Annotated in this window: 54 protein-coding genes (2 of these 54 cut by a window edge); 34 read left to right on the top strand and 20 right to left on the bottom strand. The window is 66.3% G+C overall.

The features are described 5' to 3' along the window. Positions 1–82 carry the 3' portion of a LysR substrate-binding domain-containing protein gene (locus ACGTN6_RS08800; protein ID WP_183387346.1) on the top strand. It extends 836 nt beyond the left edge of the window, so only the last 82 of its 918 coding nucleotides appear in the window; its start codon lies off the left edge, out of view; its stop codon occupies positions 80–82. A gap of 225 nt (positions 83–307) precedes the next feature. Here the strand turns inward: ACGTN6_RS08800 and ACGTN6_RS08795 are convergent, their stop codons facing one another. Then, positions 308–1,402, bottom strand: coding sequence for a bifunctional nicotinamide-nucleotide adenylyltransferase/Nudix hydroxylase (locus ACGTN6_RS08795; RefSeq protein WP_394591019.1), 1,095 nt, complete (start codon positions 1,400–1,402; stop codon positions 308–310). A gap of 165 nt (positions 1,403–1,567) precedes the next feature. On the opposite strand from ACGTN6_RS08795, the gene ACGTN6_RS08790 reads away from it, so the two are divergent. Next, the gene (locus tag ACGTN6_RS08790; RefSeq protein WP_394591018.1) at positions 1,568–2,647 is read left to right on the top strand and encodes a YihY/virulence factor BrkB family protein; all 1,080 of its coding nucleotides are present in this window, start codon (positions 1,568–1,570) and stop codon (positions 2,645–2,647) included. Positions 2,648–2,671: 24 nt separating this feature from the next. On the opposite strand, the gene ACGTN6_RS08785 is transcribed toward ACGTN6_RS08790, so the two are convergent. Then, positions 2,672–3,715 (bottom strand): Glu/Leu/Phe/Val family dehydrogenase, encoded by a 1,044-nt coding sequence (locus tag ACGTN6_RS08785; RefSeq protein WP_394591016.1) that lies wholly within the window; start codon positions 3,713–3,715, stop codon positions 2,672–2,674. Positions 3,716–3,912: 197 nt separating this feature from the next. Here ACGTN6_RS08785 and ACGTN6_RS08780 point away from each other — a divergent pair, with 197 nt between their 5' ends. Then, on the top strand, positions 3,913–4,185 hold the full coding sequence (locus tag ACGTN6_RS08780; RefSeq protein ID WP_394591014.1) for an acylphosphatase: 273 nt from the start codon (positions 3,913–3,915) through the stop codon (positions 4,183–4,185). A 79-nt stretch (positions 4,186–4,264) separates the two neighbouring features. Here the strand turns inward: ACGTN6_RS08780 and ACGTN6_RS08775 are convergent, their stop codons facing one another. From ACGTN6_RS08775 to ACGTN6_RS08765, 3 genes are all read right to left on the bottom strand, one after another. Further along, positions 4,265–5,206 (bottom strand): nucleoside hydrolase, encoded by a 942-nt coding sequence (locus ACGTN6_RS08775; protein WP_394591013.1) that lies wholly within the window; start codon positions 5,204–5,206, stop codon positions 4,265–4,267. Between the two features lie 19 nt (positions 5,207–5,225). Next, positions 5,226–6,134: a ribokinase gene (locus ACGTN6_RS08770; protein WP_394591011.1), complete on the bottom strand. Its 909-nt coding sequence runs from the start codon at positions 6,132–6,134 to the stop codon at positions 5,226–5,228. Between the two features lie 153 nt (positions 6,135–6,287). Then, positions 6,288–7,220, bottom strand: a complete 933-nt coding sequence (locus ACGTN6_RS08765) for a D-2-hydroxyacid dehydrogenase (RefSeq protein ID WP_394591010.1) — start codon at positions 7,218–7,220, stop codon at positions 6,288–6,290. 193 nt (positions 7,221–7,413) lie between these two features. On the opposite strand from ACGTN6_RS08765, the gene ACGTN6_RS08760 reads away from it, so the two are divergent. The 13 genes from ACGTN6_RS08760 to ACGTN6_RS08700 all read left to right on the top strand — a co-directional run bounded on the left by ACGTN6_RS08760 (position 7,414) and on the right by ACGTN6_RS08700 (position 18,690). Beyond that, entirely contained in the window at positions 7,414–7,668 is a 255-nt protein-coding gene (locus ACGTN6_RS08760) for an FmdB family zinc ribbon protein (protein WP_183387338.1), read from the top strand. Positions 7,669–7,763: 95 nt separating this feature from the next. Continuing rightward, positions 7,764–9,554, top strand: a complete 1,791-nt coding sequence (aspS, locus tag ACGTN6_RS08755) for an aspartate--tRNA ligase (protein ID WP_394591009.1) — start codon at positions 7,764–7,766, stop codon at positions 9,552–9,554. Between the two features lie 243 nt (positions 9,555–9,797). Further along, a complete protein-coding gene (locus tag ACGTN6_RS08750; protein WP_394591007.1) occupies positions 9,798–10,553 on the top strand; it encodes a YebC/PmpR family DNA-binding transcriptional regulator in 756 nt (251 codons plus the stop codon). Positions 10,554–10,577: 24 nt separating this feature from the next. Beyond that, on the top strand, positions 10,578–11,120 hold the full coding sequence (ruvC, locus tag ACGTN6_RS08745; protein WP_394591006.1) for a crossover junction endodeoxyribonuclease RuvC: 543 nt from the start codon (positions 10,578–10,580) through the stop codon (positions 11,118–11,120). A gap of 123 nt (positions 11,121–11,243) precedes the next feature. Beyond that, positions 11,244–11,852 carry a Holliday junction branch migration protein RuvA gene (gene ruvA / locus ACGTN6_RS08740; protein ID WP_394591004.1) on the top strand — a complete coding sequence of 203 codons (609 nt, stop codon included), beginning with the start codon at positions 11,244–11,246 and terminating at the stop codon, positions 11,850–11,852. A 49-nt stretch (positions 11,853–11,901) separates the two neighbouring features. Next, complete coding sequence (gene ruvB / locus ACGTN6_RS08735) at positions 11,902–12,930, top strand: Holliday junction branch migration DNA helicase RuvB (RefSeq protein ID WP_394591003.1); 1,029 nt, start codon at positions 11,902–11,904, stop codon at positions 12,928–12,930. 25 nt (positions 12,931–12,955) lie between these two features. Next, positions 12,956–13,645, top strand: a complete 690-nt coding sequence (gene tolQ, locus ACGTN6_RS08730) for a protein TolQ (protein ID WP_394591002.1) — start codon at positions 12,956–12,958, stop codon at positions 13,643–13,645. A 13-nt stretch (positions 13,646–13,658) separates the two neighbouring features. After that, a complete protein-coding gene (tolR, locus tag ACGTN6_RS08725; protein WP_394591001.1) occupies positions 13,659–14,099 on the top strand; it encodes a protein TolR in 441 nt (146 codons plus the stop codon). Between the two features lie 9 nt (positions 14,100–14,108). After that, a complete protein-coding gene (tolA, locus tag ACGTN6_RS08720; RefSeq protein ID WP_394591000.1) occupies positions 14,109–15,227 on the top strand; it encodes a cell envelope integrity protein TolA in 1,119 nt (372 codons plus the stop codon). Next, positions 15,227–16,513: a Tol-Pal system beta propeller repeat protein TolB gene (gene tolB, locus ACGTN6_RS08715; protein ID WP_394590998.1), complete on the top strand. Its 1,287-nt coding sequence runs from the start codon at positions 15,227–15,229 to the stop codon at positions 16,511–16,513. The genes tolA and tolB overlap by 1 nt, the downstream gene beginning before the upstream one ends. Positions 16,514–16,542: 29 nt before the next feature. Continuing rightward, the gene (gene pal / locus ACGTN6_RS08710) at positions 16,543–17,076 is read left to right on the top strand and encodes a peptidoglycan-associated lipoprotein Pal (protein ID WP_394590997.1); all 534 of its coding nucleotides are present in this window, start codon (positions 16,543–16,545) and stop codon (positions 17,074–17,076) included. A 43-nt stretch (positions 17,077–17,119) separates the two neighbouring features. Then, positions 17,120–17,911: a tol-pal system protein YbgF gene (gene ybgF, locus ACGTN6_RS08705; protein WP_394590996.1), complete on the top strand. Its 792-nt coding sequence runs from the start codon at positions 17,120–17,122 to the stop codon at positions 17,909–17,911. 14 nt (positions 17,912–17,925) lie between these two features. Then, positions 17,926–18,690, top strand: coding sequence for a YciK family oxidoreductase (locus tag ACGTN6_RS08700; protein WP_394590995.1), 765 nt, complete (start codon positions 17,926–17,928; stop codon positions 18,688–18,690). Positions 18,691–18,874: 184 nt separating this feature from the next. Here ACGTN6_RS08700 and ACGTN6_RS08695 read toward each other — a convergent pair whose 3' ends face one another. Both ACGTN6_RS08695 and ubiG read right to left on the bottom strand, forming a co-directional pair. Next, the gene (locus ACGTN6_RS08695) at positions 18,875–19,543 is read right to left on the bottom strand and encodes an HAD-IA family hydrolase (RefSeq protein ID WP_394590993.1); all 669 of its coding nucleotides are present in this window, start codon (positions 19,541–19,543) and stop codon (positions 18,875–18,877) included. Then, the gene (gene ubiG / locus ACGTN6_RS08690) at positions 19,540–20,265 is read right to left on the bottom strand and encodes a bifunctional 2-polyprenyl-6-hydroxyphenol methylase/3-demethylubiquinol 3-O-methyltransferase UbiG (protein WP_394590992.1); all 726 of its coding nucleotides are present in this window, start codon (positions 20,263–20,265) and stop codon (positions 19,540–19,542) included. The genes ACGTN6_RS08695 and ubiG overlap by 4 nt, the downstream gene beginning before the upstream one ends. A 138-nt stretch (positions 20,266–20,403) precedes the next feature. Here ubiG and galU point away from each other — a divergent pair, with 138 nt between their 5' ends. Further along, positions 20,404–21,294, top strand: coding sequence for a UTP--glucose-1-phosphate uridylyltransferase GalU (gene galU / locus ACGTN6_RS08685; protein WP_394590991.1), 891 nt, complete (start codon positions 20,404–20,406; stop codon positions 21,292–21,294). Positions 21,295–21,297: 3 nt separating this feature from the next. After that, positions 21,298–22,587: a UDP binding domain-containing protein gene (locus ACGTN6_RS08680; protein ID WP_394590990.1), complete on the top strand. Its 1,290-nt coding sequence runs from the start codon at positions 21,298–21,300 to the stop codon at positions 22,585–22,587. Positions 22,588–22,825: 238 nt separating this feature from the next. Here ACGTN6_RS08680 and ACGTN6_RS08675 read toward each other — a convergent pair whose 3' ends face one another. Further along, on the bottom strand, positions 22,826–23,404 hold the full coding sequence (locus tag ACGTN6_RS08675; RefSeq protein ID WP_183387322.1) for a superoxide dismutase: 579 nt from the start codon (positions 23,402–23,404) through the stop codon (positions 22,826–22,828). A gap of 273 nt (positions 23,405–23,677) precedes the next feature. Here ACGTN6_RS08675 and ACGTN6_RS08670 point away from each other — a divergent pair, with 273 nt between their 5' ends. The 4 genes from ACGTN6_RS08670 to msrA all read left to right on the top strand — a co-directional run bounded on the left by ACGTN6_RS08670 (position 23,678) and on the right by msrA (position 31,128). Continuing rightward, entirely contained in the window at positions 23,678–24,493 is an 816-nt protein-coding gene (locus ACGTN6_RS08670; RefSeq protein ID WP_394590989.1) for a hypothetical protein, read from the top strand. A 30-nt stretch (positions 24,494–24,523) separates the two neighbouring features. Further along, positions 24,524–26,386, top strand: coding sequence for an autotransporter assembly complex protein TamA (tamA, locus tag ACGTN6_RS08665; RefSeq protein WP_394590988.1), 1,863 nt, complete (start codon positions 24,524–24,526; stop codon positions 26,384–26,386). Between the two features lie 73 nt (positions 26,387–26,459). Continuing rightward, positions 26,460–30,500 (top strand): autotransporter assembly complex protein TamB, encoded by a 4,041-nt coding sequence (gene tamB, locus ACGTN6_RS08660; protein ID WP_394590987.1) that lies wholly within the window; start codon positions 26,460–26,462, stop codon positions 30,498–30,500. A 13-nt stretch (positions 30,501–30,513) separates the two neighbouring features. Beyond that, positions 30,514–31,128 carry a peptide-methionine (S)-S-oxide reductase MsrA gene (msrA, locus tag ACGTN6_RS08655; RefSeq protein ID WP_394590985.1) on the top strand — a complete coding sequence of 205 codons (615 nt, stop codon included), beginning with the start codon at positions 30,514–30,516 and terminating at the stop codon, positions 31,126–31,128. Here msrA and ACGTN6_RS08650 read toward each other — a convergent pair. The 8 genes from ACGTN6_RS08650 to can form a co-directional block, all read right to left on the bottom strand. Then, positions 31,109–32,134, bottom strand: a complete 1,026-nt coding sequence (locus ACGTN6_RS08650) for a hydrolase (protein ID WP_394590984.1) — start codon at positions 32,132–32,134, stop codon at positions 31,109–31,111. The genes msrA and ACGTN6_RS08650 overlap by 20 nt on opposite strands. Then, complete coding sequence (locus tag ACGTN6_RS08645; RefSeq protein ID WP_394590983.1) at positions 32,131–33,051, bottom strand: LysR family transcriptional regulator; 921 nt, start codon at positions 33,049–33,051, stop codon at positions 32,131–32,133. Before ACGTN6_RS08645 ends, ACGTN6_RS08650 begins: the two co-directional genes overlap by 4 nt. A 157-nt stretch (positions 33,052–33,208) precedes the next feature. Further along, positions 33,209–34,246 carry an ABC transporter ATP-binding protein gene (locus ACGTN6_RS08640; protein ID WP_394591072.1) on the bottom strand — a complete coding sequence of 346 codons (1,038 nt, stop codon included), beginning with the start codon at positions 34,244–34,246 and terminating at the stop codon, positions 33,209–33,211. Positions 34,247–34,314: 68 nt separating this feature from the next. Beyond that, positions 34,315–35,334: an ABC transporter ATP-binding protein gene (locus tag ACGTN6_RS08635; RefSeq protein WP_394590981.1), complete on the bottom strand. Its 1,020-nt coding sequence runs from the start codon at positions 35,332–35,334 to the stop codon at positions 34,315–34,317. A gap of 15 nt (positions 35,335–35,349) precedes the next feature. Further along, positions 35,350–36,306, bottom strand: a complete 957-nt coding sequence (locus ACGTN6_RS08630; RefSeq protein ID WP_394590979.1) for an ABC transporter permease — start codon at positions 36,304–36,306, stop codon at positions 35,350–35,352. Further along, positions 36,303–37,349 carry an ABC transporter permease gene (locus ACGTN6_RS08625; RefSeq protein ID WP_394590978.1) on the bottom strand — a complete coding sequence of 349 codons (1,047 nt, stop codon included), beginning with the start codon at positions 37,347–37,349 and terminating at the stop codon, positions 36,303–36,305. The genes ACGTN6_RS08630 and ACGTN6_RS08625 overlap by 4 nt, the downstream gene beginning before the upstream one ends. Before the next feature lie 104 nt (positions 37,350–37,453). Then, on the bottom strand, positions 37,454–39,028 hold the full coding sequence (locus tag ACGTN6_RS08620) for an ABC transporter substrate-binding protein (RefSeq protein ID WP_394590977.1): 1,575 nt from the start codon (positions 39,026–39,028) through the stop codon (positions 37,454–37,456). Between the two features lie 168 nt (positions 39,029–39,196). After that, positions 39,197–39,850: a carbonate dehydratase gene (gene can / locus ACGTN6_RS08615; RefSeq protein ID WP_394590976.1), complete on the bottom strand. Its 654-nt coding sequence runs from the start codon at positions 39,848–39,850 to the stop codon at positions 39,197–39,199. A gap of 150 nt (positions 39,851–40,000) precedes the next feature. On the opposite strand from can, the gene gorA reads away from it, so the two are divergent. The 4 genes from gorA (at position 40,001) to ACGTN6_RS08595 (ending at position 44,076) form a co-directional block, all read left to right on the top strand. Next, entirely contained in the window at positions 40,001–41,362 is a 1,362-nt protein-coding gene (gorA, locus tag ACGTN6_RS08610) for a glutathione-disulfide reductase (protein WP_394590975.1), read from the top strand. A 260-nt stretch (positions 41,363–41,622) separates the two neighbouring features. Next, complete coding sequence (ectA, locus tag ACGTN6_RS08605; RefSeq protein WP_394590973.1) at positions 41,623–42,201, top strand: diaminobutyrate acetyltransferase; 579 nt, start codon at positions 41,623–41,625, stop codon at positions 42,199–42,201. Positions 42,202–42,284: 83 nt separating this feature from the next. Next, positions 42,285–43,550 carry a diaminobutyrate--2-oxoglutarate transaminase gene (ectB, locus tag ACGTN6_RS08600; protein ID WP_394590972.1) on the top strand — a complete coding sequence of 422 codons (1,266 nt, stop codon included), beginning with the start codon at positions 42,285–42,287 and terminating at the stop codon, positions 43,548–43,550. A gap of 109 nt (positions 43,551–43,659) precedes the next feature. Continuing rightward, positions 43,660–44,076, top strand: coding sequence for an ectoine synthase (locus ACGTN6_RS08595; protein WP_183387308.1), 417 nt, complete (start codon positions 43,660–43,662; stop codon positions 44,074–44,076). Positions 44,077–44,284: 208 nt separating this feature from the next. Here the strand turns inward: ACGTN6_RS08595 and ACGTN6_RS08590 are convergent, their stop codons facing one another. Continuing rightward, on the bottom strand, positions 44,285–44,827 hold the full coding sequence (locus tag ACGTN6_RS08590; protein ID WP_394590971.1) for a DUF3833 domain-containing protein: 543 nt from the start codon (positions 44,825–44,827) through the stop codon (positions 44,285–44,287). A 271-nt stretch (positions 44,828–45,098) separates the two neighbouring features. On the opposite strand from ACGTN6_RS08590, the gene ACGTN6_RS08585 reads away from it, so the two are divergent. The 6 genes from ACGTN6_RS08585 to yidD all read left to right on the top strand — a co-directional run bounded on the left by ACGTN6_RS08585 (position 45,099) and on the right by yidD (position 49,833). Further along, a complete protein-coding gene (locus tag ACGTN6_RS08585; RefSeq protein WP_394590970.1) occupies positions 45,099–45,938 on the top strand; it encodes an ATP-dependent zinc protease family protein in 840 nt (279 codons plus the stop codon). A 35-nt stretch (positions 45,939–45,973) separates the two neighbouring features. Then, on the top strand, positions 45,974–47,485 hold the full coding sequence (locus ACGTN6_RS08580) for an inactive transglutaminase family protein (RefSeq protein ID WP_394590969.1): 1,512 nt from the start codon (positions 45,974–45,976) through the stop codon (positions 47,483–47,485). A gap of 4 nt (positions 47,486–47,489) precedes the next feature. Beyond that, entirely contained in the window at positions 47,490–48,470 is a 981-nt protein-coding gene (locus ACGTN6_RS08575; protein ID WP_394590968.1) for an alpha-L-glutamate ligase-like protein, read from the top strand. Positions 48,471–48,561: 91 nt separating this feature from the next. Then, complete coding sequence (locus ACGTN6_RS08570) at positions 48,562–49,032, top strand: Fur family transcriptional regulator (protein WP_394590967.1); 471 nt, start codon at positions 48,562–48,564, stop codon at positions 49,030–49,032. Continuing rightward, positions 49,029–49,469 carry a phosphoribosyl-AMP cyclohydrolase gene (gene hisI, locus ACGTN6_RS08565; protein WP_394590966.1) on the top strand — a complete coding sequence of 147 codons (441 nt, stop codon included), beginning with the start codon at positions 49,029–49,031 and terminating at the stop codon, positions 49,467–49,469. Before ACGTN6_RS08570 ends, hisI begins: the two co-directional genes overlap by 4 nt. A 4-nt stretch (positions 49,470–49,473) precedes the next feature. Then, positions 49,474–49,833, top strand: coding sequence for a membrane protein insertion efficiency factor YidD (gene yidD, locus ACGTN6_RS08560; protein ID WP_394590965.1), 360 nt, complete (start codon positions 49,474–49,476; stop codon positions 49,831–49,833). Between the two features lie 122 nt (positions 49,834–49,955). Here yidD and ACGTN6_RS08555 read toward each other — a convergent pair whose 3' ends face one another. Continuing rightward, positions 49,956–50,378, bottom strand: a complete 423-nt coding sequence (locus ACGTN6_RS08555) for a SufE family protein (RefSeq protein ID WP_394590964.1) — start codon at positions 50,376–50,378, stop codon at positions 49,956–49,958. Between the two features lie 27 nt (positions 50,379–50,405). Next, complete coding sequence (locus tag ACGTN6_RS08550; RefSeq protein ID WP_394591070.1) at positions 50,406–51,554, bottom strand: tyrosine-type recombinase/integrase; 1,149 nt, start codon at positions 51,552–51,554, stop codon at positions 50,406–50,408. A gap of 421 nt (positions 51,555–51,975) precedes the next feature. Here ACGTN6_RS08550 and ACGTN6_RS08545 point away from each other — a divergent pair, with 421 nt between their 5' ends. After that, the gene (locus ACGTN6_RS08545; RefSeq protein WP_394590963.1) at positions 51,976–53,028 is read left to right on the top strand and encodes a DNA-binding protein; all 1,053 of its coding nucleotides are present in this window, start codon (positions 51,976–51,978) and stop codon (positions 53,026–53,028) included. 40 nt (positions 53,029–53,068) lie between these two features. Here the strand turns inward: ACGTN6_RS08545 and nfuA are convergent, their stop codons facing one another. Then, complete coding sequence (nfuA, locus tag ACGTN6_RS08540; protein WP_183387289.1) at positions 53,069–53,659, bottom strand: Fe-S biogenesis protein NfuA; 591 nt, start codon at positions 53,657–53,659, stop codon at positions 53,069–53,071. A 321-nt stretch (positions 53,660–53,980) separates the two neighbouring features. On the opposite strand from nfuA, the gene metH reads away from it, so the two are divergent. Further along, positions 53,981–56,232, top strand: partial view of a methionine synthase gene (gene metH, locus ACGTN6_RS08535; RefSeq protein ID WP_394590962.1) — the 5' portion only. The gene runs 1,450 nt beyond the window's last position; the window shows 2,252 of its 3,702 coding nt (coding positions 1–2,252); its start codon is at positions 53,981–53,983; the stop codon falls past the right edge of the window.

Genomic DNA, 56,232 nt, shown 5'->3' with positions numbered 1-56,232 from the left:
CTGTTCGCTGGTGCACAAGCCGGGCGTCGAGAAACTGTGGCGGCAGATGATGAAGCTGCCGCGGGATTTCCTCCAGGCCTGAGAGCAGGTTGTCGCGAGGGATTACCTTTGAGGCACTGCCATCGCTATCTCCTCCGCGAGTCGGAGTCGTCGGACAGGTTTTCGTGGGAGCGCAGCTTGCTGCGCGAGAAGTTGGGGTTCTGGATCTCTGCAGGCGCCCGTGACACCACTCCCGAGTACCAACCTCGCCGCCGCTGAGCGTCATTCGCCGAGGCGTCGAAGCGTAGCTAGACACCCGCCCCGATCCTCACGGCCCGCTGAAGTCGGCGGGCAGGCCCAGGAAGTTCTGGATGATGAAGAAGTGGTCCTCGAACAGTGCGTCGGGCTCGAGGTCGGCGAGCGGTACCCAACGGGCGTGATCGCCCCCCTTGACCGGCTTGAGGCGGGGTAGCTGCTGTTCCGGGCGAAGGGCAAAGTAGAACGCCTCGGCCAGGGTGCGTCCCCGCCAGCTGCGATGCGGCTCGTCGAACAGCCGCTGGCCGCGCAGCGAGCCCTTGAGAACGGGTTCCGGCACCTTGAGCCTGACTCGCTCACGCAGCTCGCGAAGGCAGGCGTCGAGCAGGCGTTCCTGGGGGCTGATGAAGCCGCCTGGCAAGGCATAGAGCCCCTTGCCGGGGGCTGCGGTGCGCTTGACCAGCAGCACGTGTCCCGACTGGACCACCACGGCGCAGGCGGTGACGAACACCGGGGGGTAGGGGGCCTGGGCCCAGGCCTGGCGGTACTGGTCGAGCAGGCCTTGTTCCTCCACCAGCTCTTCGAAGGCTTCGGTTTCCAGGAATCCCTTGAGGCTTTTCACGACGCCGGGTGGCAGGTCGTGGGAGGCCCCGGCACTGGCATAATCTGCCGCCGCGATGGCCGAGCGGAACAGCCGTTCGCGGATCTGGCTGGCCGAGATGCCCTCGACCATGGGCACGCTGACCGACTCCCACTGGGGAAACAGCGACAGGTAGTAGCTGGACTGCCCGCGGCTGGCGCCGATCAGGCCGATGCGGGGAAGCCGCGCCTGGCTCGGCGAGGCGATGTCGCGCACCTTGCGCTGCACATCGCGTACCCAGACATCGTTGTTGTAGAGCGCATCCAGCAGCGGCACGATTTCCAGGCGCGCGTTGTCGTCCGCGTCGAAGGCGTTTCTCAGCATCCGGCGACGCTCGTCGAAGCGCCACGGATTGCGCAGCGACCGTGCCTGCCAGGCGGATCCCACCAACACGATGACCTGTCGTGCCCGCTTGAGTGCCTCGTGAATGACCGCCAGATGGCCGAGATGGGGCGGTTGGAAGCGGCCGATGAAGACCAGGCAGTCGAAATCCGGTGATGAAGAATCGGCGTCCGGCAACGGACACATGGCGGGGCTCCGGGTAGGAAAAACGCCCATTATGGTGAGCGCCACCGGGGCGTGCAATCCCGGGCGTGCGGCGTTGGCCATCGCGCCGCACTGAGGCCTGCAGGGCTGCCATGTGTCCGGTATGCTGTGTGGCGACAAGGGAATGTGGACGCGAGGACATCTGCGATGTGGACACGAATCAAGGAGACACTGGGATTCTGGTGGGGCGTGCTGCGCGACGCCGTCAAGCTATGGGTCGAGTGCAATGCCTTCAGTTATGCGGGCTCGTTGGCCTTCTACACGCTGTTTTCCCTGGCACCGACGATCATCATCGCGGTCACCGTCATTGGTTTGGTGCTCGGAGAGGAAGCGGCCCAGGGGCAGATCGTCGCTCAGTTGCAGGGCACCATGGGCACTGCGGCCGCCGAGGCGATCCAGGATGCCGTGGCCCAGTCGCGCATCGAGTCGTCAGGCCTGCTGCCGACGCTGCTTGGCATCGGGGCGCTGATCGTCGGTGCCACCACGGTCTTCGGGCAGATGCAGTACTCGTTGAACAGCCTGTGGGGCGTCACCGCGCATCCGCGGGTCAATAGCATGCTGCTGTTGCTCAAGCAGCGTACCCTGTCGATGGCGGTGGTGCTGGCCATCGGCTTCATCCTGCTGGTGTCGTTGATGCTGGGGGTGGTGGTCAAGTCGCTGTTGCAGGCGGCGGACAACCTGCTGCCGTTCGTCGGCACGCTGACTTCCGGGGTGGAGTTCCTGGTGTCGCTGGCGCTGGTGAGCGCGCTGTTCGCGACCATCTTTCGCCTGCTGCCGGACGTGGTCCTGAGCTGGCGCGATGTGCTGGTGGGCGCCGTGGTCTCCGCGGTGCTGTTCACCGTGGGGCGCAATGCCATCGCGGCGTATCTTGCCTATACGGCCACCGCTTCCACCTACGGAGCGGCAGGTTCCGTGGTGCTGATCCTGCTGTGGGTCTACTACTCTTCGCTGATCCTGCTGTTCGGCGCGGCATTCAGCAAGAGTCTGCTGTTGGCCAGAGGGCGTGAGGTGATCCCGCGCAATACGGCGGTTCGCGTGCGCCATGAGCTGATCGAGGAGGACGAGACGCCTCGGCGTGGATGGCGTCGTTCGACGATGGGCCGCAAAGCCGCTGACGAGACGCCGGTGGGCGACACGGCGGCCGACGTCCGGGACACTGCCGGGCTCGAGACACCGTCGTCCGAAGATCCGGCCCCCGCCAGCGAGGAGCGCCGCGACGCGCCCTGATGCGCATCGCGGCAAGGGCTGGGGTCAGGGCGCGGGGCGGAAGCGTTCGCGTGCCAGGTCGTCGGCCACCAGGGCCGGACTGCGGTGTTCGCGCAGGGCCCGCTCGAAGATCGCATCCAGGGTCGTGCCGATGCCCTCGATGTGGCGCATGACATCCTCGCGCCGATAGTCGCCGCGCCGCTGCCAGGCGATCTCGATCACGCCGCCGGCGTTGGCGACGTAGTCGGGGGTGTAAAGAATGCCCCGCTCCTTCAGTCGTTCCGCCACCTCGGGGCTGGCCAGCTGGTTGTTGGCTGCCCCGCACACCACTGGCGCCTTGAGGCGCTGTACGACCTGCGGCGACAGGGCCGCGCCCATGGCGCAAGGCGCGAAGACGTCGACGTCTGCGTCGACGATGGCATCCGGGGCCACGACGTCAGCGCCGAGTTCGTCGGCCAGCCGCCCCACGGCATCGCGATCGACATCGGTCAGCACCAGGCTGGCACCGGCGTCGTGCAGCTGGCGGGCCAGGTGCGCGCCGACGTGGCCGACGCCCTGGATGGCCACTCTCAGGCCGGCGAGATCCGATCGATCCAGCCCGTGGCGCACGGCGCTCTTCAGGGCGCAGAACACCCCGTGGGCGGTGAAGGGCGAGGGATCGCCGGAGGCGCCGTCGTGGCCGAGGCCGCCCACGTGGGCGGTCGTCTCGGCGATGATCCGCATGTCGGCCTCGCTGGAGCCGGAGTCCTCGGCGGTGATGTAACGTCCGCCGAGCGACTCGACCAGTCGGCCCATGGCGCGCAGCATGTCGGGTGTCTTGTCGCGGCGCGGATCGGCGATGATCACCGCCTTGCCGCCCCCCAGCGGCAGGTCGGCCAGCGCCGACTTGTAGGTCATGCCGCGCGACAGCCGCAGCACATCGGTCAAGGCGTCGGCCTCGCTGGCATAGGGGTAGATGCGCAGGCCACCGAGCGCCGGGCCGCGGCGGGTGTCGTGGATGGCGATGATGGCGCGCAGCCCGCTCGCCTCGTCGCAGCCATGGACGACCTGCTGGTGATGATCGAATTCGGGGTGGTCGAAGACCGGCATGGGGTGTCTCCCTCGTGAGGATGATGGGGTTCGCCATGGGTGGGCGAGGGGCGGCGTCGCCGTGGCTTGTGGCCGAGCGGACGCCTGTGTGACACCTTGAAGACTAGAGCATCGCCCACCGCCCGGGAAGCCCTGGTCATGGGGCTCCGGGAAGGGGATGAGTCGGCTATTCGCGCCATGGAAAAGAAGGAGGACGCATGGGGGAGTACTGCATCAAGGCCCTGGTGGCGGGCAAGGTCCAGGGCGTCTGGTATCGCCGCGCCACTCAGGAGCGCGCACGGCAGGCCGGGGTCACCGGCCACGCACGCAATCTCGCCGACGGGCGCGTCGAGGTGCTGCTGTGCGGCCGCCGCGAGGCGGTGCATGAGGTGAGTGAATGGCTGTGGCAGGGGCCGCCCGCCGCTCGGGTCACCGACGTCGAGCTCGAGACCGTGGAGGTCCGGGTGCCGCAGGGATTCACGACGGGCTAGCCGTGCCTGGTGTCAGCGGAGCCCTGTGTCCTCGATGACGGGGCGCTCCTGGCTCCGCCCTTGGCATCGGCGCCTGTCATCACTCGAGGGTTCGGGTGATCCATTCCACCACGGCGTCGCCGTCGACGCCGAGACAGACGTCGGCCAGCGGCGTCTGTGACCAGCGAGGGGCGATGAACTCGCGCTGCTCCGGCGCGAAGAGCGTCTGGCCTTCCGCCGGGCCCTCGGTGGCCACGTTGAGATGGCCGCGGGCGGTGGTGAACAGCTCCGGACGTGCCAGCCAGGCCAGGGCCAGGCTGTCGTGCGGGCAGCAGCCGTCGATACCCAGCGCGCCCTGGTAGAATCGGCGGTAGAAGTCATAGCTGCCGGCCAGCACTTCGCCCAGCACGCCCTGGCCGGCGGCGATGCGCGCCATGTGGCTTGGGGCCAGGACGCAGCGATGGGTCACGTCCAGCCCGACCAGGGTCAGCGGCCAGCCGGCGGTCAACACCCGCTGGGCGGCGTGGGGATCGTTGAAGATATTGGCCTCGGCCACCGGCGTGACGTTGCCGCCTTCCTTCACCGAGCCGCCCATCACCACTACGCGCTTGACCCGCTCGACGAGGGTTGGGTCGAGCTGGAGGGCGGCGGCCAGGTTGCCGAGCGGACCTACCGCCACCAGGATCACCTCGCCCGGACGGGCGTTCACGGTGTCGACGATGAATTGGGCGGCGCTGCGCGAATCCGCTTGGCCGCTGACCGCCGGCAGGTCGATGTCGCCGAGGCCGTTGGCGCCGTGGATATGCGCCGGGGCCGGATGGCGTGGCTTGACCATCGGCGCCGCGGCACCCTGGGCTACCGGGATCCGCTCGCCGGCCAGTTCGGCCAGCAGCAGCGCATTGTGCGTCGCGGTGCCGACGTCGACGTTGCCGAAAGTGGTGGTCATGCCCAGCAGCTCGATGTCGGGATGGCGCAGGGCGATGGCGATGGCCTGGGCGTCGTCGACGCCGGGGTCGGTATCGAAGATGATCGGCTGTGGCATGAAGGGGCCTCGTCGAGTGTCAGTGGTCGTGTTTGGCTTGGCGGAGCCAGCGCTCCACCTCGGCGGCTCGGGGAATGCTCTCGGCGGCACCGTGACGTTGCACGCCCAGCGCCGCGGCTGCCGCCGCACGGGCCAGGCAGGAAATCGGTGACTCGCCGGCCTGGACGGCGGCCAGGTAATAGCCGATGAAGGTGTCGCCGGCGCCGGTGGTGTCCACGGCGGTCACCGGCAGGGGCGGCTGGAAGTGGCGTGTCTGGCCGTGCTGGTACCAGGCGCCGTCGCCGCCCAGGGTCAGTACCGTCTCGGTGTTCGGCAGCCGCTGGGCGAGGGCATCGAGCAGCGTCTCGGCCTCGCTGCCACTGGCCTGGCCCGTCAGCATCTCGGCTTCACCGCGATTGACGAACAGCAGCCGGCACGCCTCAAGGGGCAGGGCGGCGACATCGGCGGTCATCGGGGCCGGATTGAAGGCGACGTTCAGGCCCCGGTCGCGGGCGGCGTGCAGCACGTGGGGCAGGGCGTTGCATTCGTTCTGTGCCAGCAGCCAATCCCCGGCAACCGTGTCGCGAAACCGGGCATCGAGATCGTCCTGGGTGAAGCCGTGGTTGGCGCCCGGAAACAGCAGGATGGCGTTCTCGCCACGGTCGTCCACCTGGATGATGGCATGGCCGCCGGGTTCGTCGACCAGGGTGATCGCCGAGACGTCGACGCCGGCCTCTTGGAGGAGGTCGCGTGCCCAGGCATCCTGGTGGCCGAGTCGCCCCCAATGGCGCACTTGGCCGCCGGCGCGGGCCATGGCCAGCGACTGGTTGGCCCCCTTGCCGCCGAGGCCGACGCGGTAGTCGCGACTGGTCAGCGTCTCGCCGGGCGCCACCAGGTGGGGAACCCGATAGAAGTGGTCGAGATTGATCGAGCCGAAGTTGTGGAGCATGCCGTCGTCCGAATAGGAGCGTGAGTCTGTATGTATCGGCGTGAGTATCGAGGCCTACCGGGGACGGCGCAAGCCGGGGAGATGGTAGCTACATTTTTATACCGTTATCTACCATGCTCAACCCTATACCACATCCTGTGTAACTGGTGTTAATCAATCGTGCAGGGGGGAAGCCAGGTTCTCGGCCGTAAGCGCGACAATGCGCTGACGCGCCTCGGGGCTGATCCACGCGCTGTGCGGCGTAACGATCAGGTTCAGCGGTTCGGCGAGCGCGTCGATCAGCGGGTGTCCCTGACGGGGCGGCTCTTCTGGCAACACATCGACGGCGAGGCCGCCCAGGCGGCCGTCGCGCAATGCCTCGAGGGCCGCGCTCTCGTCGATCACGCCGCCCCGCGCGCAGTTGACCAACAGCGCTTCGGGTTTCAAGCGCGCGAGCAGGGCCTGGTCGACCAGATGGTGAGTGGCCTCGGTCAGCGGGCAATGCAGGCTGATGGCGTCGGCGGTGGGGGCGAGCTCGGCGAGCGTCGGACGAGCGTCATGCTCGGCCCCCGGGCGTGCGGCGAAGACCACGTCCATGCCGAACGCGCCGACGAGCTGGCCGACGCGAGTGCCGAGCTCTCCCTGGCCGACGATCACCAGCCGCTTGTCTTCGAGCTGAAGGGTGGTGTGGTCCATCAGGCAGAAGAAGGCGCTCTTGCCCCATCGGCCATCGGCGACGTCGCGCTGGTAACGGGGCAGGCGACCGGCCAGTGACAGCATCATCATCAGGGTATGCTGGGCGACGCTCGCCGTGCCGTAGGCGCTGACATTGCGCACCGCGATGCCTCGCTGCTCGGCCTCCTCCATGGCGATGTTGTTGGTGCCGGTGGCGAGTACGCAGATCAGCTTGAGGTCGGGCAGGGCGGCGAGGGATTGCGCGTCCAGCACCACCTTGTTGACGATGGCGACCTCGGCGCCTTCGAGTCGTGCGACGGCCTCGTCGCGCTCGGTGAAGTCGTGAACGTCGAGCCGGGTCACCCTGGCGCGGATCGGCGACAGGTCGATGTCGGGGCCGAGGCTGGCGGCGTCGAGGATCACGGCATGCATGGAAGGCTTCCTTGTCGGTGGTGATGCTCGGTCGGGGCTGGGCCTGAGGCCCGTCGGCAGGCTATAATACCGGGCTTTCGCGGCGGGCTTGGAATATCGGCCGCCCGACCCTATATCGCAGAACGCACCGCGACCGAGCGAGGTTGCGGCGTCGCATTGCCCATTGGGACGTCGTTACCGGGAGACCCAAACCATGCCCATCTACGAATACGAGTGCAAGGCCTGCGGCCATCGCCTGGAAAAACTGCAGAAGGTGAGCGCCGAGCCGTTGACCGACTGCCCTGCCTGCGAGCAGGCCGAGCTCGATCGGCTGATCTCCGCGGCGGGCTTCCGTCTGGCCGGTGGCGGCTGGTACGAGACCGACTTCAAGACCGGTAGCAAGAAGAACCTCGCCGGAGGCGGCGAGACGTCGTCCGGGTCGTCGAGCAAGGACGGGGCGGCGGCCTGACCGCGTCCGCTGCCCTGCAGTCCGTCGGCTTCGATCGATCGTGAGTCCGGCAGACTGTCAGCTACTTCATTTCACGCAACAAGACAGGATACGACATGCGCAGCCATTATTGCGGCCAGCTGAACGAGACCATGGTGGATCAGACGGTCACCCTGTGCGGTTGGGTACATCGCCGCCGTGACCATGGCGGGGTCATCTTCCTCGACATGCGCGATCGGGACGGCATCGCCCAGGTCGTGGTCGACCCCGACACCGCCGAGGCTTTCGCCAATGCCGACCGCGCCCGCAGCGAATACGTGCTGCGCATCAGCGGCCGCGTGCGTCTGCGCCCCGAGGGCACCCAGAATCCCAACATGCCGACTGGCCTGATCGAGGTGTTGGCCAAGGACGTGGAGGTTCTCAACACTGCCTCCACGCCGCCGTTCCAGCTCGATGAGCACGGCAAGGTCGGCGAGGAAGTGCGCCTCAAGTACCGCTACATCGATCTGCGTCGCCCGGAGATGATCGACAAGCTGCGCCTGCGCTCGCGGATTTCCCACAGCGTGCGCGCCTACCTCGAAGGGCAGGGCTTCCTGGACATCGAGACGCCGGTGCTGACCCGTGCCACGCCTGAAGGTGCCCGCGACTACCTGGTGCCGAGCCGCACCCATCCGGGCAGTTTCTTCGCGCTGCCGCAGTCGCCGCAGCTGTTCAAGCAGCTGCTGATGGTGTCCGGCTTCGATCGCTACTACCAGATCGCCAAGTGCTTCCGCGACGAGGACCTGCGCGCCGACCGCCAGCCCGAGTTCACCCAGATCGACCTGGAGGCCTCCTTCGTCGAAGAGGAGGACATCATGGCGATCACCGAGAGCATGGTGCGCAACCTGTTCAAGGAAGTGCTCGAGGTCGAACTGCCCGAGTTCCCGCGCATGCCTTACGCCGAGGCCATGCAGCGTTTCGGCTCTGACAAGCCCGACCTGCGCATCCCGCTGGAACTCACCGACGTCGACGACCTGATGAAGGACGTGGACTTCAAGGTGTTCTCTGGCCCGGCCAATGCCGATGACGGCCGCGTGGCCGCGCTCAAGGTCAAGGGCGGGGCATCGCTGAGCCGCAAGGAGATCGACGAGTACACCAAGTTCGTCGGTATCTACGGCGCCCGCGGCCTGGCCTGGATCAAGGTCAACGAGCGTGCCAAGGGCCTCGAGGGCCTGCAGTCGCCGATCGTCAAGTTCATGGAAGGTGTGGTCGAGCAACTGCTGGATCGCGTCGGTGCCGAGGATGGTGACATCATCTTCTTCGGCGCAGACAAGACGCGCATCGTCAACGAGGCACTGGGCGCGCTGCGCGTCAGGCTGGGCGAGGATCTCGAGCTCTACACCGCCGAGTGGGCACCGCTGTGGGTGGTCGACTTCCCGATGTTCGAGGATGACGGCAGTGCTCGCCTGCAGGCCCTGCACCATCCGTTCACTGCGCCGTCCTGCGACGTGGAGACCCTCAAGGCCAATCCCGCCGAGGCGCTGTCCCGCGCCTACGACATGGTGCTCAACGGCACCGAGCTGGGCGGCGGTTCGATCCGTATCCACGACCAGGCCATGCAGCAGACCGTACTCGAGGTGCTCGGCATCGACGAGGAAGAGGCTCGCGAGAAGTTCGGCTTCCTGCTCGACGCCCTGCAGTATGGCGCGCCGCCCCACGGTGGCCTGGCCTTCGGCCTTGATCGCCTGGTGATGCTGATGAGCGGTGCCCGCACCATCCGCGAGGTGATCGCCTTCCCGAAGACCCAGAGCGCGGCCTGCTTGATGACCGACGCCCCGGGCGAGGTCAGCGCCGAGCAGCTCAAGGAGCTCAACATCCGCCTGCGTCAGAAGGCCAAGACGGAGAAAGCGGAGGGCGGCGCCGAATAAGCGGCGCGTCTCCCGCGATCGCACCGGCGCCCCAGTGGCGCCGGTGTCGTTTCTGGGGGGCGATACTTCATATTCGCTTTACCGACGCCAAGGTGTCGCGAGGACGCGGTAAACCCATCCTTGGGCGCTTCTTTTGACTTTCATGTCAAAAGAACCTCGCTCCCCCTTGTCCTCGGCGCTCATCCCGCTGGGCACGGCGGCATGGGCGTATCCCGACTGACGAACTACACAGACGGAGGGAATATGGCCGGCCATAGCAAATGGTCCAATATCAAGCACCGCAAGGCGGCTCAGGACGCCAAGCGGGGCAAGATCTTCAACAAGCTGATTCGCGAGCTGACCGTGGCCGCGCGGCAGGGCGGCGGCGACCCGGAGGACAATCCTCGCCTGCGCGCCGCCATCGACAAGGCGCTGGGCAACAACATGCCCAAGGACACCGTTCAGCGCGCGGTGGACCGCGGCGCCGGTAACACCGACGGCGACGACATGGAAGAGGTCGTCTACGAGGGTTATGGCCCCGAAGGCGTGGCAGTGATGGTCGAGGCGATGACCGACAATCGCAACCGGACTGTCTCCGAAGTACGACATGCCTTCAGCAAGCACGGTGGCAACCTGGGCACCTCCGGTTCGGTGGCCTTCATGTTCCACAAGCAGGGCCGATTGACGCTGCCGGAAGAGATCGACGAGGAAGCGGCCATGGAGGCCACACTGGCGGCCGAGCCCGAGGACATCGAGGCCCTCGAGGATGGCCGGCTGGAAGTGGTGACCACGGCGGAGAGCTTCGGGGCGGTCAAGGATGCCCTGGTCGAGGCGGGCATAGAGCCCGAGGCCAGTGACGTCGGGCTGTTTCCTGACAATTACACTCGCATCGATGACGTCGACCTGGGCCGACGCATCGTCAAGCTGGTCGACATGCTCGAGGATCTGGACGATGTGCAGAATGTTTACACCAATGCCGGCTTCAATGATGCCATCCTTGACGAGCTGCACGATGCGTAGATCTCCCATGACGAAGGGGCTTGCATGCTGATCCTGGGCATCGACCCCGGGTCGCGGATCACCGGCTATGGGGTGCTGGACGTCACCACGCCCAAGCCGCAGTACGTGGCCAGCGGTTGCATCCGCACCCGCGGCGACGACCTGGCCCAGCGCCTGGCCCAGGTCTACGCCGGCATCAGCGAGCTGATCGGCCTGCACGGTCCGGGCGAGTTCGCCATCGAGCAGGTGTTCATGTCGAAGAACGCCGACTCGGCGCTCAAGCTCGGCCAGGCGCGTGGTACCGCCATCGTCTGTGCCGCCAATCACGGCCTGCCGGTCAGCGAGTACGGGCCGCGCCAGATCAAGCAGGCGGTGACCGGCGGCGGCGGCGCCGACAAGGCCCAAGTGCAGCATATGGTGACGGCCATCCTGGGTTTGTCCGGCACGCCTCAGGCCGATGCCGCCGATGCCTTGGCCATTGCCCTGACGCATGCTCACGCCCGACTCGGGCTGATACGCGAGGGCAGCTATGGCGGCAGCAGGCGGCGCACCAAAGGCGCATCGTGGCGGGATTTTCGCCCCGAGTGATGTCGCTTCCCGGCGACGCCGAAAGGTTGTCGAACGCCGTTTCACGGGCTGGCATGGCGTCGTGGGGACCAGTATAGTGAGCCCAACGCGCCGCGGATTCATCTTCAAGGACAGTGACATACCATGATCGGACGCTTGCGAGGCACCCTGGTGGACAAGCAGCCCCCCTGGCTGCTGGTGGACGTGGCCGGCGTCGGCTACGAGCTGGAGGCGTCCATGACCACCCTGGTGGCGTTGCCCGGGCTCGGCGAGGAGGTGTCGCTGCATACGCACCTCACCGTTCGCGACGATGCCCACCTGCTCTACGGCTTCGCGCGCGAGCAGGAACGGGCGCTGTTCCGTGCCCTGATCAAGGTCAACGGCGTCGGCCCGAAGCTGGCCCTGGCCATTCTCTCGGGGATGGATGAGGACGCCTTCATCCGTTGTGTGATGGATGACGACGTGAAGTCGCTGACGCGCCTGCCCGGCGTGGGCAAGAAGACCGCAGAGCGCCTGATCGTCGAGATGCGCGACCGTTTTCCCCACTGGGAAGGCGAGGGTGCCACCCTGCCCGGCGAAGGGACGGCATCGGCCCCCGCGACGCGCGAGGATCCGCTGGCCGAGGCCGAAGCGGCGCTGGTCAGCCTCGGTTACAAGCCCGCCGAGGCGACGCGGATGCTCGCCGGCCTCGAGGAGGAGGGCAGCACCGAGGCGATCATCAAGGCGGCGCTCGCCCGTCGCATGGCGAGTTGACCCATGCATGACTCGCAGCGTTTCATCCTGATGCCGGCGGAGGGGCCCCATGCTCGAGACTGATCGCCTGATCGGCGCCGACAGCCGCGACGGCGAAGGCTCCCTGGACCATGCCATCCGGCCCAAGCACCTGGCCGACTATATCGGCCAACCCCGCGTCCGCGAGCAGCTGGAGATCTTCATCCATGCCGCCCGCGGCCGTGAGGAGAGCCTCGATCACACCCTGGTGTTCGGTCCGCCGGGGCTGGGCAAGACGACGCTTGCCAACATCATCGCCACCGAAATGGGTGTGGGGCTGAAGTCCACGTCGGGTCCGGTACTCGAGCGCGCCGGAGACCTGGCCGCCATGCTCACCAACCTGCAGCCCGGTGACGTGCTGTTCATCGACGAGATCCATCGCCTCTCGCCGGTGGTCGAAGAGATCCTCTATCCCGCCATGGAGGATTTCCAGCTCGATATCGTGATCGGCGAGGGGCCGGCAGCGCGCTCGATCAAGCTCGACCTGCCGCCGTTCACCCTGGTCGGCGCGACTACCCGGGCGGGTCTTCTGACCTCGCCGCTGCGCGATCGCTTCGGCATCGTTCAGCGCCTGGAGTTCTACTCGATCGAGGAACTCAGCGAGATCGTGGCCCGCTCGGCGCGGCTGCTGGGCGTGGCCGCCGACGATGGCGGCGCCCGGGAAGTCGCCCGGCGCTCCCGGGGCACCCCGCGGATCGCCAATCGCCTGCTGCGCCGGGTGCGCGACTACGCCGAGGTGCGAGGCAGCGGCGACATCGACGCCGAGATCGCCGACCGGGCGCTCAACATGCTTCACGTCGATCATCATGGCCTGGACCACATGGACCGCCGGCTGCTGCTGGCGATGATCGAGAAGTTCGACGGTGGACCGGTGGGCGTCGACTCGCTGGCGGCGGCGATCGGCGAGGAGCGCGACACTATCGAAGACGTCATCGAGCCCTACCTGATCCAGCAGGGGCTGATGATGCGTACCGCCCGTGGGCGAGTGGTGACCCGCCAGGCCTGGCAGCACTTCGGCCTGGCGCCGGACGACCGCGCCCCGGCGCCTTCCCAAGACTGACTCCGACGAGACGACGAGGATTCCCGTGAACGACGCCATGTCCATCCCCCACCTGATCATGAACGCCAGCGGCGTGGTCCAGGCGGTGATGCTGCTGCTGCTGCTGGGCTCGCTGCTGTCCTGGGTGGTGATTTTCCAGCGCAGCTTCGTGATGCGCCGGGCCCGCAAGGCCCACCGCGACTTCGAGGACCGCTTCTGGTCCGGGGTCGACCTCAACGAACTGTATCGCGAAACGCCCGCCGAACAGGAGACTCAGGGCGCCGAGCATATCTTTCGTGCCGGCTTCCGCGAGTTCAATCGTCTGATGCCCAAGACTCGGAGCCCACAGGCGATCCTCGACGGCGTGCAGCGCAGCATGCGCGTGGCCTGGTCCCGCGAGGAAGACCGCCTCAACCTGCACCTGGTGTTCCTGGCGACCGTCGCGTCATCGAGCCCCTACATCGGACTGTTCGGCACGGTCTGGGGCATCATGGGCTCCTTCCAGTCGCTGTCCATGGCCCAGCAGGCGACCCTGGCCACGGTGGCGCCGTGGATCGCGGAAGCCCTGATCGCCACCGCCATGGGCCTGTTCGCCGCCATTCCCGCGGTGATCTTCTACAACCGGCTGTCGGCCGAATCGTCGCGCATGCTCGGCAAGTACGAGGACTTCGCCGAGGAGTTCCACTCCATCCTGCACCGCAACCTGCAAGGGCGCGGCGAACCCGCTGCCGGCTGAGGAGGGCGACGCCATGCACGGACCCTTCAATCGTATGGGCCGGCGCAAGCCGATGAACGAGATCAACGTCGTACCCTTCATCGACGTCATGCTGGTGCTGCTGGTGATCTTCATGATCACCGCGCCGATGCTGACCCAGGGCGTCAAGGTGGATCTCCCCCAGGTGACTTCCGAGCCCATCGAGGACTCGGAAAATCGCGACCCGATCATCGTCTCGGTGGATCGTGACGGCCAGGTCTTCGTCAGTCTGAGCGGCGACGAGACAGCGGTCGATCTCGACCAGCTCGGCGAGCGCGTACGTATCCTGCTCGAACGCGAGCCGGGCACCCGCGTGCTGGTGCGTGGCGATCGCAACGTCGCCTACGGCCAGATCGTGACCCTGATGAGCACCCTGCAGACATCGGGCGTGGCCAACGTCGGGCTGATCTCCGAACCACCCCCCGGGGAGGCCTGAGGAGCGCGCATGGCCAGATACCATCGTCGCGTCGGCTACGGGCTGCCGCTGATCCTCGCCATCGGCCTGCACCTGGGGTTATTGGTGATCAGCGTCATCCGCTTCCCGACCGCCGAGCGCGAACCGCCGAACCAGGCCATCGTCCAGGCCACGCTGGTACGCGCGGAGACCGCCACCGATCAGGCCCAACAGGCTCAGCAACAGCGGGCCAGGGCCGCGGCCGAAGCGGAACGCCAGCGCGAGGAGGCGCAAGCCGCCCAGGCGGAAGCCGAACAGCAGGCCGAGGCCGAGCGCCAGCGTCAGTCCGAGGAGGCCGCCAAGGCCGAGGAGCGTGAGCAGGCTCGTCAGGCTGCCGAGCAGGCCGCCGCCGAAGCCCAGAGACGCGAAGTGGAAGCGGCCCGCCAGCAAGCCGAACGCCAGGAGGCGGAGCGTCAGCGCCAGGAGGAAGCGGCTCGCCGCGAACGCGAGGCCGAAGAGCGACGCCAACAGGAGGCGGAAGCCGAACGCCAGCGCCAGGCCGAGGAAGAGGCGCGCAAGCAGCGCGAAGCCGAGGAGCAGAAGCGTCGCGAGCAAGAGGCAGAGGCCGAACGTCAGCGCCAGGCCGAGGAAGAGGCGCGCAAGCAGCGTGAAGCCGAAGAGCAGAAGCGTCGCGAGCAAGAGGCAGAGGCCGAACGCCAGCGCCAGGCCGAGGAAGAGGCGCGCAAGCAGCGTGAAGCCGAGGAGCAGCGCCGCAAGGAAGAAGCCGCTCGTCGTGCCGCCGAGGCCGCGCAGAACAGTCTCGACCAGGCGATCGCCGGCGAATCAGAGTCCGTGGCCAACGCCCGCCAGGCCGAACAGGCGGCCAACGGCTTCATCAATCTGGTGCGCCAGGCCGTAGAGCAGTCCTGGGTGATTCCGCCCAACGTGCCAGACGGCGCCGCCGCCGAGATCGCCGTCCGCCTGGGTCCCTCCGGGGAGCTATTCGCCGCCAGCGTGGGTCGTAGCAGTGGCAACAGCGCCTTCGACCGCTCGGCCCTGGAGGCCGTGGAAACCGCCGCACCCTTTGCCGAGCTGCGTGAGCTGCCCGCTGCGGTGCAACGCCAGTACCGTGAGTTCAACCTCAGATTCCGACCAGGGGACATTCGCTGATGAGAGCTTTGATCACCACCTGGCTCGCGGCCGTGCTGCTGTTATGCACGTCGCTTGCCCAGGCCGACCTGACCATCGACATCACGCGTGGCAACGAGCGTGCCACACCCATCGCCGTCGTGCCCTTCGCCGATGGCGGCCAGTCGCTACCGCAGGACGTGGCGCAGATCATTGCCGACGACCTGGAGCGTAGCGGCTATTTCGCGCCCCTGGAACGTGAGGCGATGTTCGCCAAACCGAGCAGCGGCGACGACGTCAGCTTCGGCGACTGGCAAGCCCTGGACACCCGCTATTTGGTGGTGGGACGCGTCAACCAGCAGGGCGGCCGCGTCGAAATCCAGTACGAGTTGATGAACGTCAGCGGCGAATCACGGATGCTCGGTGAGGTCATCACCGCCGGCCAGGACCAGCTGCGCGCCGCCGCTCATCGCATCAGCGACCAGATCTTCGAGGAGATCACCGGCATTCGCGGTGCCTTCTCCACTCGCATCGCCTACGTCACTTCCCAGGGCGTCGGCGAGTCCACCGCCTACCAGCTGTTCATTGCCGATGCGGACGGCCGTAATAGCCAGCAGGTGCTGAGTTCCGACCAGCCGATCATGTCACCGGCCTGGTCGCCAGACGGTGGCAAGCTCGCCTACGTCTCCTTCGAGTCCGGTCGCCCGGGCATCTATGTTCAGGAGGTGGCCAGCGGCCGCCGGGCTCGCCTTACCTCCTTCGAGGGGCTCAACAGCGCACCGGCCTGGTCGCCGGATGGTCGCCGCCTGGCCATGGCTCTGTCTCGCGACGGCCAGCCGGAGATCTACGTCATGGACGTCGGGTCGCAGCAGCTCCAGCGCGTCACCAACAGCCCGAGCATCGAGACCGAGCCGGCCTGGGCACCAGACGGTAACAGCCTGATCTACACCTCGGACCGCAGCGGCGGACCGCAGATCTATCGCCAGACGCTGGGCGGCTCGCCCGAGCGCGTCACCTTCACCGGCAACTACAACGCCCGCGGCCGTTTCGCGCCTGACGGCGAGGCCATCTTCCTGATCCATCGCGGGGCCAATGGCTACCGGGTCGCCAAGCAGGATCTGGAGAGCGGACGGCTGGTGGAGCTCGGTGATGCCGGCCAGGCCGAATCGCCCAGTGTCGCGCCCAATGGCACCATGGTAATCTTCGCCACCCAGCAGGGCGGTAATGGTGTGCTGGGGGCCGTCTCCGCGGACGGACGGGCGTCGTTCCGGCTGCCCGCCGCGCAGGGCGATGTGCGCGAGCCCGCCTGGTCCCCGTTTTTGAACTGAACGTATCCCGTAAGGAAAGGAGTCGAATGATGCAATTCAAGCCTTATGCCCGCACCCTGGCCGTCGCCATGTCTCTGGCCGTGATGGCCGGCTGTTCCAGCACCGGCGGCACCCAGGATGGCAGCATGGACGGCACTGCCGGCAGTGGCGGCGTGGGTACCGGCACCGCCGGCAGCGGCCAGGTCAGCGGCAGCGGACTCGGCGAGGGCGCCGGCCAGATGGCTGGCTCGCGTATCCCCGAGGTCCGCACCATCTACTTCGCCTACGACAGCGATGCCATCCGCCCCGAGTTCCAGTCGGTGCTCGAGTCCCATGCTAACTTCCTGCGCAGCAATCCCAGTGCCAGCGTGGTGCTCCAGGGCCATACCGACGAGCGCGGTACCCGCGAGTACAACCTGGCCCTCGGCGAGCGTCGCGCCGGGTCCGTGGAGCGGTTCCTGAACGTCCAGGGCGTCTCGCCTTCCCAGGTGGAGGTGGTCAGCTATGGTGAAGAGCGCCCGGCGGCCCGTGGCAGTAACGAAGACGCCTATGCCCAGAACCGCCGTGTGGTCTTCGCCTACTGAGCACGGGCTACGCACGGCAACACGATAGCGAAGGGAGAACGCGATGAGGCCTCGTCTCAAAGCCTGGTACACCGCGGGGGCACTTAGCCTGCTGGTGACCCCGGCGCTGGCCCAGCAGCCGGTGGTGGAGGATCTCTCCCCCGGCTCCGGCCGCAGCAGTTTCTATGACCAGGCCGCCACCCGCGAGGAGGCGGGGGGCAGCCTGGTGCTGTTCAACCAGGTGCAGCGCAATCAGGAAGAAATGCGCCAGCTGCGTGGGCAGGTCGAGGAACTGCGCTACCAGCTCGATCAGTTGAAGCGCCAGACTCGCCAGCAGTACATGGACCTCGAGGACCGTCTGGCGGCGGGGTCTGCGCCTGGCGGGCAAGGCGGCCAGGCGGCGCTTGACGAGGCGTCCTCCTCGAGTGACGAGGCATCGTCGTCGAGCCAGGGCGGGGGAGCATCCGGCGCTTCGGATGCGGGTGCCCGCGCCGACTACCAGGCAGCGTTCGCCAAGGTGCAAGCTCGTGAGTTCGAGGCGGCGACCCAGGCCTTCGAGGCCTTCGTCTCCGAACATCCGAACACCCGGCTGACCGCCAATGCCTATTACTGGCTCGGCGAGCTGCACTCGGCGGGCTCCGATCTGGAGGCGGCCGAGACGGCTTTCCGTCGCGTTCTGGATGACTTCCCCGACAGCAACAAGGTGCCCGACGCGCTCTACAAGCTGGGTCTACTCAAGGCCCGCCAGGGCGAACCGGAAGCCAGTCGCGAGCTGCTCGACCGGGTTCGCGAGGAGTATCCCGACAGCAGCGCCGCCAGCCTGGCCAGCGACTTCCTGCGCCAGTCCGGCAACTGACGCGGAGCTTTGCCATGACCATCTGCAAGATCGACTATCGGGCACCCGCCGACCTGTTGGCCGGTCGGGTGATCCTGGTCACCGGTGCCGGCGACGGCATCGGTCGCGCCGCCGCCCTGAGCTACGCTCGGCACGGCGCGACGGTGATTCTGCTGGGGCGCACCATCGCCAAGCTGGAGGCCGTCTACGACGCCATCGAGGCCGAGGGGCTGCCGCAGCCGGCGATTTTCCCGCTCAACTTCGAGGGGGCGACAGTCAAGGACTTCCATGACATGGCCGAGACGCTGGACAAGGAGTTCGGCCGGCTGGATGGCATCCTGCATAACGCCGGGCTGCTTGGGCGCATCACGCCCTTCGCGCAGTACAACCCCGAGCTCTGGGAACAGGTGATGCAGGTCAACATCAACGGCCCGATCTGGATGACCCAGGCGCTGCTGCCGCTGCTGGAGGCCTCTCCGGATGCCTCTGTGATCTTCACGTCTTCCTCGGTGGGACGCCGCGGGCGTGCCTACTGGGGCGCCTATTCGGTGTCGAAATTCGCCACCGAGGGATTCATGGAGGTGCTGGCCGATGAGGTGGAACACCTCGGTACGCTGCGCATCAACAGCCTGAACCCGGGCGGCACCCGCACCGCCATGCGCAAGTCCGCCTATCCGGCGGAGGACCCCGAGGCGCTGCGCACGCCGGAGGAGATCATGCCCACCTACCTGTGGCTGATGGGCCCCGATAGCCAGGGGCACAGCGGCGAGCGGTTCGACGCCCAGCCGCCCAAGGGTTGAGCGGTGAGCGGTGAGCGGTGAGCGGTGAGCGGTGAGCGGTGAGCGGTGAGCAGGATGTTGCGGGCTTCGAGCGATGAGCGATACTCACTGCCGCAGCCCGCAGCCCGCAGCCCGCAGCCCGCAGCCCGCAGCCCGCAGCCCGCAGCCCGCAGCCCGCAGCCCGCAGCCCGCAGCCCGCAGCCCGTCAGCCCACTCGCAGGGCCAGCGTCAACGCCTCGGCGGTCTCGAACCACAGATCCGCCGGCCAGCGACGGAAGTCGTCTTCCTCGTCGATATAGCCATATCCCACCGCTACCGCCGACATGCCGGCGGCCCTGGCGGCCTGCATGTCACGCAGGTGATCGCCGACGTACCAGCAGTCGGCAGTCACCACTCCCAGCCGCCTTGCCGCTTCGAACAGCGGTGCCGGGTCTGGCTTCTTGACCGGTAGGTCATCGGCGCACAGCAGCACACCCGGCGTCAGGCCCAACGCCTCCACTAGCGGGGCGGCATAGGCACGGGGCTTGTTGGTGACGATGCCCCAGGGACGTCTGGCCCCATGCCAGTCGTCGAGCAGACGGTCCAGCGGCGGGAAGACCCGGCTCTCCACGGCCACCGCCTCGCCGTACATAGACAGCAGGAAGCTGCGGGCGTCGTCATGATCGTGATGGTCGCGTTCCAGGCCCAGCGCCAGGGTCACCAGGGCACTGCCACCGTTGGAGACCTGGGCACGAATCGTCGGGTAGGGCAGGGGGGTGAGACCGTGATGGGCGCGCAGGGCGTTGGTGGCTCTGGCCAGGTCTGGGGCGGTATCCACCAGGGTGCCGTCGAGATCGAAGAGCAGCGCCTTGGGTGTCGGCAGTTCGCGACTCACGACGCCTCCCGCCGGCAGTGCATCAGGTAATTGACCGACACGTCGGTCGCGGATAGCCGATAGCGGCGCGTCAGCGGCTGGTAGGTCAGGCCGCTCTGCTCACGCACCTCGAGGCCGGCTTCGCGACACCAGGTGGCGAGCTCCGAGGGGCGGATGAACTTGGCGTAGTCGTGGGTGCCACGAGGCAGCATGCGCAGCAGGTACTCGGCGCCGAGCACGGCCAGGGCGTAGGCCTTGGGGTTACGATTGAGCGTCGAGAAGAATACCTGGCCGCCGGGTTTGACGAGCTGCGCGCAAGCGCGGATCACCGAGGCCGGATCGGGCACGTGCTCGAGCATCTCCAGGCAGGTGACGACATCGAACTCGCCGGGATGGGCCGCGGCCAGCTCCTCGACGCTGATCTGCCGGTAGTCCACGCTGACGCCGCTCTCCTCGGCATGAAGCCTGGCGACCGCCAGCGGTGCCTCGCCCAGATCGATGCCGGTGACGTCCGCGCCGCGATGGGCCATGGCTTCGGCGAGGATGCCTCCACCGCAGCCGACATCGAGCACGCGATGGCCAGCCAGGCCGGAGCGAGCATCGATGAAGTCGAGTCGCAGCGGATTGATCTCGTGCAGCGGCTTGAACTCGCCGTCGGGATCCCACCAGCGATGCGCCAGGGCCTCGAACTTGGCGATCTCCGCTGGATCGACGTTGCCCGCCGGGGACTCGCTTGCCGTCATCTGTGCTCTCCCTAGGTGTCGCCGCCCTGCCACGGTGGCAGCTTGGGTCTGGTTCGGTATCATGCCATTCTACTCGTTCCCGTGGCGCCGGCCCATGCCCGCTCACCGGGAATCAATACGACAGACAGGAACCGCATCATGATTCGCAAGGCCGTCCTTCCCGTCGCCGGTTTCGGCACTCGCTGCCTGCCTGCCTCCAAGGCGATTCCCAAGGAAATGATCACCATCGTCGATCGGCCGGTGATCCAGTATGTGGTGCAGGAAGCCGTTGCCGCCGGTATCCGCGATATCGTGCTGGTGACCCATGGCAGCAAGAGCGCGATCGAGAACCACTTCGACAAGCACTTCGAGCTCGAGGCCAGTCTCGAGGCCAAGGGCAAGCACGAGCTGCTCGAGGAGCTGCGTTCGATCGTCCCCGAGGACGTCAATATCATCAGCGTGCGCCAGTCCGAACCCCTGGGTCTCGGCCATGCGGTCCTCTGCGCCCGGCCGGTGATCGGCGACGACGAACCCTTTGCCGTACTGCTGCCCGACGTGCTGGTCGACGACACCGGCCTCGAACGCAATGACCTGGCCGGCATGATCGAGGCCTATGAGACCACCGGCCATAGCCAACTGATGGTGGAGGAAGTGCCTCACGAGCTGGTCTACAAGTACGGCATCGTCGCCCCCGAGGGCGAGCCCCCGGCCGCCGGCCAGGCCGGCCCGTTGGCCGGGGTGGTCGAGAAACCGGCGGTGGACGACGCACCCTCCGATCTGGCGGTGATCGGTCGCTATGCGCTGCCAGGGCGGATTTTCCCGCTGCTGGCCGAGACGCCGCCAGGCGCCGGCAACGAGATCCAGCTCACCGACGCCATCGAGACTCTGCGCCGTGAGGCTGGCGTCGATGCCTGGCGGATGCGTGGACGGACATATGACTGCGGCCACCAGCTCGGCTATCTGGAGGCGATTCTCGCCTATGGCCGCCGTCATGCCCGCTATGGGCAAGGGTTCCGCGAGCTGCTTGCTCGTTACGCCGGCGAGGAGTGACCGATGCGCGTACTGGTCCATGGCAGTGAGCTGGCCGCGGCCACGGCGGCGGCGGCTCTGGCCTGGGTAGGCCACCGCGTGGTGTGGTGGCCCCATGACAGCGCCGACTGGCCGACGCTTGCCGCGAGTGGTTGGCTGTCCAGCGAGCCGCAGCTGATGGCGCGCCTGGAGGAGGGCCGGGAGCATGGCCATCTGAGAATACTGGGCCCCGAGGAGCGTCCGGATGACGAACGCTTCGAGGTACTGTGGCTGGCCCTGTCGCCGGAGCAGCGGGAAGCCGGGCGGGCCACCGTGGCCGGGCTGTCGTCATTGCTGACAGCGGATGCCGTGCTGGTCAACAACTCGACCTTCCCGGTCGGCGAGACGGATCGCCTGGCCGCCTGCCTGGGAAACGGTCGATTCGCCGTGGCCCTTGCCGATCTGCTCGAGGAAGGGCGGGCCTGGGAAGCCTTCACTCGGCCTTCTCGTTGGCTGCTGGGCTGCGACGAGCGCCATGCTGAGCGACGCGTGCGCGAACTGCTGCGGGCCTTCAACCGCCGCCGCGAGGTCTTCCAGCGCATGCCGCGCCGTGCCGCCGAGCTGAGCAAGCTGGCCATCAATGGCATGCTGGCGACCCGCATCAGCTACATGAACGAGATTGCCGGCCTCGCCGATACGCTCGGCGTCGACGTGGAGCACGTTCGCGAGGGCATGGGCGCCGATACCCGCATCGGCTACGAATACCTCTATCCCGGCTGCGGTTTCGGGGGGCCCAGCTTCTCCCGCGACCTGATGCGGCTGGCCGATGTCCAGTCGGCCAGCGGCCGACATTCGGCGTTGCTCGATCAGGTGCTGGACATCAACGAGCACAAGAAGGAAACGCTGTTCCGCAAGCTATGGGCCCACTACCACGGGCGTCTCGAGGGCCTGACGGTGGCGATCTGGGGGGCAGCCTTCAAGCCGGGCACCGCGCGCATCGATCACGCCCCGGTACTGACCCTGCTGCGAGCCCTGTGGGCCCAGGGCGTTCGTGTTCGATTGCATGATCCCGCTGCGGTGGGGGCGCTGCGCGAGCGCCTCGGCGAGCATCCGCTGCTCGAGCTGTTCGATGACGACCCCGAGGAGGTTCTGAACGGTGCCGATGCGCTGATGCTTGTCACCGAGTGGAAGGCCTACTGGAATCCGGACTGGCCGACGCTGGTCGGGCGCCTGAAGGGCAAGCTGCTGCTGGACGGTCGCAATATCTATGATCCCGACCACGTCGCCGACATGGGGCTGCACTATCGGGGCATAGGGCGCCGCGCCGATCCTTGACGGAAAGTGGCTGCCGCCCTTCGTGGGAGCTCTGCTTGCAGAGCGATCCGCCGCGAAGCAGCAGCAGCCGTATTTACGATGGGATGATGCCCCGAGCTACCGCTTTCGCGATCTGAAGATCGCTCCCACGAAGGGCACCCCCAATCCATGCCGAGTGGTTTCACGCTGATCGGCGATCAATAAAACAAAACGGCCCCGCCTTCTGGCGGGGCCGTTTTGTTCGCGAGTCCGCTGGGGATCAGGCGAAGTTCTGGGCGACGAAGTCCCAGTTCAGCACCTTCCAGACGTTCTCGAGGTACTTCGGACGCGCGTTGCGGTAGTCGATGTAGTAGGCGTGCTCCCACACATCGATGGTCAGCAGCGGAGTCTGGCCGTGGGCGACCGGGGTGTCGGCGTTGCTGGTGTTGACGATGTCGACGCCGCCGTCATCGGTCTTGATCAGCCAGGTCCAGCCGGAGCCGAAGTTGCCTGCGGCCTGGGCGTTGAAGGTTTCCTTGAACTTGTCGAAGGAACCGAACTTGGCGTTGATGGCGTCAGCCAGGGCGCCGGTCGGCTCGCCACCGCCGTTCGGAGACAGGCAGTGCCAGTAGAAAGTGTGATTCCAGACCTGAGCCGCCTGGTTGAACAGGCCACCGGAGGAGGACTTGATGATCTCTTCAAGAGACTTGTTGGCGTCATCGGTACCGTCGGTCAGCTCGTTGAGCTTATTGACGTAGGTCTGGTGGTGCTTGCCGTAGTGATACTCCAGAGTCTCGGCGGAGATGTGCGGTTCCAGGGCGTTCTTCTCGTACGGCAGTGCAGGCAGTTCGAATGCCATTGTCGTTTCTCCTCATTGCTAGTCACGGGTCGGCGACCCATGGTGTGCCAGTGCGCGAGGGATATGCAAGGTCGTCGTCGGCTCGAATCGGCCGTGCCCCGTTCGCTCCCTCGATAAAAAACCGTACACTATCAGTATGCTGTGCCAGTCAGGTCACGGCATCATATCACCCGGCTCGGGGTCCGCCAATTCCGATCGCCGGACTCGGACTTAGGTCGCAGGCCGGCATCAACGCCGGCAAGACGCCGTCACGCACAGAGCAAGGAGACCTCCATGGCAGAGCGCCCGGAAGATAGCCGGCAGCCCCGACCGATCGTTCCGGACCCGGATGCCAGCCTGGCCGGCCATCACCGGTCGCATCCGCCGTCTCGTGCCAGGGTCTGGCCGCTGTGGCTGTTGATACTGCTGCTCACGTCGGCACTGATCGCCCTTGCCGGGGCAGGGTGGCTGGAGCGCCAGCGACTGGAGCAGCGCCTTGCCCGCCTCGATGGCGAGATCTCCAACGTGCATGCCCGCTTCGATGCCTCGGAGGGCCGTGGTGAACTGTTATCGCAGATACAGCGGCGTCTCGGTGAACTTTCGAGCCTGGAAGATGATCTCGATGCCCGCCTAGAGGAGCGCCTCGACGGCTGGCAGTCGCAGCACCTGGAGCCGCTGGCCGATGCCCAGTCCGACCTCGACGCCCGACTGACAACCCTGGCCGAAGACGGACAGGTTCGGGCCGATACCCTGGCGGCGGTGCGTGACTCGATGAATGCCCTCGAGAAGGCGGGGCGCGAGAGCCGAGCCGCACTCGGCGAGCGGCTGGCAGGACTTGAGAGCGCGCAGGATACCGACGCCGAGCGAATCGCCAACCTGACGCAGCGTATCGAACAGCGCCACGAGGCGCTTAGCAATCGACTCGACGAGGCGCGGGAGGACCTGGATAGTCTCGACGATAACGTTGAAGCCCTGGGGGCATCGCGCGATGATGTCGGTGAGCGGGCGGCCTCGTTGGAGGAGCGCCTCACGGACGTACAGTCCGAACTACGGGAATTGCGCCAGGCGCAGCTGGCCACGAGCGCCCGGCTCGAAGCGCTGCGGCAGTGACGGGACGTCAGCCAGGGAAGTGTCGATATCATGGATAAGTGTTTCATCAAGCGCCTCGCTGCCGTCTCTCTGTCGATCGGTCTCGCCAGTCCGGGGATGACCCTGGCCATGGACGCGCGCTTCGAGGGTGTCGAGGGCGATCCCGCCGAGAATCTCGAGGTTTACCTCGATGGCCTGGAGGCCGACCAGTACTCGACGCAGCGGCTCGAAGCGGAAATACGGCGTCTTGCCCGCGAGGCCCTGAAGGTTTATGGCTACTATGCGCCCACGCTGGAGGTGACCTTCGACGACCCCGAGGCTCCCAGTGAGGTGACGCTTCGCGTCGAGCTCGGCGAACCGGTACGTATCGAGCGCCTCCGTTTTCGGCTGGCCGGTGGGGCCGCCGAGGATCCGCCGTTTCGCTCGGCCATCGCCGGCTATCCGCAGCAGGAAGGCGATGTGCTGCATCATGCACCTTTTGACGCCTTGCGCAGCAAGCTTGCCGGCCTGGCCCTGGAACGCGGCTACTTTGACTGGCGCTTCATCGAACGGCGTATGGAAATCCGGCCCTGGGCGCATAGCGCCCGCCTGTCGCTGGCACTCGACAGCGGTCCGCGCCACCGCTTCGGGCCAGTGAGCTTCCGCGGCCAGCACATCGAGACCGAGCGGCTCGAGGCCCTTGCGCCGTTCAGCGAGGGGAAGCCCTACCTGGCCAGTGACATTGCCACCTTCAATCAGCGTCTCGGCCAAACCGAATGGTTCGCGTCGGTCAGCGTACGTCCGCGGCTGGATGCTGGGGTCCGCGAACTCGCTCTGCCGCCGGCGCGCCTGGGGTTCCTCAACGCCCTGGACGTCGAGGGTTTGGCACCGGCCGCACAGCCCGCGCCGCGGCTCAGCGCAGAGGCCCTGGCCTCGGCAGACGACATCCGGGCACCGGCGGTGCCCAAGGTGCCCATCGAGGTGACACTCACGCCGGCCGATCGCCACCAGTTCGAGGTCGGCGTTGGCTTCGCCACCGATGTCGGCCCCCGGGCCCGATTCTCCTGGGATCAGCCTTGGGTCAATCGCTACGGGCACAGCTGGAACCACGATCTCTACATTTCCGGCCCCGAGCAGCAGTTCAGCGGCGTCTACGAGATGCCGCTCGAGGATCCGCTGAGAGATAGCTATGAATTGCAGTACGGCCTGCGCAACAAGGACAGCGACGATACCCGTACCATGGAGGCCAGCGTGGAATTTGGCCGACGCTGGAAGTTCGACAATGGATGGGAACAGTATCTCTACCTGCGCAGTACCTACGAGGACTTCACCCAGGCCGACGAGGACAACGAGGTGCTGCTGCTGTATCCCGGGGTGCGCTGGACGCGGACCCGCGCGCGCAACCCGACGTTCCCCACCTGGGGAGATCGCCAGCAGATCACCCTGCAGTATTCCAGCGAGGCCTGGGGCTCGTCGGCCGAGTTCCTGCGCATGAATGCCGACTCGCAATGGATTCGCAGTCTCGGCGACAACTATCGCTTCGTCGGCCGCGTCGGGGCGGGCAGCGTCGTCACCGACGATTTCGCCGATATCCCTCCGTCGCTGCGCTTCTTCACCGGCGGCGACAACAGCGTGCGCGGCTATTCCTACGAGTCGCTGGCCCCGGAAGACGACGAGGGTCAGTTGACCGGCGGCGAGCAGCGTCTGGTGGCAAGCGTCGAGGCCCAGCGCCGTCTCACCGGCAAATGGTGGCTGGCCAGCTTCGTCGACGTCGGCGACGCCTTCAACGACTGGTGGCCACAGGAACTGAACACCGGCGCCGGCCTGGGGGTGCGCTGGATCTCGCCAGTGGGTCCGATCCGCCTCGATGTCGCCCACCCCTTCGATCATGAGGATGCCTACCGCATCCACTTCGCCATCGGTCCGGAGTTCTGAGTATCGACACCGTGAGCCTACACCGTTCTAGCCGGGCCGTGGCCCGCCCGTGGATCCTGCGAGGGGCATCATCGTGAGAGTGCGTCGCCTGAGTTGGGCAGTCGTCCGCCTGCTGGTCCTGCTGCCCTTATGGTTGCTGGGCCTTGTTCTGCTGCTGCTGGGTCTGGTCCTGTCGCCCTGGGGCACGGGCCTGCTGATCGATCAGGGACAGCGACTCGGCCTGATCGACGCGGAGTCCGTCGAGGGCGCGCCGCTGGATGCCATGAACATCGAAGGGCTGCGCCTCGAGGCCGGGCCTGCGAGCATAGCGATCGCGCATCTCGAACTGGCCTGGGCCGAGGACTGCCTGCTCGATGGGCGGCTGTGCCTGGATCGCCTGGTCGTCGAAGGCGCGCGGATTCGTCTCGCGGAGGGCGAGCAGACACCTGACGACGAAGCCCCCGAGGACAGCACCGGGGCGGCGCCGGGGCCGATCCGCCTGCCGTTCCCGGTGGAGCTGCGCGAGTTGGTGCTGAACGATGTCGAGGTGCGCCTCGCCGACGGCACCCGCCTGGCCTGGGAGCATTTCTCCAGCGGCGCGGAAGCCGCGGACGATACCCTGAACCTGACCCCGACACGCCTCGCCGGGTTGCGTCTGACCCTGCCGATCTCACCGGGCAACCAGCTGGCCCTCAGCGAGTCCGAACGCCCCGAGCCGGTACTCACGGCGGCATCGATCGACGCCGCCGTGGCCGTGCGTTCGCCGCTTCCTGCCAGCGTTGCTCCGTCCGCGGCGGGGGTGCGGGACAAGCCGCTGGACGAGCGTGAGCCGCTGACATTGCCGGACATCACCCTGCCGCTGGCGGTGAACGTCCCTAGCCTGACCCTGGAAGACATCGCTTTGGAAGGGCCCCAGGCCTACGTGATCGACCGGCTCGACCTCAGCGTCACCGCCCGCGACCAGAAGGTGATCGTCCATCCGTTGGCGGTGGCGTCCCGAGAGGCCGATGCCACCCTCGAGGCCGAGGTCACGCTGAGCGGTGACTACCCCCTCGAAGCCCACCTGGGAGCGGACTTCTATCTGCCAGAGCGTCTGCCGGCCCTGGCCGGCCAGCGACTCGAGCTGGCCTTGGCCGGTGACCTGCGTGACCTCAGCGTCTCACTCACCGCCAGCGGCCCCGTGGCAGCCAGTCTTCAGGCGCATCTCGATGCCCTGGACCCGACACTGCCGTTTTCCGCCCGCCTGGAGAGCGATGCGCTGCAATGGCCGCTGCCCGGCGCCACGCCGACCGCCAACAGCGAGACCGACGGCGCCGGAGATGGAGCCGGAGATGGAGCCGAAGAGGGCGTGGCCGAAGCGGCTGAACCATGGAAGGTCGAGGACCTGGCGCTCAACGTCGAAGGGTCGCTGACCGACTATCGGGTCAGCCTGGGGCTGACCGCCCAGGGGCCGTCGCTGCCACGCAGCGGGCTCGAGCTGAGCGGCCAGGGCAACCTGAAACGCTTCGACTGGGCGCCGCTGCGCCTGACCCCACCCAAGGGCACGCTGACCAGCCAAGGGCGTGTCGACTGGTCCGAGGCCCTGTCGGTCTCGGCGCAGTTGAACGTCGATGGCTTCGACCCGGAGCCCTTCGTCGAGGGGCTGGCCGGTCGACTCGACGGCAACCTCGAACTGGCCTTCACCCAGAGCGCCGACGGCTGGCGACTCGGGGTACCGGCACTGGCGGTGGACGGCGAACTCGCCGACCAACCGTTCTCGCTGGAAGGGCAGCTGTCCGGTGACCATGACATGAACTGGGAGGTCGATACCCTGAGCCTGCGCCAGGGCGAGAATCGCCTGCAGGCATCCGGCACGGTAGCCCCCAGCGATCTGAGCCTGGATGCCCGCCTCGACATGCCGCGGCTGGACACCCTCTACCCCGGGCTCGCCGGGGCACTCTCCGGCGATATCGAGGCCGACGGAAGCTTCGAGCAGCCGCAGCTTTCGCTGACCCTCGACGGCGACCGACTGGCCTTTGCCGACAACCGGCTCGCCCGGCTGCGCCTCTCGGGGAATGTCGCCGGGCTCGAGGATCCGGCTCTGGACCTGAGCCTTGAAGCCGGAGAAGTCGCGGCCGCTGGCCAGACCTTCGACACGATCGACCTGGCGCTCGATGGACGTCTCTCCGAGCACCGCCTGACGCTGGCCGTGAGCGGCGATTCCGGCGGGCCACTGGCCTCGCTTGATCTCGCCCTCGAGGGCGCCCTCGACAAGGCCCGTCAGCACTACACTGGCCGACTGACCCCGCTCGAAGCCGACACCGCCTATGGCCGGCTGGCCCTCGACCAGGCGCTGGCCTTCGACGCCGACCTGGGCGCGAGTGCAGTGGAGGTGCAGCCCTTCTGCCTGCGTCGCGAACAGGGCGGTGGCCTGTGTCTGACCGAGGCCCTGTCCGCCTCAGCGGACAGCGGACGAGCCGCGTTAGCCATCCGCGAGTTGCCCATGGACCTGATCAACGATGCCATGCCGCCGGGATGGCGCATCGATGGCGACAGCGAGGGCAACCTGGAGGCCGAATGGTCGCGCGGCGGCAGCGCCTGGCAGGCCACGGCCAACCTCGATAGCCAGGTCGAGGTCGCCGGCGAGGATGCCTATGGGCAGCCCTGGTCGGTTCCCGGTACGGGGCTTGCCCTCGACCTGGAGGCCAGCCAGGCCCGTGCCGATGTCGGCCTGGCACTGACCCTCGGCGATAGCGGCGCGCTTCGCCTGGACCTGGGAATCATCGATCCCATGGGGGCCGGGCAGCTGGATGGCCGGCTGACGGTCGATGAGGTGCGGCTGAGCCCCTATCGTCCGCTGGTCGCCGACCTGGAGACCCTCGAAGGCACGCTCGGCGGTAACGTCGCGATCGGCGGTTCCCGCGACCAGCCTCAGTTGGACGGCCGCATCGAACTCGACGGCCTGCGCGCGGAGGGGCTTGGCCTGCCGCTGTCGGTGGCCGACGGTGCCCTGACGGTGGCCTTGAGCGGTGACCGCGCCGACATCGACGGTTACCTGGCCAGCGAACAGGGAAGACTGGGCATCACCGGCGATGCTCGCTGGCCATCGGCAGACGACTGGCGAGCCTCCCTCGATCTGGAAGGGCGTGACGCGCCGCTCGAGGCCGCACTGCCGGGATTTGGCCGGCTGCGCCTGGCGCCGGACCTGTCGATCCGGGCAACGCCGGACCGGCTGCGTGTCCGCGGCGAGGTCGGGGTGCCCTGGGCCCGGCTAGAGGTGGGCCAGGTGCCGGCCTCGGCGGTGTCGCCAAGCCCGGATGAAGTGATCATCACCCGTGAAGAGGCCGAGGCAGCAGACCGCCGCGCCGCCAACGGCGAGGCGGGCGAATCCACCGCCGAAGCAATGCAGAAGGCCGGCATGGCGTTGGACGTGCGCGTGACCCTGGCGCTTGGCCCGGACATGCGCCTCGCGGCCTATGGCCTGAAGACCAAGCTGGCCGGAGGCCTCGAGGTTCGCCAGTCCAACGGCCCCGTCCAGCTGTTCGGCAACGTCAACCTGGAGGACGGGCGCTTCCGTGCCTTCGGCCAGGACCTGATCATTCGCGAGGGTATCCTCTACTTCAGCGGCCCACCCGGCCAGCCGCTGCTCGATTTCGAGGCCGTGCGCAACCCGGACAACACCGAGGATGGCGTCGTCGCCGGCCTGCGCGTCACCGGCCCGGCGGCCAGCCCCAGCCTGGAGATATTCTCCGAGCCGGCCATGGATGAATCCCGGGCGCTGTCCTACGTGCTGCGCGGTCGCGCCCCGGATGATGGCGGTGGTGCCGACGGTGCACTGACCTCTGCGCTGCTCGGGGTCACCCTGGAGCAAGCAGGCGGTGCCGTGGGCGCCATCGGTGAGGCCTTCGGCGTCCAGGACCTTCGCCTCGATACCGCCGGTAGCGGCGAGGACAGTCAGGTGGTGGTGACCGGGAACCTGACGGACCGGCTGAGCGTCGGTTATGGTGTCGGCGTGTTCTCGCCGATCGCCGAGCTGAGCCTGCGCTACAAGCTATGGCGCAACCTCTACCTGGAGGCCATATCCGGTGCCTCCCAGGCGGTGGACTTGATCTACACCTTCAGCCTGCCGGGCGATCCCCCGGTGCTGAGCCGATAACAGGAGCACTGTCATGCCTGCCTCTTTCCAGACCGCCCCAGAGGGTCGCGATACACCGATATCGATCGATGGACGGCATACGGTCAGCGGTAACGCCATGACGCCTCCCTGGCCGGAGGGGCTGGCAGAGATCGTGCTGGGCCTTGGCTGCTTCTGGGGCGCCGAGCGCCTGTTCTGGCAGCTGCCCGGAGTGCATGTCACGGCCGTGGGCTATGCCGGCGGCGAGACGCCGAATCCGACCTATCGCGAGACCTGTACCGGTCGCACCGGCCATGCTGAAGTGGTGAGAGTGGTCTACGACCCCAAGGTGATCGACCTGGAAACCCTGCTGCGCCACTTCTGGGAGGCCCATGACCCCACCCAGGGCGACCGGCAGGGCAACGACATCGGCCCCCAGTATCGCTCGATCATCCTCACCACCGACGAGGCCCAGCGTGACCTCGCCGAGCGCAGCCGAGCCGCCTACGGCGAGGCACTGGCTCGCGTCGGGCGCGGTCCGATCACCACCGAGATCGTTCCGCTCGAGACCTTCTACTACGCCGAGGACTACCACCAGCAGTACCTCGACAAGAATCCCGGCGGCTACTGCGGCCTCAAGGGCACCGGCGTCAGCTGTCCGATCGGCTGATCGCTCCCCGGGCCTGGCGCTGCGAGGTCGACCAGGACGTCAACTGGTCGGCCACTCGACGCGCCAGCCAGCTGCCGAGGCGCCCATCGCGCCACTCGACGAAGCCCACGTGGCCGCCGTGGCGGGAGGTTTCCAGGCGGATGCCAGGGCCCAGCACGATATCGCCATAGAGCCCTGCCGGCATGAAGGGGTCGTCATCGGCATGCAAGATCAGGGTCGGCAAGAAAATGCCGCCGAGCAGGGGACCGGCCGCGGCGCGTCGATAGTAATCGGCGGCACCGACGAAGCCATGCAGCGGCGCGGTCACCGCCTCGTCGTACTCGCGAAGGGTGGTGAAACCGGCGAGGCGTGCCGGTGTCAGCGTCAGGGGCAGCTCTCCGCTGGCCAGGCGGGATGCCACCTTGGCTTTCAGGGCGTTGAGCAGATGACGCTGGTAGAGGCGGGCGAAGCCGCGCTCCAGAGTGTCGGCACTGGCGGCCAGATTCACGGGCGGTGCGATGGCGATCGCTCCCCCCAGCCCCAGGTCATTCGCTCTATCCTCTGCCACCAGCTTGAGCAGCATGTTGGCACCCAGCGACACCCCACAGGCAAACAGCGCAGCCCGAGGATAGCGGTGCCGTAATCGCGTCAACAGCCAGTGAGCGTCGGCGGTATCGCCGCTGTGATAGGCGCGCGGGCGTCGGTTTGGGCGGCGCCCGCAGCCGCGAAAGTGCATCAGCACGGCACGATGGCCATGTTCGGCGGCGCCGGCCAGCAGCTGCCGGGCATAGGGAGAATCCATCGAGCCCTCCAGGCCATGGAACAGCACGAACAGCGGCGCCGCCGCGTCCTCTGGGCTCGGCACCAACCAGGCCAGTTCGACCACGTCGCCGTCCGGCAGCGGCAACTCTTCCCAGGCCAGCATCGGTTGCGGGCACGGCAGCAGTCGCGGCAGCAGGGTCTGGACGTGGCGGTTGGCCAGACCCGGCGGTGGCCGAAACCGTGCCGCATGACGTCCGGGCGTCATGTGCCGTCCACAGGCGCGGTGGTGAGCCGCAACCATAGGGCGTCCACCGCCGAGTGAGGATTGCCCCGGTGCCGGTAGAGGCGGACCTGCAGCGGCACTTCCCAACGTATCCCCCCGGCAGGCACCAGGCTGCCGGCGCTGAGCGCCGCCTGGACGGTGCGTTTTGGCAGCCAGCCCAGGCCGTAGCCGAGCCCCACCAGCTCACGGATATTGCCGCTCTGGATGCTCTCGTTGAGCACGCTGAAAGTGGGCATCTCGCCGAGGCTCTCGAGATGCGCGCGAATGCTCTGATCGATCAGTCCTCGCGGGTGATAGGCGATCAGCGGCAGGGGGCGCCTCCCGGCGTCCTCGAGCGAAAAGCGCGGACGTCCGTCGGCGTCAGGCTGCGAGACCGGCACCAGACGTTCCTCGCCGAGCGTCACCTCATCGAGCCCTTCGGTGTCGAAGCTCAGCGAACAGGGCCCGGCAGGCCAGTAGCAGAGTGCCAGGTCGCACTCATTGCGCCTCAGCGCCTGGAAGTAGTCATCGACCAGCCAGCCGGTGGCGCGCAGGTAGGGCACCACCGGCGGCGCCGATGCGAAGCCGGCCAGCCATTCCGGCAGGAAATTGGCCAGCAGGCTCTGGGGGGCGGCCAGGCGAATGCGGCCCGCGTCGGTCTGGGCCAGCTGCCCCAGCCGCTCTCGGGTGGTGGCGACACGTCGGGTCACGTCCTGGCACAGGGCCAGGAACTCCTCACCGGCCGGTGTCAGCGATAGTGGCAGGGTCTGGCGATTGATCAAGGTCGTGCCCATCTCCTCTTCGAGCAGCTTGATGCGCCGCGAGAAGGTCGGCTGGGTCACATTCTGGGCCTCCGCCGCCCGGGAGAAATGGCGCGTCCGCGCCAGGGCGATGAAGTCTTCCAGCCAGCGTAGTTCCATAGTGTTCCTTGTGCCGGATCGCCGGGGCCGAGGAGTCTACTCAGGTTAGTCGCCGTCGACCAGACGGTCAGGTCAGCGCACCACTGCCGCTGCGCGGCGGATCGCCGATGCGTCGGACCGGATCTGAAGATCACTCCCACGAACCCGACGAAAGCGCCTAGATCCGGCCTTCTTCCACTCCATGACAGGCCACCTGCCCGCCTTCATCGGTGGCGATCAGCGCCGGCACCTCGTCGCGACAGCGCGCATTGGCGTGAGGGCAGCGGCCATGAAAGACGCAGCCCGAAGGAAGCTTGACCGGCGTGGGCACCTCGCCTTCCAGGCGAATATGCTGAGGACGGTCGTCCTCGAGCCGGGGGATCGCCGACATCAGCGCCTGGGTGTAGGGGTGGCGGGGCGTATCGAACAGCGTCGCCGTGGGCGCAACCTCGCAGACCCTGCCCAGGTACATCACCGCCACACGAGTGCCGAAATGCTCGACCACCGCCAGGTCGTGGGTGATGAACAGGTAGGTCAGGTTACGCTGCTGCTGGGCTTCCATCAGCAGGTTGAGTACCTGCGCCTGGATCGAAACGTCCAGCGCCGAGATCGGCTCGTCGGCGACGATGAACTCCGGGTCCACCGCCAGGGCGCGGGCAATGGCGATACGCTGCCGCTGGCCGCCGGAGAACTCGTGGCCGTAGCGCCCACCCCAGTCCGGGGCGATCCCCACCGAGGACATCACATCGGCGACCTTGTCCTTGACCTTCGCCGGCGACCAGTCGGGATGGTGCAGCCGGATCGGCTCTTCCAGGGTCTGCTGGATGGTCATCCGCGGGTTCAGCGACGCATAGGGATTCTGGAAGATCATCTGCATGCGCCGGCGGAAGGGCAACAGCTCCTTGGTGGAGCGGTCATCGATGCGTTCACCGTCGTAGTGGATCTCGCCGGCGCTGGGGTGGATCAGCCCCATCACGGTACGCGCCACCGTGGACTTGCCGCAGCCGGACTCGCCGACCACGCACAGCGCCTCGCCGCGCTGGATATCCAGGTCGACGCCGTTGATGGCGTGCACGTGCTTCTGCTCGCGTACCAGCTTGCCGCCCTTGAACTTGAGCTGCTCCAGGAAGTCGCCGGAGAGCGAGAAGCGCTTCTCCAGGCCGCGCATCGACAGCAGCGGGGCGGTCGCTTCCGGCGCCGCGGCACCTGCGCCCATCGAGGCGTCAGATGCGGCAGTGGAGGAGCCCGAGGATGAGCCGGGGGTGGAAAGAGAGGCGGTGGTCATCAGTCTTGCTCCTCGGCCGGAATGCGTTCGCGTTCGATCATCTCGGCGACCATGTGGCAGGCCGCCTGGCAGTTGCCGGAGGTGACGAAGCCGGGCACCTCGTCGACACAGGCCTGGCGGCGCGAGCCGTCGGGCCGGGTCACGAAGCCGCAGCGCGGATGGAAGGCGCAGCCGCTCGGCAGGTGTGAGAGCGACGGCATGCTGCCCGGTATCTGGTTGAGACGCTCGCCGGGCGTGGCCATCTGAGGCAGGGCGTTGATCAGCCCCTGGGTGTAGGGATGCTGGGGATCGTTGATGATCTCCCGGGTCGGTCCCTGCTCGATGACCCTTCCCGCGTACATCACCAGCATGCGCTGGGTGACCTGGCTGACCACGCCCAGGTCGTGGGTGATCAGCACCAGGCCGACGTTGTGTTCCTCGCACAGCTCCAGCAGCAGCGCCATGATCTCGGCCTGGATGGTCACGTCGAGCGCGGTGGTGGGTTCGTCGGCGATGATGATGTCAGGGTCGAGCAGCAGTGCGATGGCGATGATCACCCGCTGTCGCATGCCGCCGGACAGCTCGTGGGGATACTGGTCCAGGCGCGCCTCGGGTGAGGGGATCTGCACCTGCTCGAGCTTGCGCAACGAGATCGCCCGAGCATTGCGGGTCGAGATCCGCCGGTGGGCCTTGAGGCATTCCACCATCTGCTCGCCGATGGTCAGCACCGGATTGAGCGTCATCATCGGGTCCTGGAAGATCATCGAGATGCGATGACCGCGGATACGGCGCAGGGCACGGTCGCTCAGTCCGATCAGTTCCTGGCCGTCGAAACGGATGCTGCCGCCGGCGATGTAGCCTGGCTTGGCGATCAGGTTGAGCAGGCTGAAGGCGGCTACCGACTTGCCGGCGCCGGACTCGCCGACGATGCCCAGGCGCTCGCCGCGGTCCAGGCTGAAGCACACGTCGCGCAGGGCCTGGACGTCTCCCCGGCGCAGCGCGAAGCGCACGTCGAGATGATTGACTTCGAGAAGTGACATGGGAACTCCTTGGCCTCAGCCCTTGTACAGGCGTGGGTTGAGGACGTCGCGCAGCCAGTCGCCGAGCAGGTTGATCACCAGCACCAGCACCACCAGCACCAGGCCCGGAATCAGCGTGATCCACCAGGAGCCGGACTGGATGTAGTCGAAGCCGGACTTGATCAACGAGCCAAGCGACGGCTGGGTCTCGGGCATGCCGAGACCGAGGAACGACAGCGCCGCCTCTGAAATGATGGCGTTGGCCACCTGCACGGTGGAGATGACGAAGATCGGCGACAGGGTGTTGGGCAGGATGTGACGGAACATGATGCGCCGGCTGCGTAGACCCATCACCCGGGCCGCGTCGACGTATTCCTTGCCCTTCTCGGCCAGCACCGAGGCACGCACGGTACGCGCATACTGCGGCCACTCGGCCAGGCCAATGATCAGCACCAGCAGCGGCACGGCGTAGGCGCTGAAGGTGGCGCCGCCGAAGATCGCCTTGAACAGTGCGCCGACCACGATCGCCACCATCAGGGTGGAGAACGACAGCTGGATATCGGCCAGGCGCATCAGGAAGGCGTCGACGCGACCGCCCAGATAACCGGCCAGCAGACCGAAGCACACCCCTAGGGCGGCCTGCATGGCCACCGCGCCGAAGCCGATGATCAGCGAGACCCGCAGGCCGTAGAGGATGGTCGACAGCAGGTCGCGGCCCTGGGCGTCGGTGCCCATCACGTAGGCCGGGTCGCTGCCGTCGACCCAGAAGGGCGGCAGCTCCGAGGCCAGGATATCGATCTGCGCCAGGTCGTAAGGGTTCATTGGCGCAAGCCAGGGTGCCAGCACGGCGCACGCCACCATGACGATGAACACCGCAAGGCTGAGCTGGGCGATCAGGTCGCGCTTGAAGCTGTAGAGCAGGTAGGAGTCGCGGAAGCGCTCCCAGCGGCTCGCCGTGGACGAGCTCGCAACAGAGGAGGTCTCGGTGGTCATGCGGGCTTTCCTGTCAGCTTGACGGTGGGGTTGACCAGGCCGTAGATCAGATCGACCAGGGTGTTGGTGATCACGAAGATCAGCCCCACGATCATCAGGTAGGTGACGATCAGCGGAATGTCGGAGCGTTCGATGGCGTCGAGGAACATCAGTCCCATGCCGGGCCACTGGAACACCGTCTCGGTGAGGATGGTGTAGGCCACCAGGGTGCCGATCTGCACCCCGCCGACGGTGATCACCGGCAGCATGGTGTTCTTCAGCGCATGCAGGAAGTAGATCCGGCGCGGCGAGATGCCCTTGGCGCGGGCGAACTTGACGTACTCGGACTGCAGCACCTCGAGCATCTCGGCGCGGATCAAGCGGATGAACAGCGGCAGCATGATCGAGGCCAGCGAGATCGCTGGCAGTACCAGGTAGGTCAGTCCCTCCAGCGAGGCGAAGTTGGTCTCCCAGGTGCCGAATACCGGGACCGGGTCGCCGCGACCGTACGCCGGCATGCCGCCCTCGGTGCTGAGCAGGTCATTGAGCCAGGCCCCCCAGCCGGTGTCGGCGGGGAAGGGTGACCATGAAACGCCAATGGCGAACAGCTGGATCAGCACGATGGCGGTGAGGAACACCGGAATCGATATGCCGATGATCGACACGCCCATGAAGAACCGCGACAGCCAGGCACGCGGCTTGATGGCGCTGTAGACCCCGATCGGGATCGACAGGGCGATGATCAGAAAGGTCGAGGCAGCCACCAGCTCCAGGGTGGCCGGCAGGTGGCGCAGGATGACGTCGGTGGTCGGCTCGTTGAAGACGTAGGAATAGCCGAAGTCGAACTGCGCCGCATTGGCGGCGAAGCGCAAGTACTGCACCGCGAAGGGGTCGTTGAGACCGAGCTCCTCGCGCAGTGCGGCGCGCTCGCTCTCCGGCACTGACTGGCCGACCATCTGCTGGATGGGGTCGCCCAGGTTGTCCTGGATGGCGAAGGCGATCACGCTGATGACGAACATCACCAGCAGCGCATGGAAGAGGCGCTTGATCAGAAAGGCGATCATGAGTGGCGTCCCGTAGGTAATACGGGGTGGCGCGCTCGTCCCGAGCGCACCACCGGGTCAGGATGGGGAAAGGCCTCGCCGACGATCCGCCGGCGAGGGATGACTCACTCTTCCTCGACGACCAGGTCCCCGAGGTAGGGGAAGTTCATCACGTTGACGACCGGTTCGATGTCGACGTTGGTGGCGGACGCCCAGGCCAGGTCCTGCCAGTGCAGCGGGATGAAGGCGGCCTCGTCATAGAGGGTCTGCTCGACCTGCTGCAGCATCTCGGCGCGGGCCTCGAGGTCGACTTCCAGGTTGGCCTCGGCCACCAAGGCGTCGAGCTCCGGATTGCAGTAGTTGCCGGCATTGTACTGTCCGGCGCCGGTGTCGGCGTCCGGACAGGCGGTGAGGTATTCGTGCAGGTTGGCCGAGTCCTCGGTGTCGGCATGCCAGCCGATCATCATCATGTCGGCCACGCGATCGTCGTACTCGCCCCAGTACTGGGCCTTGGGCAGGGTCTTGAGGTCCACCGTGACGTTGATGCGCGCCAGCATGGCGGCCACCGCCTGGGCGATCTTGGCGTCGTTCACGTAGCGGTTGTTGGGCGCCATCATGGTGATCTCGAAGCCATCCTCGTAGCCGGCCTCGGCCATCAATTCCTTGGCGCGCTCGACGTCGTAGCGCGGCTCAAGACCATCTACGTGGCCCGCATAACCCTCCGGTGACATCTGAGCGGCCGGAGTGGCGAAACCCTTCATCAGCCGGTCGGCGATGCCTTCCTGGTTGATGGCGTAGGCAAAGGCCTGACGCACCCGCGGGTCCTGGAAGGCCTCGACGCGCTCCTGGTTCATGTGGAACAGGATGATCCGGGTGCCGGACATGGTAACCAGCTGGGTGCCGTCGTCGTTGCGGATGCGCTCCAGGTCGTTGGGCGGCACCGGAGCGATGAAGTCGACATCGCCGGAGAGCAGGGCGGCCACGCGGGTGGCGTTCTCGCTGATCGGCGTCATCACGATCTCGTCGACGTTACCCGGGGAGTCCTCGTCCCAGTATTCGTCGTTGCGCTCGAAGACGACACGCACGCCCTGCTGGCGTTCGGTGACCTCGAAGGGACCGGTGCCGGACAGGTGGCGTGAAGCGTAGGAGTTGCCGTTCTTGACGATCTCGTCCTTGGGGTCGCCGTCGGCATCCTCGCCGCTGTAGAACTGGCTGTCCATCGGGAAGATGTAGGTGGCCAGGTTGAGCAGCAGCGGATAGGGCTTCTCGGTGGTGAACTCCACGGTGTGCTCGTCGACCGCAGTGACCGAGGCGATGGGCGCGAAGATCGCCTTGAAGTCGGGACTCCGCTTCAGGCGCTCCACGGTCCACACTACGTCCTCGGCGGTGAAGGCGTTGCCGCTGTGGAATTCGACGCCCTGGCGCAGCGTCATGCGCAGGGTGGTGTCGTCGACCTGCTCCCAGTCGGTGGCTAGACGCGGAGCGAACTCGAGGTCCTTGTTCCAGCGCACCAGCGGATCGAAGGTCATGTGGGAGAGCTGCAGGATGCCGCCGGAGAGCTGCTCGTGGATATCGAGCGAGACCGGGTCGGCGTCGTAGGCCATGCTGAGGGAGGTTTCGGCCTGGGCCGCCGGGACGATGGCAGCCGCGGTCATGGCGGCGCCGACGGCGCTGGCCAGTAGGGTCTTCTTGATTGTCATGTGTCGTTCCATGCCGGATGGATTGTTATGTGTTTCGCCTCACGGTAGGCGAACGACCGTTTGTTCCGGTCCGACCCTCAACATAGAGAGTTCCGCGGCAGGAAGACAATCGAAATAATGACAGACCTTATACGCCCGGCGAATGAGGACTCGCCGGGCGGCGAGAGATCAGTCCTCGCTGGAGGGCGTCACGCGGTCGATCCGATACAGGGTGGAGACCTGGTCGAGGCCGGTCACGCTGCAGTCCAGATCGGTGACTCGACCGTCGCTCAGGCCGTAGACCCAACCGTGAACGGCGAGCGGCTGGCCGCGCTGCCAGGCGCGCTGGATGATCTTGGTGCGGCACAGGTTGTTGACCTGGGCCTGGACGTTGAGCTCGCACATGCGATCGACCTGCTCTTCCAGCGGCAGGTGCTCGAGGTCGGGGCGGTGCAGGCTGTAGAGCTCGCGAACCGAGTGCAGCCAGTAGTCGACGATGCCGCACTCGCCACCGGTCACCGCGGCCTTCACGCCGCCGCAGCCGTAGTGGCCGACGATCATGATGTGCTTGACCTTGAGCACGTCCACGGCGAACTGCACCACCGACAGGGCGTTCATGTCGTTGTGATGGAGCAGGTTCGCCACGTTGCGGTGCACGAACACCTCGCCCGGCGGCAGATCGATGATCTGGTTGGCCGGCACCCGAGAGTCGGAGCAGCCGATCCACAGGTAGTCGGGGTTCTGCTGCTGGGACAGCCGGGCGAAGAACTCGGGGTCCTGCTGGCTGACGCCTTCCGCCCATTCGCGGTTGCGCTCGAGCAGCTGCTTCATTTCGTTTTTCATGGGGAGGAGTCTCTTATGATCAGGATCACTGACGAGTCACATTTTTTATTACCTGCATAGCCATGGTCAATGGCCCGGGCCTCCCGGGGGCTGCCCACGGCTGGTATGATCCACGCGACTTGAAGACGATCCGACCATCGGGAGATCACTGTGTCCAAGTACGATTACGACCTCTTCGTCATCGGAGCTGGTTCCGGCGGAGTGCGTGCCGCCCGCACTGCCGCGGCGACAGGGGCGCGCGTTGCCGTGGCCGAGGACCGCTACCTCGGCGGCACCTGCGTGAACGTCGGCTGCGTGCCCAAGAAGCTGTACTCCTATGCCGCCCACTTCCACGACAGCTTCGAGGATGCCGGCGGCTTCGGCTGGAGCCTGCCCGCGGCGCCGGAATTCGACTGGGCAACCCTGCGTGACAACAAGATCGGCGAGATCAAGCGCCTGAACGGCATCTACGGCCGGCTGCTGGATAACGCCGGGGTGCGTTTGATCAATGGCCGTGCCAAGGTGCTCGACGCCCATCACGTCAGCGTTGCCGACGAGACAGTCAGCGCCGAGAAGATCCTGGTCGCCGTGGGTGGCTGGCCCTGGGTGCCCGACTTCCCGGGCAAGGAACTGACCCTGGACTCCAACCGGGTCTTCGACCTCGACAGCTTCCCCGAGCGTTTCCTGGTGCTGGGTGGCGGCTACATCGCGGTGGAGTTCGCCAGCATCTTCAACGGCCTGGGCAGCGACACCCACCTGATCTACCGCGGTGAAATGTTCCTGCGCGGCTTCGATCGCGAAGTGCGCGAGTTCACCCGCGACGAGATGGCCAAGAAGGGCGTCAACCTGCACTTCGACACCAACGTCGAGGCCATCGAAAAGGTCGAAGGGGGCCTCAAGGTGACCCTGACCAGCGGTGAGAGCCTCGAGGTCGACGCGGTGCTGGCCGCCACCGGGCGCCGTCCGCACCTGGAAGGGCTGGGTCTGGACCAGTTCGACATCGCCACCCATGACGACGGTACGCTCGCCGTCAACGAGCGCTTCGAGACGTCAGTGCCCTCGATCCTGGCGCTGGGCGATGTGACCGGTGGCCCCGAGCTGACCCCGGTGGCGCTGGAGGAGGCCATGAAGTTGGTCGAGCACCACTTCGGCGATACCACCCCCGAGCCGCTGGACTACGAGCGCATTGCCACGGCGGTGTTCTGTCACCCCAACATCGGCACCGTGGGGCTCTCCGAGGAGGCAGCCCGCGAGCGCTTCGAGGCCATTCGTGTCTACAGCGCCGACTTCCGGCCCATGAAGCACACCCTGTCCGGCAGCGACGAACGCTGCCTGATGAAGCTGATCGTCGATGACGAGAGCGACGTGGTGGTCGGGGCCCATATGGTCGGCGAGGAGGCCGGCGAGGTCATCCAGGGCATCGCCATCGCCGTGCGCGCCGGGCTGACCAAGGCCCAGTTCGACCAGACGGTGGGCATCCATCCGACCGGTGCCGAAGAATTCGTGACCATGCGTACGCCAAGCCGTCGTTAGACGGCCGGCAGCGACATCTCGTCGTCACGTTTTCGCCACACGAACGGGCCACCCTGAATGGGGTGGCCCGTTTGCGTTGGCGACGACAGCCCCCTCAGCTCAGAGACCGACTACGCTGAGAAAAAAGCCCGCACCACCGACGCTTTTGCCTATACTATAATTTCGCATTATGGTTTTAGCGCAGCAGGATAATCTGCTTTTTGAAAAGCAGGTAAGCGGCTGTTATGATGCTTCCCAAATTCGCTACAGCGAACATGACAATGAACGCAACCACAGAGCCCTTCATTCCCTCCGCCGACCTCGCCCGGCCCAGCGTGGCCGATGCCGTTGTCGGCCATCAGGCCACCCCGCTGTTCATCCGCAAGCCCAACCCCGACGATGGATGGGGCATCTACGAGCTGGTCAAGTCCTGCCCGCCGCTGGACGTCAATTCCGCCTACGCCTACCTCCTGCTGGCGACCCAGTTCCGTGACAGCTGCGCCGTGGCCACCAACGAGGAGGGCGAGATCGTCGGTTTCGTCTCCGGCTACGTGAAGAGCAATGCGCCCGACACCTACTTCCTGTGGCAGGTCGCCGTGGGCGAGAAGGCCCGTGGAACCGGCCTGGCGCGTCGTCTGGTGGAAGCCGTGATGACGCGTCCGGAGCTGGCCGACGTGCACCACCTCGAGACCACCATCACCCCGGACAACCAAGCGTCCTGGGGGCTGTTCCGCCGTCTCGCCGACCGCTGGCAGGCGCCGCTGAACAGTCGCGAATATTTCTCCACCGACCAGCTCGGCGGCGAGCACGACCCTGAAAACCTCGTGCGCATCGGCCCCTTCCAGACCGCCGACATCTGAGTGCCACATCGAATATCTCGCCGGCCCCTCGCGGGCCGGTTCAGTACCCTTACGTTCCCGCTTTCATCCGACAGGAGGTCGCAATGCAGACCCAGACCCTCGAACGCATGGAGTCCGACGTCCGGACCTATTCTCGCTCCTTCCCGGTCGTCTTCACCAAGGCGCAGAATGCTCGCCTGACCGACGAGACCGGCCGCGAGTACATCGACTTCCTGGCTGGGGCCGGCACCCTGAACTACGGCCACAACAACCCGCACATCAAGCAGGCGCTGGTCGATTACCTGGCCACGGACGGCATCGTTCACGGCCTGGACTTCTGGACCGCCGCCAAGCGCGACTACCTGGAGACCCTGGAAGAGGTGATCTTCAAACCGCGCGGCCTGGACTACAAGGTGCACTTCCCGGGGCCGACCGGCACCAACGCCGTCGAGGCCGCCATTCGCCTGGCTCGCGTCGCCAAGGGTCGTCACAATATCGTCAGCTTCACCAATGGTTTCCACGGCGTGACCATGGGGGCGCTGGCCACCACCGGTAACCGCAAGTTCCGCGAAGCCACCGGTGGCGTACCGACCGTGGGAGCGTCTTTCCTGCCGTTCGACGGTTACATGGGCGAGGCCACCGACACCCTGGATTACTTCGAGAAGCTGCTCGGCGACAAGTCCGGCGGCCTGGACGTGCCGGCCGCGGTGATCGTGGAGACGGTGCAGGGGGAGGGCGGCATCAACGTTGCCGGCCTGGAGTGGCTCAAGCGCCTGGAAGGCATCTGCCGCGCCAACGACATCCTGCTGATCATCGACGACATCCAGGCCGGCTGCGGCCGTACCGGCAAGTTCTTCAGCTTCGAGCACGCCGGCGTGACACCGGACATCGTGACCAACTCGAAGTCGCTGTCTGGTTTCGGCCTGCCGTTCGCCCACGTGCTGATGCGCCCGGAACTCGACAAGTGGAAGCCAGGGCAGTACAACGGGACGTTCCGGGGCTTCAACCTGGCCTTTGCCACTGCCGCGGCGGCTCTGCGCAAGTACTGGAGCGATGACACCTTCGAGCGTGACGTTCAGCGCAAGGCCCGCATCGTCGAGGAGCGGTTCCAGAAGATCGCTACCTGGCTCGGTGAAGAGAAGGGTATCGAGGCTTCCGAGCGAGGCCGCGGCCTGATGCGTGGCATCGACGTGGGTAGCGGCGATATCGCCGACAAGATCACTGCCAAGGCCTTCGAGAACGGCCTGATCATCGAGACCAGCGGCCAGGACGGCGAAGTGGTCAAGTGCCTATGCCCGCTGACCATTCCCGATGAGGACCTGATCGAGGGGCTGGATATCCTCGAGGCCAGCGCCAAACAGGCCCTCTGAGCCGGAGCCTTCGCATCATGACCGCAGGCGCCTTCGCGGCTCGCCTGTGGTCATCGTGCCGACCGGTGAGACCGGGCGGCTTTCAAACAGACAGGATATGGAGAACGCCATGATCGTTCGCAATCTCGAGGAAGCACGCAAGACCGACCGCCTGGTCACCGCCGAAAACGGCAACTGGGACAGCACTCGCTTGTCGCTCGCCGAGGACGGTGGCAACTGCTCCTTCCATATCACCCGTATCTTCGAGGGCACCGAGACCCACATCCACTACAAGCATCACTTCGAGGCGGTTTACTGCATCGAGGGTGAAGGCGAGGTCGAGACCCTGGCCGACGGCAAGATCTGGCCGATCAAGCCGGGCGATATCTACATCCTCGATCAGCACGACGACCATCTGCTGCGGGCCAGCAAGACCATGCACCTGGCGTGCGTGTTCACCCCCGGCCTGACCGGCAAGGAAGTGCACCGCGAGGACGGCTCCTACGCGCCCGCCGACGAAGAAGCCGACGACAGCAAGCCGCTGTAAGGCTTCCGGCGTGACACGCCTCGGCCCCGGTTCCCGCCATGGGAATCGGGGCCATCTTGTTGTGGGTGGCCAATAGCGGGATGACGGGATCGTGCCCGGAGAATGCCGCTTTATTCATTGCGATCGCGCTGGAAAAGGTGGAAAAACAATCCCTGCCTGCAGAACAAGTTTGAGTCTCGTCGTCAGACGAGGCGGCAGGGTCCAGACGTCAGTGCGAGGAATCACGCTCGAAAGCGATCGTGATCTCGGCCAGGGTCAGGCCGAACTTACGCATGGCCGTGCGATTGATCAGCTTTCCATCTGGCTGCAGGTACATCCAGTCATCCATGCTGAAGGTGATGTCGCGGCCGTCGACCGTCACCTCGAGCGGGTAGCTCATGTGAAAGGCGTGACCGGCCTGACGCGCCGACACCGGCCCCTCGACGTCGCTGGCATGTCCCTCCCAGCGACCGTCGCCGAGCCGCTCGAAGGTCCAGACGCGGCGGTCGGTTTCGCCGTCGGCATAGGTGAACCGCTCGTCCAGGGTCAGGGTGTCGCCGTCGACGCGGCCCTCGATGTTGACGGTGAAGCGTCGCTGCACCTCGCCGCTGTAGTCCTGGACCATGCCCCAGGCTTTCGTCTGGCCTTCGAAGTACTCGGCGATATCGAGCCGCGGCGTGGTACCGGCATACTGTTCGACATCGACGCCGGCACAGCCCGACAGCAACAGAAGGGGGAGCCAGTAAGCGGCGAGACGCATTTTTCTATACATGAACAGATTCCTTGTAGACATTTAGTATAGAAAATATAGGGCGCATCACGCCGAAATGCCATTCGAGCGGTTCCGGCCACGTACCCAATCAGATATTCGCATAATATATATTATGTTAAATTGGTATTGTGAAGAACTCGTGCAAGGCTTGATGGCATGGGCTGCCGCTCCCCGTCCATCGTGGACAGGTCGTGTCCCGCTCCTTATCATCTTTGCGGCCATTCGCGTGGCCTAAGCCGTTCCACTCGCCCCAGCCAAGGATGTCCTCGACATGCCGATTCGCCCCTCGCTGATTCTGCCGCTCGCCGTCCTGCTGTCGCTCGGAGGCTGTGGCCTGGTGCCCATGCACCGCGAGGAGCCGCCCGAGCCGCTGACGCCACAGGCCTTCGAGTCACGCATCGATCGTCTCGAGACGCAGCTAGCGGCCCGCTGCGATGTCCGAGATCAGGCACTGATGCACCAGCGTGACGAACAGCTCGCCCTGCGTGCCGACGTGCGCGAGGTCGGCCACCTGCTGCGTGAGGTTCGACGCGATCTCTCCGGCCTGCGGCACGAAGCACCACAGGACCCCGTGACCCGCGAGTGTCCTGCCGCGGACGAACGGCTCGACAACAAGACCCTGTTGGGCCGCAACGAGTGGATCGGCCTGCCCAAGGTCGGCACCTTTCTGGAGGCGCGCGTGGATTCAGGCGCCAACACGTCCTCGCTGTCGGCGACTGAGATCACCTCGTTCGAACGCGACGGCGAAGATTGGGTGCGCTTCAAGTTAGGCCTCAACGACGAGGATGCCGTGGTCGAGGCCGTGCGTGACGACTGGATCGAGGCGCCGGTGGAACGCCGGGTCAAGGTCGTCCAGGCCGCCGGCGAGGAATCGCGCCCAGTGATCCGCCTGCTGATGACGCTGGGGCCGCTTCGCGAGGCCGTGGAATTCACCCTCAACGACCGCACGCATCTCGACTATCCCGTGCTGCTCGGGCGCCGCTTCCTCATGGATATCGCCATCGTCGACGTCGCGCGCCGGCACGTGTATGACCGCCCCGAATATCCCTCTTCGTCGGCAGCGGAGGCCGACGCCGCTCCCGAAACACAAGATGACGCGCCGGCCCCCTGAGTGGTGAGTCACGCCCCGCATCCAAGGAAGCCGACATGACCCGACTACCCTTCTATCTCATCGTCGCCCTGCTGCTGGTCGCCGGCATCGCCATGAGCGTGCATCGTCACGTCCAGTTCGAGGTCCCCTGGACGCCGGGCGAGCAGCGCCAGGTGTGGGAGATCGAGGCGCAGGTGAATTTCCTCGCCGATGGCGGTCCCGCCAAGGTGGAAATGGCCTTGCCTTCCACCCAGCGCGGCTTTCGGGTGCTCACCGAACATACCGCTTCACCCGGCTATGGGCTGAACTACCTGGAAGAAAACGGTGCCCGGCGTGCTCTGTGGTCGGTACGTGACGCCCAGGGCAACCAGCAGCTCTATTACAGCGCTCAGATCCTGGTCGCGCCACAGGCCCGGTCCAACGACGTCCCCGCCCCGACGCCGGATCCCAACGTGGTCTGGGAGCCGCCTTACGATACCGCCGCCCAGGAAGTCATCGATTATGCTTGGTCGCGCAGCGCCGACCCCTTCACCTTCGCCCGCCAGCTGATCCACGGCTTCAGTGACGAGCGCCAAGGCGAGAATGCCCGTCTGTTACTGACCCAGTTCGATCGTGGCCCGTTGCTGCTGCGCCTGCTCGACCAGGCGGGAGTGCCGGCCCGCGAGGTCAGCGGACTGCTGCTGGAAAATGGCAGACGTCGCCAGACCCTCACCTCGTGGATCCAGGTTTACGATGGTGATCACAGCGCCCTGTTCGATCCGGCCACCGGCGAGCAAGGGCATCCGGACAACCTGCTGCTGTGGGAAAATGCCGGTCGCTCGGTGCTCGAGGTCCAGGGCGGTACCAACTCGCGGGTCAGCTTCTCGATGATCTCGCGAAGCCAGCCGGCCGCCGCCGCGGTGCGCAGCCAGCTGGCCGAGGATGCCGGCACCCTGCTCAACTTCTCCATCCATAGCCTGCCGCTCGAAGAGCAGGCGCTGTTCCAGACCATCCTGCTGATTCCCATCGGCGCCCTGGTCGTAGTGCTGCTGCGAGTGCTGATCGGCATCAAGACGTCAGGCACCTTCATGCCGGTGCTGATCGCCCTGGCTTTCATACAGACCACCTTGCTTACCGGCCTTGTCGGTTTCCTGCTGGTGGTCGCCGTGGGGCTGGTGATTCGTAACTACCTGTCCTACTTGAATCTATTGCTAGTGGCGAGAGTAACGGCGGTCATCATCACGGTGATCGCCATCATTTCGCTGTTCTCCGTGCTATCGTACCGACTCGGCCTCAACGCTGGACTGCAAATCACCTTCTTCCCGATGATCATCCTGTCGTGGACCATCGAGCGCATGTCGATTCTGTGGGAAGAGGAAGGCCCCAAGGAAGTGCTGATACAGGGCGGGGGCAGCTTGCTCACCGCAGTGCTTGCCTACCTGGCCATGAACAACCCGTGGATACGGCACATCACCTTCAACTTCCTCGGCGTCCAGCTGATTTTGATGGCGCTGATCCTGATGCTCGGCAACTACACCGGTTACCGACTGCTCGAGCTGCGCCGCTTCAAGCCAGTCACGGAGGACTGATCGCATGTGGACCTCCCCGGCACGGCTACGCGCCAAGGGCATCATCGGCATGAATCGGCGTAATATTCGCTATATCGGCCGCTACAATGACCGACGGCTGTACCCGCTCGTCGACGACAAGCTCAAGACCAAGCTGCTCGCCCAGCAGCATGCGATTACCACGCCGGCGCTGATCGGCACCGTGACCACTCAGTTCGGCGTCAAGCACATCCATGAGATGCTGGCCGCCCACGCCGGCTTCGTGATCAAGCCGGCCAAGGGCAGCGGCGGCAAGGGCATCCTGGTGATCGACCGTCGCGACGGCGCCCACTTCGTCAAACCCAGCGGTGCGCACCTAAGCCTCGAGGATGTCGAGCGTCACGTTTCCAACATTCTGTCCGGACTCTACTCCCTGGGCGGCTCGCCGGACGTGGCGCTGATCGAGGCACTGATCGATTTCGATGAAACCTTCGCCGAGTACAGCTACGAAGGGGTACCGGACATCAGGGTCATCGTCTTCAAGGGCTATCCGGTGATGGCCATGATGAGGCTGTCGACCGCCGCCTCCGACGGCAAGGCCAACCTGCACCAGGGCGCCGTGGGCGTGGGCATCGACATCGCCAGCGGTACGGCGATCCGCGGGGTGCAGTTCGATCGCGCCCGTCACGATCACCCGGATACTGGACACGAGCTGGCCAGCCTGCAGATCCCCGGCTGGAAGACGCTGCTCGAGCTGGCGGCGAGCTGCTACGAGATGACGGCGCTGGGCTATCTTGGCACCGACATGGTGCTGGACCGCCAGTATGGTCCCATGCTGCTGGAGCTCAACGCTCGCCCCGGCCTGGCCATCCAGATGGCCAACGGCGAAGGACTCCGCCCCAGGCTCGATCTCATCGAGCAACAGCCCGAGGGCATCGCCCCCGATGAGCGTGTCGCCTTCGCCCAGCACCACTTCGCCCGGCGCAGCGAACTCGAACTCGTGGCCCGGGAAGCGGCCGAGGCCTGAGACCGCTCTGCCCTGTCCGCACTCGCCCGGCTGGCTCGGAAGATGCCGGGCGCGTAGAATATGTTTCTCAATCCAAGACCGCATGGCCCGCATGACCGATTCCAGCGCCCTGATGCAACAGGCTGAGCGACAGTGCCGCCAACGTGGCGTGCGCTTCACGCCGATCCGCCAGCGAGTGCTGCAACTGATTGCCGACACCCGCGGCGGACTCAAGGCCTACGAGCTGCTCGATCGCCTCGCCACCGAGCATGCGTCCGCTCGCCCCCCGACCGTGTATCGCGCCCTGGAGTTTCTGATCGACCAGGGGCTGGTGCACCGAATCGAGTCGCTCAATGCCTATGTGGCCTGTCCCTGTCCGGAGCATGCCCATGGCTTCCAGCTGCTGATCTGTCGCGACTGCGGGCGGGTCGAAGAGCTGCATCTCGACGACATCAACACCCAGCTCGGCCGCCGCGCCCGCGAGCTCGGCTTCGCCGTGCAGCGCCAGACCATCGAGCTGCTCGGGCAATGCGAGGCCTGCCGATCGACCACTGCGACACCTCGAGCATCGGAGAGCTCATGACCGATACCTTCAAGCGCCTGGAGAGCGCCGAGTGCGACAGCCGCCGGCCGCTCGGCGAGATCCTGGATGCGATCCGCTTCAACGACGACGGCCTGATTCCCGCCATCGCCCAGCAACACGACAGCGGGGAGGTACTGATGATGGCATGGATGAATCGCGAGTCCCTGGAAGAAACGCTCGACACCGGCCAGGTCTGCTACTGGTCGCGTTCACGAGGCAAGCTGTGGCGCAAGGGAGAGTCCTCGGGCCAGCAGCAGCGCCTGAAACGCGCCGCTCTCGACTGCGACGGCGATACCCTGCTGCTGCAGGTCGAACAGACGGGACCGGCCTGCCACACCGGGCGTCGCAACTGCTTCTACGTGGTTCTCGAAGGCGAAGAGGCACGGATCGCCTCGGCGCCGCTGATCGACCCCGCCGCGCTCTACGGCAAGCCGTGACGCCATGACCGCCCTGCTCCACCGCGTCCAGTATCTCGCCGGGCGCCTGCTGGTGTTACCCCTGCTGGGGGCGGTCAAGGCCTATCAGCTGATCCTGAGCCCTCTGCTCGGTCCGCGCTGCCGCTACTGGCCGAGCTGCTCCCACTACACGGCAGAAGCCCTGAAGGTTCATGGCCCGCTCAAGGGCGGCTGGCTGGCCATCCGGCGTATTGCGCGCTGTCATCCGGGCGCCGATGGCGGCATCGACCCTGTCCCCGGCGGCCCCAGTGAACGGCTGTGCCGGGAAGATCCCGAGCTCGACGAGCATTTTCGCCATCGCGATCCTGATGACGCCTCATCATCACGCAACGAGGCATCCCGCTAGCGCATCGCCTCGCCAGCCGCACGATCCATACGAAACGCCCGTAGGCGACATGACGATCACCTACGGGCGCTTTGGCTGCCGCGGAGAGCTTTATCAGGAAAGTCGACGTGCGCCGACCGTTCTCAGGCGGCTTCCTGCTCGGCGACGCGATAGATACGTTCGAGCATCGCGTTAAGGCCATTGCTGCGCGTCGGTGACAGGTGCTTGTCGAGGCCCAGATCCTTGAGGAAGTGGGGGCTGGTGTCGCGAATGTCTTCCGGCCGACGATCGTTATAGATGCGCATCAGCACGGCGATCAGGCCGGAGACGATGGCGGCATCGGAGATCGCTTGAAAATGCAGGCACTCGCCGTCGCGCGCGTGATGCATCCAGACGTTGGACTGGCAGCCCTGGATCTTGCGCTCGTCGGTCTTCCACTCCTCTGGGAAGGCCGGCAGCTGCTTGCCGAGGTCGATGATGTACTGGTAGCGATCCATCCAGTTGTCGAACATCTCGAACTCGTCGACGAGTTCCTGCTGGGCCTGCTCGGCGGTCATGGTGGTCATGCAAACTCCTCACTGCTGTTGGTGCCATTATACCGCTTGATCACCGTCGTCGTCCGCCCCTGGCGACAGGCTATGGCGCGATTGCTGGCGATGCCATTCGGCATCCTCGGCGTGCAGGTAGCGGGCAGTGGTATCGAGCCGCGAGTGGCGAGCCGTCTCGGCCAGATAGCGCAGCTCGACGCCGGCCTGGGCCTGGTGGGTCAGCGCGGTATGGCGCAGCCAGTGCGGTGTGGCCCGGCGCAGCAAGGCGACTTCGCGGACGCCCTCCTCTCCCTGCCGTGCCGACAGGGCATCGGCGGCGTCTGCGAAGGTGCCGCGCACCAGGCGGTAGAGACGGTTCTCGCCGATGCCGCGGCGGCCATCCAGCCCGCGCAGCAGCGGAGCCACCTCGTCCGGACGCGGCTGCGACGACAAGTCCAGCGAGGTCCGCCACTCTCCCAGCAGCCGCAGCATGTCCGGCGGCACGGGGATGCTCGCCGCCTTGCCGCCCTTGCCCACCGTGTGCCACCACCAGCGCCCCTCGCGGCGATGGAAGTCGTTCATTCTGGCCGCGGCCATCTCACCGATCCGCGGCGCAAGCAGGTAGGCAAAGCCAAAGACGAAGCGCCGGCGCTCGTGCTCGAAGCGAACCCGCGGCGCGGCATCCTCGCCCGGCACCTCGTTCAGCCACTGCCATAGCCAGTCCCACAGTGGCTTCTCCAGGTAGCGCTCCACCCTGCCCTGGCGATTGTCCAGGCGGCGGCGCTTGTCGCGCATCAGGCGAAACGGGTTGTGGGCAACCCAGCCCGCCTCCACCAGCCAGGCGAAGAGCCCCTGCAGGATCACCAGACACTGCCGGCGGCTGGCGGGCGACAGCGGACCGCGAAACGGCCGCCAGCGCGGGTCCTGGCGCGGCCGGGTCGGCCCGATCCAGCGCTCACGAGGCTGAGGGTCGGCCAGAAAGGCCTCGAAGGCGTCCAGATGGTCGCGGCGCACCTGGCTAAGCGTCAGCTGACGATCGCCAAGCCACAGCAGCAGTCGCTCCGCCTCACGCCGATAGGCCCGCTGGGTATTCGGGCTGGCACGATACTCGCCGAGCCACTGCGCCACCGCCTCGGCATCGCTGATCGCCGCGATCTGGGCGCGCCCGGCGGCTGGTGGTACCACCTGGTGCGCCGACAGCTCACTGTCATCCAGTACCTGACCTATCGCCTCATCCAGCGCCGCCGCCCGGAGCGTCAGCGCGCCCTGTTCTTCCTGCACTCCCTGCCCTCCTTTTCATCTCCGTCCTGTGTCATCTCTTTCATCGCCCCATGCCACGGCCGTTGATGCCTCCCCATCGGCGGCTGAGCCGTTGTCGGTAGCAGAAAACAGGCCTCTGCTCGCCCTTGCGCCTACCATTTCGCCCTTTGAATTCAATCACCTGCCCCATCGGGCAGCAGTATCGGCGTTACGCCACAAATAATCAAGATAAGCCGCGTAATCTTGATTACCCTCACAATATCATAACGTAAATTACGTATTACGTTTAATGTAATTATCTTTATTCCGGCGCCCCTGACGGGTATAGTGCGACTCCAGATGCCCTACGGCGGGGTCACCAAACGAGGAGAACGGCATGGCACGCAGCGGCGTACGCTTCGAAGACGTACAGCGGGCGATCGACGAGTTGATGGCCGCCGGGCAGTCGCCCAGCGTGCAGCGGATTCGCGAGTCGCTCGGAACCGGCAGCTTCACCACCATCAGCGAGCACCTGCGCGAATGGCGCAAGCGCCGCGAGGAGAATCGCGACGTGCCGCCGCCGCGCGGCATGCCGGCCGCCCTGCAGGAGCTCGCCGAGTCGCTGTGGCAGCAGGCCCAGGAAAGCGCCAACGAAGCGCTGGCCCACTATCGCCGCGAGGCCGACGACAAGGTGGACGAGGCGCAGGAGAGCGTCACCGCCGCCGAGCGTCGAGCCGAGGATGCCGAGCAGCGAGAAACCGCCCTGTCCGCGCACTTGACGCGCACCGAGGAACGACTGACCGAGCAAACCGCCGAGCTGGCTCGCCTGCAGGCTGACCACGACAACCTGCAGGCCAATGAGGCTCGCCAGCGGCAGGCCTGTCAGCGTCTCGAAGCACGAGTGGACGAGCTGCAGCGTGAGATCGAACGCCAGGCCCAGGCTCATCGCCAGGAAAAGGAAGAAACTGAAGCCGCGCACCAGGCGCGGCTGAATCAGGAAGAGCAGCGCCACGAAGCCGCCGAAGCGAGGCTCATGGGGCTGCTCGACGAGGCCCGCCAGGAGCGTCAGGCTGCAGACAAAGCCCACGTCACGCGCTGCGAACGCCTGGAGAAGCGACTCGAAGCCGCCAAGGCAGAGCAGCAGGCGCTGCAGGAAGCCCTGAAAGAAGAAGAGAAGAAGCGGCGCGCCGAGCAGCAGGCCCGTCGCGAGGTCGAGACCGCCCGGGTCAATCTTGACGAAGAGCGCATCCGCCTGGGCGCCAGGCTGGAAGATCTCCAGGCAGCCCTCGCCAGCCGCCAGGCCCGCGTGGAGGGATTGGAGAAACAGCTCGAGGCGCGACTATGGTCATCGCTGGAGAAGATGCAGGAGAGTCAGGCCCGGCTCGAGGCCGCGGCCGAAAACGCCTCGGGCCCCGACGATGCGGGGCCCGAGCAGCGGGAAGACGTCTAGGACTTGGCTGGCACGCCTCCCGCGCGCCGACGGTCAGTGCTTACTGATAGTAGGCGTTGGTAGTGTCCGTGTGGTCGGTCACGTCGCGGATGCCGGCCAGCTCAGGGATCCGCTCCAGCAGCGTCTTCTCGACGCCCTCCTTGAGAGTCAGGTCGACGGCGGCACAGCCTTGGCAGCCGCCCCCGAACGCCAGCACTGCGACCTGCTCGTCGGTCAGCTCGACCAGCTTGATCTCGCCGCCGTGAGCTGCGAGCCCAGGGTTGATCTCGCTGTAGAGCACGTAGTTGACGCGATCGGCCAAGGGACTGTCCGCGTTGACCTTGGGCATCTTGGCGTTGGGCGCCTTGATGGTCAGCTGGCCACCCATGCGATCAGCATTGAAGTCGACTACGGCCTCTTCCAGGAAGGGAATGCTGTTGGTGTCCAGATAGACGGCGATCTTGTCGAGCTCCAGGCGCTCATCGCTGGGCTCTTCCTCGCCTGGCCGGCAGTAGGCCAGGCAGGTCTCGGCGTAGGGAGTACCGGGCTGGGTGATGAAGATGCGCACAGCGATGCCCTCGACGTTCTGCTTGGCCAGCAGTTCGGCAAGGTAGTCCTGGGCGCTGTCGGTGATCTGGATGCTCTCGCTCATTGCTCTCTCGCTGGTCGAGCCCGGCACGGTCGAGCCGGGATGAGGGTCTTTCACCATGGTAAGCGACTGCCCGAACCCTGACAATCCCGACCGCCACACTCGGTTTTAGCCACACCACGCACCACTCACCACGCACCACTTGCCATGCCCCTCGGCACCATGAAGCAAGCTCCTCTCTGCGGCCCCTGCCCCGGCGCCGTGGCTTTTGCTAAGATGTGGCGCCTATCCGGCCCCGTGCCGATTCTCGACGGACGCCCCATTCCCATAACATCGCGCCGTCGTCGTGCCCCGATGCCCTTACGCTGGAGATTGACCCGACCCATGGCCGCCGTTCCGACTCCCCTGACCGCCACCCTCTCCGACAGCCTCCGCCAGCGCATCCTGATGCTCGACGGCGGTATGGGCACCATGCTGCAGAACGCCGCGTTGTCGGAGGAAGAGTTCCGCGGGGAGCGGTTCGCCGACTGGCCCACCGACCTGAAGGGCAACAACGACCTGCTGGCGCTGACCTGCCCGGACCTGGTGACGCGCATCCATCGCGACTACCTGGAAGCCGGCGCCGACATCGTCGAGACCAACACCTTCAACAGCACACAGCTGTCCCAGGCCGACTACGGCATGGAAGCGCTGGTGGCCGAGCTCAACCGCGAGTCGGCCCGCCTGGCCCGCGCGGTCTGCGACGCCGTGGCCGAGGAAACCGGCGTGCCGCGCTATGTGGCCGGCGTGCTGGGCCCGACCTCGCGTACCGCTTCGCTGTCGCCGGACGTCAACGACCCGGCCAAGCGCAACGTCACCTTCGATGCGCTGCGCGACAACTATCGCGAGGCCGCCGAGGCGCTGATCGAGGGCGGCAGCGATCTGATCCTGATCGAGACCATCTTCGATACCCTGAACGCCAAGGCCGCCATCTACGCCCTGGAAGAGCTGTTCGAGGAGCGCGGCGAACGCCTGCCGGTAATGATTTCCGGCACCATCACCGACGCCTCCGGCCGCACCCTGTCCGGCCAGACCACCGAGGCGTTCTGGAATTCGATCCGCCACGCCAAGCCGCTCTCCGTGGGTCTCAACTGCGCCCTGGGCGCCGAGGAGCTGCGCCCCTACCTGCAGGAGCTCTCCGACAAGGCCGACACCTTCGTCTCGGCGCACCCCAATGCCGGGCTGCCCAATGAGTTCGGCGAGTACGACCAGACGCCGGAGGAAATGGCCGCCATCGTTGCCGAGTTCGCCGAGAGCGGCCTGGTCAATATCATCGGCGGCTGCTGCGGCTCCACCCCGGAGCATATCGCCGCCATTCATCGCGCGATCCGGGATACCGCACCCCGCGAGGTGCCCGAGCGCCCGCTGTCCTGTCGGCTGTCCGGCCTCGAGCCGTTCAACATCGCCCACGACTCGCTGTTCGTGAACGTCGGCGAGCGCACCAACGTCACCGGCTCGGCACGCTTCAAGCGATTGATCAAGGAAGAGGACTACACCACCGCCCTGGAGGTGGCCCTGGAGCAAGTCGAGAACGGCGCCCAGGTCATCGACGTCAACATGGACGAGGGCATGCTGGAGTCCGAGGAGGCGATGGTGCGCTTCCTCAACCTGATCGCCGGCGAACCCGACATCGCCCGAGTGCCGATCATGGTCGACTCCTCCAAGTGGGAGATCGTCGAGGCCGGCCTCAAGTGCATCCAGGGCAAGGCGGTGGTCAACTCGATCTCGATGAAGGAAGGCGAGGATGCCTTCCGCGAGCAGGCCACCAAGTGCATGCGTTATGGTGCCGCCGTGGTGGTGATGGCCTTCGACGAACAGGGCCAGGCCGACACCTTCGCGCGCAAGACCGAGATCTGCCAGCGCGCCTATCGCCTGCTGGTCGACGAGATCGGCTTCCCCGCCGAAGACATCATCTTCGACCCCAACATCTTCGCCATCGCCACCGGCATCGAGGAGCACGACAACTACGCCGTCGACTTCATCGAGGCCACCCGCTGGATTCGCGAGCACCTGCCCCACGCCATGGTCTCCGGCGGGGTGTCGAACGTGTCCTTCTCGTTCCGCGGCAACAACCCGGTACGCGAGGCGATCCACTCGGTGTTCCTCTACCACGCCATCCGCGCCGGGCTGACCATGGGCATCGTCAACGCCGGCCAGCTGGCGGTCTACGATGACCTGCCCGAGGCGCTGCGCGAGGCGGTCGAGGACGTGGTGCTCAACCGCCGCAGCGACAGCACCGAACGGCTGCTGGAGATCGCCGACGAGTACAAGGGTGACGGCTCCGGCGGCGCCAAGAAGGAAGACCTCGAGTGGCGCAGCTGGGAGGTCGAGAAGCGCATCGAGCACGCCCTGGTCAAGGGCATCACCGCCTACATCGAGGAAGACACCGAGCTCGCGCGTCAGCGGGCCACGCGCCCCATCGAGGTGATCGAGGGGCCGCTGATGGACGGCATGAACGTGGTCGGCGACCTGTTCGGCGCCGGCAAGATGTTCCTGCCCCAGGTGGTCAAGTCCGCGCGGGTCATGAAGCAGGCCGTGGCCTACCTGATCCCCTACATCGAGGCCGAGAAGAGCGCCGACACCCAGGCCAAGGGCAA

This window comes from Halomonas sp. B23F22_20 (genome assembly GCF_043496985.1).
Lineage (GTDB): Bacteria > Pseudomonadota > Gammaproteobacteria > Pseudomonadales > Halomonadaceae > Halomonas.
Note: the sequence above shows the minus strand (reverse complement) of the source record. Positions and strands in the feature narration are given on the sequence as shown.

Coding starts and splice junctions, on each gene's coding strand:
- ACGTN6_RS08795 (WP_394591019.1), bottom strand. CDS start 1,402: ATGTGTCCGTTGCCGGACGCCGATTCTTCATCACCGGATTTCGACTGC.
- ACGTN6_RS08790 (WP_394591018.1), top strand. CDS start 1,568: ATGTGGACACGAATCAAGGAGACACTGGGATTCTGGTGGGGCGTGCTG.
- ACGTN6_RS08785 (WP_394591016.1), bottom strand. CDS start 3,715: ATGCCGGTCTTCGACCACCCCGAATTCGATCATCACCAGCAGGTCGTC.
- ACGTN6_RS08780 (WP_394591014.1), top strand. CDS start 3,913: ATGGGGGAGTACTGCATCAAGGCCCTGGTGGCGGGCAAGGTCCAGGGC.
- ACGTN6_RS08775 (WP_394591013.1), bottom strand. CDS start 5,206: ATGCCACAGCCGATCATCTTCGATACCGACCCCGGCGTCGACGACGCC.
- ACGTN6_RS08770 (WP_394591011.1), bottom strand. CDS start 6,134: ATGCTCCACAACTTCGGCTCGATCAATCTCGACCACTTCTATCGGGTT.
- ACGTN6_RS08765 (WP_394591010.1), bottom strand. CDS start 7,220: ATGCATGCCGTGATCCTCGACGCCGCCAGCCTCGGCCCCGACATCGAC.
- ACGTN6_RS08760 (WP_183387338.1), top strand. CDS start 7,414: ATGCCCATCTACGAATACGAGTGCAAGGCCTGCGGCCATCGCCTGGAA.
- aspS (WP_394591009.1), top strand. CDS start 7,764: ATGCGCAGCCATTATTGCGGCCAGCTGAACGAGACCATGGTGGATCAG.
- ACGTN6_RS08750 (WP_394591007.1), top strand. CDS start 9,798: ATGGCCGGCCATAGCAAATGGTCCAATATCAAGCACCGCAAGGCGGCT.
- ruvC (WP_394591006.1), top strand. CDS start 10,578: ATGCTGATCCTGGGCATCGACCCCGGGTCGCGGATCACCGGCTATGGG.
- ruvA (WP_394591004.1), top strand. CDS start 11,244: ATGATCGGACGCTTGCGAGGCACCCTGGTGGACAAGCAGCCCCCCTGG.
- ruvB (WP_394591003.1), top strand. CDS start 11,902: ATGCTCGAGACTGATCGCCTGATCGGCGCCGACAGCCGCGACGGCGAA.
- tolR (WP_394591001.1), top strand. CDS start 13,659: ATGCACGGACCCTTCAATCGTATGGGCCGGCGCAAGCCGATGAACGAG.
- tolA (WP_394591000.1), top strand. CDS start 14,109: ATGGCCAGATACCATCGTCGCGTCGGCTACGGGCTGCCGCTGATCCTC.
- tolB (WP_394590998.1), top strand. CDS start 15,227: ATGAGAGCTTTGATCACCACCTGGCTCGCGGCCGTGCTGCTGTTATGC.
- pal (WP_394590997.1), top strand. CDS start 16,543: ATGCAATTCAAGCCTTATGCCCGCACCCTGGCCGTCGCCATGTCTCTG.
- ybgF (WP_394590996.1), top strand. CDS start 17,120: ATGAGGCCTCGTCTCAAAGCCTGGTACACCGCGGGGGCACTTAGCCTG.
- ACGTN6_RS08700 (WP_394590995.1), top strand. CDS start 17,926: ATGACCATCTGCAAGATCGACTATCGGGCACCCGCCGACCTGTTGGCC.
- ubiG (WP_394590992.1), bottom strand. CDS start 20,265: ATGACGGCAAGCGAGTCCCCGGCGGGCAACGTCGATCCAGCGGAGATC.
- galU (WP_394590991.1), top strand. CDS start 20,404: ATGATTCGCAAGGCCGTCCTTCCCGTCGCCGGTTTCGGCACTCGCTGC.
- ACGTN6_RS08680 (WP_394590990.1), top strand. CDS start 21,298: ATGCGCGTACTGGTCCATGGCAGTGAGCTGGCCGCGGCCACGGCGGCG.
- ACGTN6_RS08675 (WP_183387322.1), bottom strand. CDS start 23,404: ATGGCATTCGAACTGCCTGCACTGCCGTACGAGAAGAACGCCCTGGAA.
- ACGTN6_RS08670 (WP_394590989.1), top strand. CDS start 23,678: ATGGCAGAGCGCCCGGAAGATAGCCGGCAGCCCCGACCGATCGTTCCG.
- tamA (WP_394590988.1), top strand. CDS start 24,524: ATGGATAAGTGTTTCATCAAGCGCCTCGCTGCCGTCTCTCTGTCGATC.
- msrA (WP_394590985.1), top strand. CDS start 30,514: ATGCCTGCCTCTTTCCAGACCGCCCCAGAGGGTCGCGATACACCGATA.
- ACGTN6_RS08650 (WP_394590984.1), bottom strand. CDS start 32,134: ATGACGCCCGGACGTCATGCGGCACGGTTTCGGCCACCGCCGGGTCTG.
- ACGTN6_RS08645 (WP_394590983.1), bottom strand. CDS start 33,051: ATGGAACTACGCTGGCTGGAAGACTTCATCGCCCTGGCGCGGACGCGC.
- ACGTN6_RS08640 (WP_394591072.1), bottom strand. CDS start 34,246: ATGGGCGCAGGTGCCGCGGCGCCGGAAGCGACCGCCCCGCTGCTGTCG.
- ACGTN6_RS08635 (WP_394590981.1), bottom strand. CDS start 35,334: ATGTCACTTCTCGAAGTCAATCATCTCGACGTGCGCTTCGCGCTGCGC.
- ACGTN6_RS08630 (WP_394590979.1), bottom strand. CDS start 36,306: ATGACCACCGAGACCTCCTCTGTTGCGAGCTCGTCCACGGCGAGCCGC.
- ACGTN6_RS08625 (WP_394590978.1), bottom strand. CDS start 37,349: ATGATCGCCTTTCTGATCAAGCGCCTCTTCCATGCGCTGCTGGTGATG.
- ACGTN6_RS08620 (WP_394590977.1), bottom strand. CDS start 39,028: ATGACAATCAAGAAGACCCTACTGGCCAGCGCCGTCGGCGCCGCCATG.
- can (WP_394590976.1), bottom strand. CDS start 39,850: ATGAAAAACGAAATGAAGCAGCTGCTCGAGCGCAACCGCGAATGGGCG.
- ectA (WP_394590973.1), top strand. CDS start 41,623: ATGAACGCAACCACAGAGCCCTTCATTCCCTCCGCCGACCTCGCCCGG.
- ectB (WP_394590972.1), top strand. CDS start 42,285: ATGCAGACCCAGACCCTCGAACGCATGGAGTCCGACGTCCGGACCTAT.
- ACGTN6_RS08595 (WP_183387308.1), top strand. CDS start 43,660: ATGATCGTTCGCAATCTCGAGGAAGCACGCAAGACCGACCGCCTGGTC.
- ACGTN6_RS08590 (WP_394590971.1), bottom strand. CDS start 44,827: ATGTATAGAAAAATGCGTCTCGCCGCTTACTGGCTCCCCCTTCTGTTG.
- ACGTN6_RS08585 (WP_394590970.1), top strand. CDS start 45,099: ATGCCGATTCGCCCCTCGCTGATTCTGCCGCTCGCCGTCCTGCTGTCG.
- ACGTN6_RS08580 (WP_394590969.1), top strand. CDS start 45,974: ATGACCCGACTACCCTTCTATCTCATCGTCGCCCTGCTGCTGGTCGCC.
- ACGTN6_RS08575 (WP_394590968.1), top strand. CDS start 47,490: ATGTGGACCTCCCCGGCACGGCTACGCGCCAAGGGCATCATCGGCATG.
- ACGTN6_RS08570 (WP_394590967.1), top strand. CDS start 48,562: ATGACCGATTCCAGCGCCCTGATGCAACAGGCTGAGCGACAGTGCCGC.
- hisI (WP_394590966.1), top strand. CDS start 49,029: ATGACCGATACCTTCAAGCGCCTGGAGAGCGCCGAGTGCGACAGCCGC.
- yidD (WP_394590965.1), top strand. CDS start 49,474: ATGACCGCCCTGCTCCACCGCGTCCAGTATCTCGCCGGGCGCCTGCTG.
- ACGTN6_RS08555 (WP_394590964.1), bottom strand. CDS start 50,378: ATGACCACCATGACCGCCGAGCAGGCCCAGCAGGAACTCGTCGACGAG.
- ACGTN6_RS08545 (WP_394590963.1), top strand. CDS start 51,976: ATGGCACGCAGCGGCGTACGCTTCGAAGACGTACAGCGGGCGATCGAC.
- nfuA (WP_183387289.1), bottom strand. CDS start 53,659: ATGAGCGAGAGCATCCAGATCACCGACAGCGCCCAGGACTACCTTGCC.